The 57,671-nt window shown below is 43.2% G+C and carries 57 protein-coding genes (2 of these 57 cut by a window edge); 56 read left to right on the top strand and 1 reads right to left on the bottom strand.

Translation table 11 applies throughout. The features are described from left to right. From J2S10_RS20175 to J2S10_RS20000, 36 genes are all read left to right on the top strand, one after another. A protein-coding gene (locus J2S10_RS20175; protein ID WP_307411462.1) for a class II fructose-bisphosphate aldolase crosses the window boundary here: on the top strand, positions 1-599 show its 3' portion. Its footprint begins 259 nt before the window's first position; the window shows 599 of its 858 coding nt (coding positions 260-858); the start codon falls outside the window, past its left edge; the stop codon is at positions 597-599. A 151-nt stretch (positions 600-750) separates the two neighbouring features. Continuing rightward, a complete protein-coding gene (gene fsa / locus J2S10_RS20170) occupies positions 751-1,401 on the top strand; it encodes a fructose-6-phosphate aldolase (protein ID WP_307411459.1) in 651 nt (216 codons plus the stop codon). A 211-nt stretch (positions 1,402-1,612) separates the two neighbouring features. Then, a complete protein-coding gene (locus tag J2S10_RS20165; protein WP_307411456.1) occupies positions 1,613-2,899 on the top strand; it encodes a UDP-N-acetylglucosamine 1-carboxyvinyltransferase in 1,287 nt (428 codons plus the stop codon). Positions 2,900-3,022: 123 nt separating this feature from the next. Next, complete coding sequence (glpX, locus tag J2S10_RS20160) at positions 3,023-3,985, top strand: class II fructose-bisphosphatase (protein WP_307411453.1); 963 nt, start codon at positions 3,023-3,025, stop codon at positions 3,983-3,985. A gap of 390 nt (positions 3,986-4,375) precedes the next feature. After that, entirely contained in the window at positions 4,376-5,641 is a 1,266-nt protein-coding gene (gene rho, locus J2S10_RS20155; RefSeq protein ID WP_307411449.1) for a transcription termination factor Rho, read from the top strand. A 311-nt stretch (positions 5,642-5,952) separates the two neighbouring features. Continuing rightward, complete coding sequence (gene rpmE / locus J2S10_RS20150; RefSeq protein WP_307411447.1) at positions 5,953-6,165, top strand: 50S ribosomal protein L31; 213 nt, start codon at positions 5,953-5,955, stop codon at positions 6,163-6,165. A gap of 162 nt (positions 6,166-6,327) precedes the next feature. Continuing rightward, the gene (locus tag J2S10_RS20145; protein ID WP_307411445.1) at positions 6,328-6,939 is read left to right on the top strand and encodes a thymidine kinase; all 612 of its coding nucleotides are present in this window, start codon (positions 6,328-6,330) and stop codon (positions 6,937-6,939) included. A 140-nt stretch (positions 6,940-7,079) separates the two neighbouring features. After that, positions 7,080-7,550 (top strand): hypothetical protein, encoded by a 471-nt coding sequence (locus J2S10_RS20140; RefSeq protein WP_307411442.1) that lies wholly within the window; start codon positions 7,080-7,082, stop codon positions 7,548-7,550. Between the two features lie 134 nt (positions 7,551-7,684). After that, positions 7,685-8,758, top strand: coding sequence for a peptide chain release factor 1 (gene prfA / locus J2S10_RS20135; RefSeq protein WP_307411440.1), 1,074 nt, complete (start codon positions 7,685-7,687; stop codon positions 8,756-8,758). Next, positions 8,751-9,602 (top strand): peptide chain release factor N(5)-glutamine methyltransferase, encoded by an 852-nt coding sequence (prmC, locus tag J2S10_RS20130; protein ID WP_307411438.1) that lies wholly within the window; start codon positions 8,751-8,753, stop codon positions 9,600-9,602. Before prfA ends, prmC begins: the two co-directional genes overlap by 8 nt. Before the next feature lie 207 nt (positions 9,603-9,809). Beyond that, entirely contained in the window at positions 9,810-10,712 is a 903-nt protein-coding gene (gene spoIIR, locus J2S10_RS20125) for a stage II sporulation protein R (RefSeq protein WP_307411436.1), read from the top strand. A 243-nt stretch (positions 10,713-10,955) separates the two neighbouring features. Then, entirely contained in the window at positions 10,956-11,402 is a 447-nt protein-coding gene (locus tag J2S10_RS20120) for a GNAT family N-acetyltransferase (protein WP_307411433.1), read from the top strand. Between the two features lie 185 nt (positions 11,403-11,587). Continuing rightward, positions 11,588-12,631, top strand: a complete 1,044-nt coding sequence (locus tag J2S10_RS20115) for an L-threonylcarbamoyladenylate synthase (protein ID WP_307411430.1) — start codon at positions 11,588-11,590, stop codon at positions 12,629-12,631. Between the two features lie 99 nt (positions 12,632-12,730). Then, complete coding sequence (locus J2S10_RS20110; protein ID WP_307411428.1) at positions 12,731-13,288, top strand: manganese efflux pump MntP; 558 nt, start codon at positions 12,731-12,733, stop codon at positions 13,286-13,288. Between the two features lie 287 nt (positions 13,289-13,575). Further along, positions 13,576-14,961: a C39 family peptidase gene (locus J2S10_RS20105; RefSeq protein WP_307411426.1), complete on the top strand. Its 1,386-nt coding sequence runs from the start codon at positions 13,576-13,578 to the stop codon at positions 14,959-14,961. 25 nt (positions 14,962-14,986) lie between these two features. After that, positions 14,987-15,490, top strand: a complete 504-nt coding sequence (locus J2S10_RS20100) for a low molecular weight protein arginine phosphatase (RefSeq protein WP_307411423.1) — start codon at positions 14,987-14,989, stop codon at positions 15,488-15,490. A 313-nt stretch (positions 15,491-15,803) separates the two neighbouring features. After that, positions 15,804-16,250, top strand: coding sequence for a ribose 5-phosphate isomerase B (gene rpiB / locus J2S10_RS20095; protein ID WP_307411419.1), 447 nt, complete (start codon positions 15,804-15,806; stop codon positions 16,248-16,250). 14 nt (positions 16,251-16,264) lie between these two features. Next, positions 16,265-16,831: a TIGR01440 family protein gene (locus J2S10_RS20090; protein ID WP_307411416.1), complete on the top strand. Its 567-nt coding sequence runs from the start codon at positions 16,265-16,267 to the stop codon at positions 16,829-16,831. A 264-nt stretch (positions 16,832-17,095) separates the two neighbouring features. Then, positions 17,096-18,337, top strand: a complete 1,242-nt coding sequence (gene glyA, locus J2S10_RS20085) for a serine hydroxymethyltransferase (protein WP_307411413.1) — start codon at positions 17,096-17,098, stop codon at positions 18,335-18,337. A gap of 165 nt (positions 18,338-18,502) precedes the next feature. Then, positions 18,503-19,132 (top strand): uracil phosphoribosyltransferase, encoded by a 630-nt coding sequence (gene upp, locus J2S10_RS20080; protein WP_307411410.1) that lies wholly within the window; start codon positions 18,503-18,505, stop codon positions 19,130-19,132. Between the two features lie 209 nt (positions 19,133-19,341). Beyond that, positions 19,342-21,576 (top strand): S8 family serine peptidase, encoded by a 2,235-nt coding sequence (locus tag J2S10_RS20075; protein WP_307411407.1) that lies wholly within the window; start codon positions 19,342-19,344, stop codon positions 21,574-21,576. Positions 21,577-21,944: 368 nt separating this feature from the next. Further along, complete coding sequence (locus J2S10_RS20070) at positions 21,945-22,166, top strand: AtpZ/AtpI family protein (RefSeq protein ID WP_307411404.1); 222 nt, start codon at positions 21,945-21,947, stop codon at positions 22,164-22,166. A gap of 6 nt (positions 22,167-22,172) precedes the next feature. Beyond that, a complete protein-coding gene (locus J2S10_RS20065; protein ID WP_307411401.1) occupies positions 22,173-22,547 on the top strand; it encodes an ATP synthase subunit I in 375 nt (124 codons plus the stop codon). A 22-nt stretch (positions 22,548-22,569) separates the two neighbouring features. Next, complete coding sequence (gene atpB / locus J2S10_RS20060; protein WP_307411398.1) at positions 22,570-23,283, top strand: F0F1 ATP synthase subunit A; 714 nt, start codon at positions 22,570-22,572, stop codon at positions 23,281-23,283. 63 nt (positions 23,284-23,346) lie between these two features. Then, on the top strand, positions 23,347-23,559 hold the full coding sequence (gene atpE / locus J2S10_RS20055; protein WP_026572680.1) for a F0F1 ATP synthase subunit C: 213 nt from the start codon (positions 23,347-23,349) through the stop codon (positions 23,557-23,559). A gap of 103 nt (positions 23,560-23,662) precedes the next feature. Then, the gene (locus tag J2S10_RS20050; RefSeq protein WP_307411393.1) at positions 23,663-24,187 is read left to right on the top strand and encodes a F0F1 ATP synthase subunit B; all 525 of its coding nucleotides are present in this window, start codon (positions 23,663-23,665) and stop codon (positions 24,185-24,187) included. Further along, a complete protein-coding gene (locus J2S10_RS20045; RefSeq protein ID WP_307411390.1) occupies positions 24,184-24,720 on the top strand; it encodes a F0F1 ATP synthase subunit delta in 537 nt (178 codons plus the stop codon). The genes J2S10_RS20050 and J2S10_RS20045 overlap by 4 nt, the downstream gene beginning before the upstream one ends. A gap of 24 nt (positions 24,721-24,744) precedes the next feature. Beyond that, on the top strand, positions 24,745-26,253 hold the full coding sequence (atpA, locus tag J2S10_RS20040; protein ID WP_307411386.1) for a F0F1 ATP synthase subunit alpha: 1,509 nt from the start codon (positions 24,745-24,747) through the stop codon (positions 26,251-26,253). An 85-nt stretch (positions 26,254-26,338) separates the two neighbouring features. Then, positions 26,339-27,196, top strand: coding sequence for an ATP synthase F1 subunit gamma (atpG, locus tag J2S10_RS20035; RefSeq protein ID WP_307411383.1), 858 nt, complete (start codon positions 26,339-26,341; stop codon positions 27,194-27,196). A 172-nt stretch (positions 27,197-27,368) separates the two neighbouring features. Next, positions 27,369-28,769, top strand: a complete 1,401-nt coding sequence (gene atpD, locus J2S10_RS20030) for a F0F1 ATP synthase subunit beta (RefSeq protein ID WP_307411380.1) — start codon at positions 27,369-27,371, stop codon at positions 28,767-28,769. A gap of 21 nt (positions 28,770-28,790) precedes the next feature. Next, positions 28,791-29,198, top strand: a complete 408-nt coding sequence (locus J2S10_RS20025) for a F0F1 ATP synthase subunit epsilon (protein ID WP_307411378.1) — start codon at positions 28,791-28,793, stop codon at positions 29,196-29,198. A gap of 445 nt (positions 29,199-29,643) precedes the next feature. Next, a complete protein-coding gene (locus tag J2S10_RS20020) occupies positions 29,644-30,921 on the top strand; it encodes an ABC transporter substrate-binding protein (RefSeq protein WP_307411374.1) in 1,278 nt (425 codons plus the stop codon). 96 nt (positions 30,922-31,017) lie between these two features. Further along, positions 31,018-31,893, top strand: coding sequence for a carbohydrate ABC transporter permease (locus tag J2S10_RS20015; protein ID WP_307411371.1), 876 nt, complete (start codon positions 31,018-31,020; stop codon positions 31,891-31,893). A gap of 2 nt (positions 31,894-31,895) precedes the next feature. Then, on the top strand, positions 31,896-32,816 hold the full coding sequence (locus J2S10_RS20010) for a carbohydrate ABC transporter permease (protein WP_307411368.1): 921 nt from the start codon (positions 31,896-31,898) through the stop codon (positions 32,814-32,816). Positions 32,817-33,009: 193 nt separating this feature from the next. Further along, on the top strand, positions 33,010-34,023 hold the full coding sequence (locus tag J2S10_RS20005; RefSeq protein WP_307411365.1) for an SIS domain-containing protein: 1,014 nt from the start codon (positions 33,010-33,012) through the stop codon (positions 34,021-34,023). Positions 34,024-34,093: 70 nt separating this feature from the next. Continuing rightward, positions 34,094-34,930, top strand: a complete 837-nt coding sequence (locus J2S10_RS20000) for a PfkB family carbohydrate kinase (protein ID WP_307411362.1) — start codon at positions 34,094-34,096, stop codon at positions 34,928-34,930. Positions 34,931-35,434: 504 nt separating this feature from the next. Here the strand turns inward: J2S10_RS20000 and J2S10_RS19995 are convergent. Next, positions 35,435-36,421 carry an SIS domain-containing protein gene (locus tag J2S10_RS19995; protein ID WP_307411360.1) on the bottom strand — a complete coding sequence of 329 codons (987 nt, stop codon included), beginning with the start codon at positions 36,419-36,421 and terminating at the stop codon, positions 35,435-35,437. Between the two features lie 220 nt (positions 36,422-36,641). Here J2S10_RS19995 and J2S10_RS19990 point away from each other — a divergent pair, with 220 nt between their 5' ends. The 20 genes from J2S10_RS19990 to J2S10_RS19895 all read left to right on the top strand — a co-directional run. Beyond that, positions 36,642-36,965, top strand: a complete 324-nt coding sequence (locus tag J2S10_RS19990; protein WP_307411356.1) for an apurinic/apyrimidinic endonuclease family protein — start codon at positions 36,642-36,644, stop codon at positions 36,963-36,965. 8 nt (positions 36,966-36,973) lie between these two features. Next, complete coding sequence (locus tag J2S10_RS19985) at positions 36,974-37,477, top strand: sugar phosphate isomerase/epimerase family protein (RefSeq protein ID WP_307411352.1); 504 nt, start codon at positions 36,974-36,976, stop codon at positions 37,475-37,477. A gap of 80 nt (positions 37,478-37,557) precedes the next feature. After that, positions 37,558-38,274, top strand: coding sequence for a GntR family transcriptional regulator (locus tag J2S10_RS19980; protein ID WP_307411349.1), 717 nt, complete (start codon positions 37,558-37,560; stop codon positions 38,272-38,274). Between the two features lie 890 nt (positions 38,275-39,164). Further along, on the top strand, positions 39,165-39,536 hold the full coding sequence (locus J2S10_RS19975) for an NADH-quinone oxidoreductase subunit A (protein ID WP_307411346.1): 372 nt from the start codon (positions 39,165-39,167) through the stop codon (positions 39,534-39,536). Further along, a complete protein-coding gene (locus J2S10_RS19970; RefSeq protein WP_307411344.1) occupies positions 39,527-40,039 on the top strand; it encodes a NuoB/complex I 20 kDa subunit family protein in 513 nt (170 codons plus the stop codon). The genes J2S10_RS19975 and J2S10_RS19970 overlap by 10 nt, the downstream gene beginning before the upstream one ends. A gap of 3 nt (positions 40,040-40,042) precedes the next feature. Beyond that, positions 40,043-41,368, top strand: a complete 1,326-nt coding sequence (locus J2S10_RS19965) for an NADH-quinone oxidoreductase subunit C (RefSeq protein WP_307411341.1) — start codon at positions 40,043-40,045, stop codon at positions 41,366-41,368. A gap of 3 nt (positions 41,369-41,371) precedes the next feature. Beyond that, positions 41,372-42,472, top strand: coding sequence for an NADH-quinone oxidoreductase subunit D (locus tag J2S10_RS19960; protein ID WP_307411339.1), 1,101 nt, complete (start codon positions 41,372-41,374; stop codon positions 42,470-42,472). Continuing rightward, entirely contained in the window at positions 42,472-43,479 is a 1,008-nt protein-coding gene (nuoH, locus tag J2S10_RS19955) for an NADH-quinone oxidoreductase subunit NuoH (protein WP_307411336.1), read from the top strand. The genes J2S10_RS19960 and nuoH overlap by 1 nt, the downstream gene beginning before the upstream one ends. A 148-nt stretch (positions 43,480-43,627) precedes the next feature. Further along, positions 43,628-44,047, top strand: coding sequence for an NADH-quinone oxidoreductase subunit NuoI (nuoI, locus tag J2S10_RS19950; RefSeq protein WP_307411333.1), 420 nt, complete (start codon positions 43,628-43,630; stop codon positions 44,045-44,047). Then, complete coding sequence (locus J2S10_RS19945; RefSeq protein ID WP_307411330.1) at positions 44,044-44,562, top strand: NADH-quinone oxidoreductase subunit J; 519 nt, start codon at positions 44,044-44,046, stop codon at positions 44,560-44,562. The genes nuoI and J2S10_RS19945 overlap by 4 nt, the downstream gene beginning before the upstream one ends. Continuing rightward, positions 44,559-44,873, top strand: coding sequence for an NADH-quinone oxidoreductase subunit NuoK (gene nuoK, locus J2S10_RS19940; protein WP_307411328.1), 315 nt, complete (start codon positions 44,559-44,561; stop codon positions 44,871-44,873). Before J2S10_RS19945 ends, nuoK begins: the two co-directional genes overlap by 4 nt. A 143-nt stretch (positions 44,874-45,016) precedes the next feature. Beyond that, on the top strand, positions 45,017-46,885 hold the full coding sequence (gene nuoL, locus J2S10_RS19935) for an NADH-quinone oxidoreductase subunit L (RefSeq protein WP_307411325.1): 1,869 nt from the start codon (positions 45,017-45,019) through the stop codon (positions 46,883-46,885). Continuing rightward, complete coding sequence (locus tag J2S10_RS19930) at positions 46,882-48,402, top strand: NADH-quinone oxidoreductase subunit M (RefSeq protein WP_307411322.1); 1,521 nt, start codon at positions 46,882-46,884, stop codon at positions 48,400-48,402. The genes nuoL and J2S10_RS19930 overlap by 4 nt, the downstream gene beginning before the upstream one ends. A 6-nt stretch (positions 48,403-48,408) precedes the next feature. Next, complete coding sequence (nuoN, locus tag J2S10_RS19925) at positions 48,409-49,920, top strand: NADH-quinone oxidoreductase subunit NuoN (protein ID WP_307411319.1); 1,512 nt, start codon at positions 48,409-48,411, stop codon at positions 49,918-49,920. Positions 49,921-50,100: 180 nt separating this feature from the next. Beyond that, a complete protein-coding gene (locus tag J2S10_RS19920; protein WP_307411316.1) occupies positions 50,101-50,358 on the top strand; it encodes a DUF1146 family protein in 258 nt (85 codons plus the stop codon). Between the two features lie 165 nt (positions 50,359-50,523). Beyond that, positions 50,524-51,276, top strand: coding sequence for a YwmB family TATA-box binding protein (locus J2S10_RS19915; RefSeq protein ID WP_307411313.1), 753 nt, complete (start codon positions 50,524-50,526; stop codon positions 51,274-51,276). A 32-nt stretch (positions 51,277-51,308) separates the two neighbouring features. Then, positions 51,309-52,619 (top strand): UDP-N-acetylglucosamine 1-carboxyvinyltransferase, encoded by a 1,311-nt coding sequence (gene murA, locus J2S10_RS19910; protein WP_307411310.1) that lies wholly within the window; start codon positions 51,309-51,311, stop codon positions 52,617-52,619. A gap of 217 nt (positions 52,620-52,836) precedes the next feature. After that, the gene (spoIID, locus tag J2S10_RS19905; RefSeq protein ID WP_307411308.1) at positions 52,837-53,853 is read left to right on the top strand and encodes a stage II sporulation protein D; all 1,017 of its coding nucleotides are present in this window, start codon (positions 52,837-52,839) and stop codon (positions 53,851-53,853) included. Between the two features lie 767 nt (positions 53,854-54,620). Next, a complete protein-coding gene (locus tag J2S10_RS19900; protein WP_370876254.1) occupies positions 54,621-55,478 on the top strand; it encodes a peptidoglycan DD-metalloendopeptidase family protein in 858 nt (285 codons plus the stop codon). Positions 55,479-55,707: 229 nt separating this feature from the next. Further along, a protein-coding gene (locus J2S10_RS19895) for a penicillin-binding transpeptidase domain-containing protein (RefSeq protein ID WP_370876247.1) crosses the window boundary here: on the top strand, positions 55,708-57,671 show its 5' portion. 22 nt of this gene lie beyond the right edge of the window; the window shows 1,964 of its 1,986 coding nt (coding positions 1-1,964); the start codon lies at positions 55,708-55,710; the stop codon falls past the right edge of the window.

Below are 57,671 nucleotides of genomic sequence, written 5' to 3'. Positions count from 1 at the left end.
GTTCAAGCTTTGAAAAATGTAAAGAAGCGATTGATGCAGGTTTCACATCTGTTATGATCGATGCTTCACATCACCCGTTTGAAGAAAATATCGAAATCACTTCCAAAGTGGTGGATTATGCACATTCACACGGCGTTTCCGTTGAAGCTGAATTAGGTACAGTCGGCGGACAGGAAGACGATGTTGTAGCTGAAGGCGTAATCTATGCAGATCCTAAGGAATGTGAAGAGCTTGTTAAACGTACAGGCATTGACTGCCTTGCGCCTGCATTAGGCTCTGTACACGGTCCTTACAAAGGTGAACCAAACCTTGGCTTTAAAGAAATGGAAGAAATCGGAAATATCACTGGCATGCCGCTTGTTCTTCATGGCGGAACAGGTATCCCGACAAAAGATATCAAAAAATCTATTTCTTTAGGTACTGCAAAAATCAACGTAAACACAGAAAACCAAATTGCATCCGCTAAAGTAGTTCGTGAAGTATTAGCTGCAAAACCGAATGAATACGATCCACGTAAATATTTAGGACCTGCACGTGATGCAATCAAAGAAACGGTTAGCGGTAAAATGCGCGAATTCGGTTCTGCGGGAAAAGCTTAATAAGACAAAACAAATCGGACTAGGCTTGAAAAGGTACTTCAAAGTTTGGTACGATTTTAGTAAATTGAAACCGCCCTTAACGAAAAGGGCGGTTTCAGTATGTTAAATAGATTAGTCGAAAAATAGCGAAAAATAATTGGAGGGAAACAGAATGAAATTTTTTATTGATACAGCCAATATTGAAGAAATCCGTGAAGTCTATGAGTTAGGATTACTATCAGGTGTTACGACAAACCCATCACTTGTCGCAAAAGAAAAAGATGTTTCTTTCCATGATCGCATCAAAGAAATCGCAGCGCTTGTGCCGGGTTCTGTCAGTGCGGAGGTTATTTCACTTGATGCGGAAGGGATGATTCGCGAAGGGAAAGAGCTTGCAGCAATCGCGCCGAATATTACCGTTAAGGTACCAATGACTCCCGATGGCTTAAAAGCAGTAGCAGCTTTTTCAAAAGAAGGAATCAAAACAAACGTAACGCTTATTTTCAGTGCTAATCAGGCATTGCTTGCAGCCAGAGCAGGGGCAACCTATGTGTCGCCATTCCTTGGCCGCCTAGATGATATCGGACAAAATGGTTTAGATCTGATTTCCACAATCTCTGAGATCTTTGCTGTTCACGGCCTTGAAACAGAAATCATTGCTGCATCGATTCGCAATCCGATTCACGTGACAGAAGCAGCATTAAGAGGAGCTCATATTGCGACAATTCCATACAAAGTTCTATTAGGTCTTTTCCATCATCCATTAACCGATAAAGGAATTGAAGGCTTCCTAAAAGACTGGAATTCCCGTACAAACGCGTAAAAATAACCAAAATTTTTCCATTTTCGTAATTTTTTTTAATATGGATACATGAAAATAAAATTTTCGTGTAAACTATATAAATAGACAAGCTGTCGGAATTTGACTTTTTGTGTTGGAAAAAAATACCTCAAGCTTCGTTTTAGTGATAAATGGCGCTTTTTATAAATGAAGAAACCATTCATTTCTTGTAACGGCTAGAAGGGAGTCGAAAATGGAAAAACTTAAGATCGCGGGCGGTTATCCGTTAAAGGGGACCGTAAGAATAAGTGGAGCAAAAAATAGTGCGGTTGCCTTAATCCCGGCGACCATTTTGGCAGAATCACCGGTAACTATTGAAGGATTACCGGATATCTCTGACGTTGAAATTCTTAAGGACCTGCTCGAAGAAATCGGAGGTAAGGTCCGGCTTTCCGATGATGACATGACGGTTGATCCATCGACAATGATCTCTATGCCGCTGCCAAACGGAAAGGTAAAAAAACTGCGTGCTTCCTATTATTTAATGGGGGCGATGCTGGGCCGCTTTAAAAAGGCTGTCATCGGTCTGCCGGGTGGCTGCCACCTTGGACCAAGACCGATTGATCAGCATATTAAAGGCTTCGAAGCATTAGGGGCCAGTGTTACAAATGAACAAGGTGCCATTTATTTGCGTGCCGATGAGCTTCGCGGGGCACGAATTTATTTAGACGTTGTAAGCGTCGGGGCAACCATCAATATTATGCTGGCTGCGGTCAGAGCAAAAGGCCGTACCGTCATTGAGAATGCCGCGAAAGAGCCGGAGATCATCGATGTAGCTACCCTGTTAAACAATATGGGGGCAAAAATTAAAGGTGCCGGAACCGATGTCATCCGGATTGACGGAGTGGACAGCCTCCATGGCTGCCGCCACACGATTATTCCTGATCGAATTGAAGCGGGGACCTACATGATTATCGGTGCCGCAATCGGTGAAGGTGTCTTAATTGACAACGTGATTCCGCAGCACTTAGAGTCGTTAATTGCCAAGCTGCGCGAAATGGGCGTGCAGGTGGAATCAGGGGATGACCAGGTGTTTGTCAATGGAGCCGCTAATTTGAAAGCGGTTGATATCAAAACCCTTGTCTATCCCGGTTTCCCAACGGATCTGCAGCAGCCTTTCACGACCCTTTTAACAAAATCGGCAGGTTCAAGTGTCGTTACGGATACTATTTATGGTGCCCGTTTTAAACATATTGATGAATTACGAAGAATGAATTCCAATATTAAGGTGGAGGGACGCTCTGCCATTATTAACGGTCCGATTCAGCTTCAAGGTGCTAAAGTGAAAGCGAGTGACCTTAGGGCAGGGGCTGCATTGGTGATTGCAGGCCTGATTGCCGAAGGAATTACTGAAGTAACGGGTCTTGAGCATATCGATCGAGGCTATAGTAATCTTGTCGAAAAATTAAATGGCCTTGGGGCGACGATTTGGCGCGAAGCTTTAACAAATGAAGAAGTAGAACAGTTGAAAAACACTTAGGCGCCGGGCGCATTCTCGGAACGCCTTTCCTTCGTGCGGAGTATTTAATCCGAAGATTACTTTTAGGTAACTAGAAAATAAAATACGCATTCTTTTTATAGGGAATAGTGGGGGATGGAACCGATGGAAAGAAGTTTATCAATGGAACTAGTTCGTGTTACGGAGGCAGCTGCACTTGCTTCAGCTCGCTGGATGGGACGCGGGAAAAAAGATGAAGCGGACGGTGCTGCTACATCGGCAATGCGTGATGTGTTTGATACGATTCCAATGAAGGGAACAGTGGTCATTGGTGAAGGCGAAATGGATGAAGCACCAATGCTTTATATTGGGGAAAAGCTTGGAACCGGGTATGGACCGCGCGTCGATGTCGCTGTCGATCCGTTGGAAGGGACTAATATTTTAGCATCAGGCGGTTGGAATGCACTTGCGGTTCTGGCAGTTGCGGATCATGGAAACTTACTTCATGCTCCTGATATGTATATGGAAAAAATTGCTGTCGGTCCTGAAGCCGTCGGGCAAATCGATATTAACGCATCTGTATTGGACAACCTTAAAGCTGTTGCCAGAGCGAAAAACAAAGACATCGAGGATGTGGTTGCAACGGTCTTAAACCGTCCACGTCATGAACATATTATTGCTCAGCTTCGCGAAGCGGGAGCAAGAATTAAATTGATTAACGACGGTGATGTCGCCGGTGCAATCAATACAGCATTTGATAACACAGGTGTTGACATTCTTTTTGGCTCAGGCGGAGCCCCGGAAGGTGTCATTTCCGCAGTTGCCCTAAAATGTTTAGGTGGCGAACTGATCGGCAAACTATTGCCGCAAAGTGACGCTGAATTAGAGCGTTGTATCAATATGGGCCTTGATGTTAATCGGGTACTTCGCATGGAAGACCTTGTTAAAGGTGACGATGCCATTTTTGCTGCAACGGGTGTAACCGATGGAGAATTATTACGCGGCGTTCAATTTAAAGGATCTTACGGCTCAACACACTCCGTTGTTATGAGAGCGAAATCGGGAACTGTTCGTTTTATTGACGGACGTCACAGCTTGAAAAAGAAACCGAACTTAGTCATTAAATAAAATTTTTAAAAATCAGTGCAAACCCTTTCAGGAGAGGCCCGGATTTTCGAAGTCCGGACTCTCTTAAAATGAAAAACTCCTTTATATAGATAAACTCCAAGAGGAATACAGAGCATACTCCTTCCAGAAAAAATTTCCAACGATTATTTTGCTAAAGAAAGCTCCCCGACGGTAGATTCTGATTGCCAAAAAAATTTAGTTGATTAATTTTTTACTCAGAGGGTAAAATAAGAATTGTTTTTACTATGGATCATTTTCTGCAATTCTATTTAAATTCTTCTTTTGATGCCTCTTTGAAAAAGATGTATACTTTTCTATTCTCTCATTTTCTTATTTAAATTTGCCGCTTAAAGGGCGGGTGTGTGAAAAATTTTAAAGTGTGGTGTACAAATGGACGTAACAATTTCAAATTTAGAAAATATGAAGCTGAAGGAACTTTATGAGCTAGCACGCGAATTTAAAGTGACCTATTACAGCAAATTAACGAAAAAAGAATTAATTTTTGCCATTTTAAAGGCTCGTGCGGAGCAACAGGGTTTCTTTTTTATGGAAGGTGTATTGGAAATTATCCAATCAGAAGGATTTGGCTTCTTACGGCCGATCAACTATTCGCCCAGCTCAGAGGATATCTACATCTCAGCATCTCAAATCCGCCGCTTTGACCTTCGTAATGGAGATAAGGTTTCCGGTAAGGTACGCCCTCCAAAAGAAAATGAACGATATTACGGTCTTTTGCACGTAGAAGCGGTAAACGGAGAAGATCCCGAATCTGCAAAGGAACGCGTTCACTTCCCGGCGTTGACGCCACTCTACCCGGACAGACAAATGAAGCTTGAAACAACTCCAAAATTTCTTTCTACAAGGATTATGGATTTAGTTGCTCCGGTCGGTTTTGGCCAAAGGGGATTAATTGTGGCTCCGCCAAAGGCCGGTAAAACGATGCTGTTAAAAGAAATCGCCAACAGCATTACCACGAACCACCCTGATGCGGAACTGATTGTTCTGTTAATCGATGAACGGCCCGAAGAAGTAACCGACATTGAGCGCTCTGTTGCCGGTGATGTGGTTAGCTCTACATTTGATGAAGTTCCCGAAAATCATATTAAAGTGGCCGAGCTTGTGCTGGACCGGGCGATGCGGTTAGTGGAGCATAAACGCGATGTGATTATCCTGATGGACAGCATCACACGTCTTGCCCGTGCCTATAACTTAGTTATTCCACCAAGCGGCAGAACTTTATCCGGGGGGATTGACCCGGCTGCTTTCCACCGACCAAAACGATTCTTTGGTGCGGCACGTAATATCGAGGAAGGCGGCAGCTTGACAATTTTAGCGACAGCCTTGGTTGATACAGGATCCCGTATGGACGATGTCATTTACGAGGAATTTAAAGGAACAGGTAATATGGAGCTCCATCTTGACCGTTCCCTTGCTGAACGCCGTATTTTCCCTGCACTTGATATTCGCCGTTCAGGAACACGTAAAGAAGAGCTTATTCTTCCGAAGGATCATTTGGATAAATTATGGGCCATTCGGAAGTCTATGTCAGATTCACCGGATTTTGCTGAACGCTTCTTAAAGAAATTAAGACAAACTAAATCCAATGAAGAATTTTTCGCGCAATTGGGTGAAGAATTAAAATCGAGAAGGTCTTAAGAAAAGCGGAAGCGCCCGTTTAGAGACGTATGGACTGGACCGCTCTGAATGAGATGAAGGAAACACGGAGAGCGATAGCGATTCGATGTTGACTTATCGTAAGAAGGAGAGGGAAGTCCACTAGTCGCTGGGTGCTGGAGCTAGACAGTTATCGAAGTTAAGGAACCCTCCAACAAATCCCAACTTGCAAAAACATCCTAGCCTTGTTATAATGGCTTCAGTATGTTTTTAGTATTTTAGTGTTTGTTTAAAAGACAAGCATTTATGATAACTCTGTTTCGAAAGATTCAGGGCGGAAGGAGATGAAAAGAATGAAAGCAGGAATTCATCCAAATTATAAAATGGTACAGGTGACTTGTGCTTGCGGAAACACTTTTGAAACTGGTTCAGTTAAGAAAGAAATTCGCGTTGAAACTTGTTCAGAATGTCATCCATTCTATACTGGTCGTCAAAAATTCGCTGAAGCAGGCGGACGTGTTGACCGTTTCAACAAAAAATACGGCCTTAAATCTCAGCAACAATAATCGTGTAAAGCACAGGCAAGAAGCAATTGACTTGCCTGTTTTTTATTGAATAAAACTTACAGTTTTTATGAAAAAATAGGAAGAAACGCGGAAGCGCTTGTCTAAGCGCCCGTTTAAATATAGATCGTTTACGGGTTCGTTATAGGAAGGAGACGCCGTTTTATGTATTTAATGAAGCAAAGCGGATGGGTTGAGGTTATCTGCGGCAGTATGTTTTCCGGAAAATCGGAGGAATTGATTCGCCGCATTAGGCGGGCTCAATTTGCCAAACAAAAAATAGCTGTATTTAAGCCAAAAATTGATAATCGCTACAGTGAGCAATCTGTAGTATCCCATAATGGTTCTTCTTTTATTGCGAAGCCAATTTCCCATTCTATGGAGATTATGCACCACATTGAGGCAGATATCGATATTATCGCAATTGATGAAGTTCAGTTTTTTGATGAAGGGATCGTTAGAATCGTGCAGGAGCTTGCAGACAGGGGACACCGTGTCGTTTGTGCGGGTCTTGATATGGATTTCCGCGGCGAGCCGTTCGGACAAATGCCGGCCTTAATGGCAATTGCTGAGCAAGTCACAAAACTGCAGGCTGTTTGTACCGTTTGCGGCTCACCTTCAAGCCGCACGCAGCGTCTTATTGACGGAAGACCGGCATCTTACCACGATCCTATCATTTTAGTCGGAGCATCGGAAGCATATGAGCCGCGCTGCCGTCATCACCACGAAGTGCCAAAAACGGCATATCGGCCGGAAGTGCAGCAAGCGGTGAAGTAGGTGGTGTCTGGCACCGCTGACTAGTGTTGAACAAGAACCGTTTGGGATTCGATCCCAGGCGGTTTTTTGTTTCTATGGAAAGATTTCTCTCGAACAGTTCAGCATACGAGCGGGCATGATAGTAGTAGGAGGTGGAAACAGTGAAAAAGTTCATTTTTCCCTCAGTATTTATCATGATGATGCTCGCTAGCGGATGCCAGACCAGAGATGCGAACGATGCTTCCTATGATTTGCGTAAAGATAAAACCGCTCCCAACTATATGTCATACACGACAACGGACCGCGATCAGAATCGCTTTGTTGGAAATGATGTAATCAACCAAAATCCTAACTTTCTTAATCTAAATGGAACGAGGAATGGTATTACATCAGGCGGCAGTGGGAATTTCGCGACAGATATTGATCAAGCCAAACGGGTAATCAATAATACCAACGAATTCCGGACAGAATCTGTTTTGATCAAAGGCGACAGGATGTGGGTAAGTGTTTTTAAAAAGGGCAATCTTACAAAACGCGATGTTAAAGATGCCGAAGCACGCCTCCATAAGAAACTTGTTCAAGCCCTGCCGCGTTATAATATTGACGTGAAAGTAAAAGAAGCGAGAAGATAACATGCTCTGATTTAGGGCATGTTTTTTGCGTTGGTGCTGCCTGAAAAAATTTTTCTACAATATTTGGTTTTGACGGTGCTTATCACCTATACTATAATTAGAATGTTATGGACTAAAACTAGAGGTGAATAACTGTGTTTGATCGTCTTCAATCCGTGGAAGATCGTTATGAAAAGTTAAATGAACTTTTAAGCGACCCGCAAATTATTAATGATTCAAAAAAACTTCGTGACTATTCAAAAGAACAATCTGACATACAAGAAACCGTACAAACGTACCGTCAATATAAAGAGGCACGCGAACAGCTTCAAGATGCGAAGGCTATGTTTGATGATAAGCTCGATGCTGATATGCGTGAAATGGTAAAAGAAGAAGTTAGCGAACTGGAAGCGCAAATTGAGGAATTAGAAGACCGGATGAAAATTCTTCTTATTCCAAAGGATCCAAACGATGACAAAAACGTTATCTTTGAAATCCGCGGTGCCGCAGGCGGTGACGAGGCTGCGCTGTTTGCAGGGACGCTTTACCGGATGTACAGCCGCTATGCGGAGGCCCAGGGCTGGAAAACGGATGTAATTGATGCGAACCCGACAGGTCTCGGCGGCTATAAAGAAATTATTTTTATGATTAATGGAACAGGTGCCTACTCAAAACTTAAGTTTGAAAATGGAGCCCACCGCGTTCAACGTGTTCCGGAAACAGAATCAGGCGGCCGTATCCACACGTCAACGGCAACAGTGGCATGTTTACCGGAAGCGGAAGAAGTGGAAATCGAAATTCACGATAAAGATATCCGTTTCGATGCCTTCGCATCAAGCGGTGCGGGCGGACAGTCCGTTAACACAACGATGTCAGCCGTTCGGTTAACGCATATTCCAACAGGTATCGTTGTATCATGTCAGGATGAAAAATCCCAGCATAAAAACAAAGATAAAGCGATGAAAGTATTACGAGCGCGTGTGTATGATAAGTTCCAGCAGGAAGCGCAGGCTGAATACGACCAGGTCCGTAAATCGGCTGTCGGAACCGGCGACCGTTCTGAACGGATTCGCACCTACAACTTCCCGCAAAATCGCGTGACCGACCATCGGATCGGCTTAACGATTCAAAAGCTGGATCAAATTTTAGAAGGCAAGCTTGATGAAGTGATTGATGCTTTGATTCTTGAAGATCAATCCAAAAAGCTTGAAAGTGCCTCAAATGAGTAAAAAAGTGTACGAAGCTCTCCAATGGGCTTCTTCTTTTTTAAAAAAATCAAATCGGGACGAAAATGCCGGGGAGCTGCTGCTCCGTCATTTTACGGGAATGTCTCGGTCGCAGCTGTTCGCGAACGTAAGGGAAGATTTAGCGCCTTCCGTTTGGAGCGAATTTGAAAAATCAATCCAGGAACATGTCAGGGGCGTGCCGATTCAATATATGATCGGTTCGGAGGAATTTTACGGGCGAACGTTTCTAGTCAATGAAGAGGTGCTGATTCCGAGACCGGAAACAGAAGAACTGGTTTATGAAATGCTGAAAAGAATTAAAAACGGCCAAAAGGTGGTCGATATAGGGACCGGCAGCGGGGCGATTGCCATTAGCCTAAAGCTTGAGAATCCGTCCTTACAAGTGTCTGCGTCCGATATTTCGGGTGAATCCTTGGCGGTCGCCAAGGAAAATGCCACTCGTCTTGGAGCGGAGGTTGAATTTTTCCAAGGGGATTTGCTGCAGCCGTTTATCGGTGAAAAGGTTGATGTCGTCATCTCGAACCCGCCGTATATTCCTGTAGGTGATATGGCAATGATGTCTGTAGTGGTTACTGAACATGAGCCGCACCGGGCGCTTTTTGCCGGCGAGGATGGTCTCGATTTTTACCGGAGATTTATGAAGGAGCTTCCTGACGTTCTGGCGCCGCGCGCGCTGGTTGGGTTTGAAATTGGGGCCGGTCAGGGCGAAGCGGTAGCGGAGCTTTTTAAAAAAACGTTTGGAAATGTTAAGGTGGACATCGTTAATGATATTAACGGGAAAGATAGAATGGTGTTTGCAGAAATGAACGAAGGTTCCGGGGGTTAATATTCCGGAGCTTTTTTGGCTAATAGGAAAGTCTAAACTTTTGCAAGTTTAGACTTTCCTATTACGCATAAGTGCAACTACGCCTCTGTCTTCGCCCTAAGGGGCTCGCCAATCGGCGAGTTTTCTTTACTAGATTTTTTTAAAATTAATAGTTTAAGATTCTTGGTTTCTGTCCACAATGAAGATATCGAAGGGACGGTGCCAAGAATGAAGAGTAAAACATTGGTATGGGCTTACCTATTAATTTTATCATTAGGAACTATTTTAAGTTTATATATACCGAAAGACCAAGCGATCGCAAAGGAAGAGGTTGTCATTCCGGGTGATGCGATTCGGCTGCGGATTCTTGCCAACAGTGATACGGGATCGGATCAAGCGCTTAAACGCCAGGTTCGGGATGCGGTAAATGCGAAGATTTCCTTATGGGTGAAGGATTTAACTTCACTGAATAAAGCAAAAACGGTGATTAAATCCAAGCTGCCGGAGATTCAAGCGATTGCGGAAACAACAGTGCGTGACAGGGGTTCAAATCAGAAGGTTAATGTTAAATTCGGCAAGGTTCAGTTTCCTACTAAATTGTACGGCGAGTTTTTATATCCGGCAGGAGATTATCAAGCGATATTAATCACTTTAGGCAAAGGGGAAGGGGCTAACTGGTGGTGCGTGTTGTATCCGCCGCTTTGCTTCCTGGATTTTTCAAATGGTGTAGCAGTCAGTGACGGTTTTGAGGATAGTCATAAAGCAAAAGCGGAAACAGTGAGTGAGGCGGAAGCTAATTCTGTAAATGAAGATACAGCATCGGTGGCGGAAGCTAATTCTATAAATGAAGGTGCAGCATCGGTGGCTGATGCTTCATCTGATGACACGCAAGCTACGGAAAAAAGCAGTACGGTTCAAGCTCAGGAAAAAGTAGACGATACGGAATTGCAGGTTGCTTCAGCAAAAAATGCTGCCCAAGATAACAGCGACCAACAGGAAAAACCGGCAAACAAAGTCTTGCAAAAACAGCATATTGCTAAAAAAGCGGCACCGGTTTATACAGCTGAAGATGAGCAGCCGGTCAAAGTTAAGTTTTTTATCGTAGAATTGTTTCAAAAGCTATTTGAATAATCGCCAGCCCCTTAAACCGGGGCTGGCTTTTTGCAGTTGGCAGGTAAAACGGGTGATAGTGGCAGATAAATAAGAAAAGCGGCAGGTAAAATATGAAAAGTGGCACCTAAATCCTAAAAATTAAAAAAGGTCTAGCTTGGCCAAAAGAATATACCAAAATTTTAGGAGAAACTATCATCCCCTGGTCTATTTTATCTATTTTTTCATATTAATAGATTATCAAAATAAACGAGGTGGACTAGGATGCAGTCATTAATTCGTAAAGCAGGCAAACAGGATTTGGGGAAATTGACGGCGTTTCTTAAACAGGCAAACCTGGGAACAGAAGGTTTGACGGACGAAACGGTGGACTACTTTTTGCTGATGGAGGATGAGGCGGGGGAATTGAAGGGGTCGCTTGGGATGGAAGCATTTGATGGCTTCGGGCTGTTGCGCTCACTCGTGGTTTCGGCGGGACAAGCTGAAAAAGAGATCTTCATTCTGTTTACCCAAATGCTTCAATTAGCAAAAGAAAAGGGGATGAACAGCTTATTTTTGGCAACAAATAAAAGGGAGGCTGTATCATTTTTTGAATTGCTGGGGTTTCAGAGTGTGGAGCGGGAGGAATTACCCACACCATTTTATCACTCCGACCATATTCGACACGTATTAAATGTGGATAACTCATTATTTTTGAAATTTTCACTATAATTGTGGATATATCCACAAAGTTATCCACGTTTTCCAGAATGTTATACACAATTTGTGGATAAAAGCTTGTTTTTATACCCACCTTCTTTTATACTTTCAAAAGTATTAGAGAAAAAATACAGGTCAAGATGCCTAAATTCGGCAAATTTCGAGTTTTAGCTTGTTTATGATAAAGGTGGATAAAAATGAACACAAAAGTTTGGAAAGTGGATAAGTATGTGGATAACTTGGGAAATAATCCACAGATTGTGGATGCAGCGGATTTTTTAAGAGAAAATGAAGTGGTCGCACTGCCGACAGAAACGGTATACGGTCTGGGAGGGAATGCGGAAAGCGACGAGGCGGTAGCGAAAATTTTTGCCGCGAAAGGGAGACCCGGGGATAATCCGTTAATTATTCACATTGCCGAAAAAGAACAACTTAAGCGCTTTGTAGCGGAAATCCCCAACAAAGCTTCCATCTTAATGGAAGCATTTTGGCCCGGGCCGCTGACGATTATTTTTAAAAAGAAAGAGGGGGTTCTTTCTGAAAAGGCAACGGCAGGGCTGGCAACCGTGGCGGTGAGAATGCCGGACCATCCCGTCGCCCTGGCCCTGTTGAAAAAATGCCGGCTGCCGATTGCGGCACCGAGTGCAAACAGCTCAGGTAAGCCGAGCCCGACCAATGCCGCGCATGTGCTCGACGATTTGCAAGGAAAGATTGCCGGTGTGCTCGACGGCGGAGCAACGGGTGTGGGTGTGGAATCGACGGTCGTAGATTGCACGGAACCGATTCCCGTCATCTTACGACCGGGCGGGGTGACGAAGGAGCAGCTTGAGGAAGTAGTTGGCGAAGTGCTTGTTGACCCGGCCTTGATGGACGGAGAGTCAAAGCCGAAAGCACCGGGGATGAAATATCGTCACTATGCACCGAATGCACCGCTTTTTCTCGTTGCGGGAAGCAGGGATTTTCTGCAAAAGCTTGTGGCGGAAAAGAAAAAGGAAGGGCTGCGGGTCGGCGTCCTGACGACGGAAGAAAATGCGGATCAGTATGATGCGGATGTCGTGATGGCTTGCGGAAAAAGAGCGGAGCTTGAAACGGTTGCCGCGTCGCTTTATGATACACTCCGGGCATTTAATCAAAAAAATGCCGATATTATTTTTAGCGAAATGTTCCCGAATTCAGGTGTCGGGCATGCGATCATGAACCGCTTGGAAAAGGCGGCAGGGAATAAGGTTATTAGTGAATAAGCATCAGTCTCTCCTATTGGAGACCTGATGCTTTTTTTTATGTCGCCTTCTAAATTTTCTTGGACGTGCATATGGTGAATTAGAGCAAGTCCAAGGGGGATGTCAGCAATGATAGGAGAAATAGTAACGCTGGTATTAATGGCGATTGCACTAGGGATGGATGCCTTTTCCGTTGGTCTTGGCATGGGGATGTACAAACTGCGCTTAAGGCAGATTTTTAAAATCGGCCTTACTATCGGCCTATTTCATGTGTGGATGCCGCTTGTCGGCATGCTCGCAGGTAAATATTTATCGGCGAAGTTTGGGACTTTTGCCACCTTAATTGGCGGATTGCTGCTGATTCTCTTAGGAATCCAAATGATTTGGTCAAGCTTTAAAAAGGGCGATGAAAAGGTCATCACGCCGATTGGCTTCGGCTTACTTTTGTTTGCGCTGAGCGTGAGCCTCGATAGTTTTTCATTGGGCCTGACGTTAGGAATATACGGGGCAAAAACATTAATGGTCATCATTTGCTTCGGCGTTGTTGCGACTATGCAAACATGGGCCGGTTTGCTCTTAGGGAGGAAGGTTCAGGGCTGGCTGGGCGTTTATGGCGAGGCGCTTGGCGGCGGTATTTTACTGGCGTTCGGCTTTAAATTATTGCATCTTTTTTGGTGAGGCTTTTTTCTAAAAACTTTGCTGCTATTTCATGCTTGTTTAATAAGTTATACAAGTTTTTCAGGAAAAGAATAGGTCAGTAATGAAGAAAAGAGCACGATACCATAGATAAATACGTGATTTTAGCCTATGTACGAAAAACAACAATTTATGATAAAGTAAATTTGGTAAAAACCCCATTTTTAATACTTTTTTCCATAAAATTATCCCTAAATATGGTAAGATAAAAACTAATAAATTTATAAACTATAAATCTATCATATTTATTTAAAAAGAAGGGACAGAAGATGGGGAAATTTCCAGTAAAAGTTTTTATTGGTCTCTTTGTTATTTCAAATTCATTATTTCCCATTCTTGCATCAGCCGAGATGACGACCGGCACCAATCAGGTTCAAGGACAATCGGCGGAACAAACAATTCAGGCTACAGCGCAGCAATCCCCGGGAACTGCGGTACAACCTAACCTAACGCCGGATTTGCAGCTTACGGAAAAAGTAACGGATAAGACGACGGTGATTAAAGGGAAAACAGCGCCAAGCGTTAAAATAACGGTTGAAACCAATGCCGGAATCCTTAATTCCGTTCAAGCAAATGCCGATGGTACGTTTGAAGTGCCGATTTCAAAACAACAGGCAAATACAATTTTAAAAATAACAACTACCGTTGGCACGAATACATATTCAATCGACGTCAAGGTGGAAGCATCACCGCCGATTGGCTGGGTTCTTGTGAAAGGATATTGGAATTATCTTAATAGCAACGGTCAAAAGATGACAGGCTGGGTTACCGATCAGGGCAAACGATATTTCCTCGACGAAACGGGTGTCATGAAAACCGGCTGGATTAAATCTTCTAATAGGTGGTATTATTTGAATACAAATGGCGCAATGAAAACGGGATGGTTATATTATGGCGGAAAATGGTACTTTCTCGACCGGAGCGGGGCAATGAAAACCGGATGGTTATTTGATGGCGGAAAGTGGTACTACCTAAATGGTGACGGTACGATGAAAATCGGCTGGGTCCAAAGCGGAAGGGACCGTTACTATCTTGGCAGCAGCGGGGCAATCGCTTCTGTCATTCTGGATGCGCCGCTTATTGCTCAAAATCCTGAGCTGTCGAGAGGCTGTGAAGTTACCTCTCTGGCGATGATGCTTCAGGATGCCGGAATCAAGGCCGATAAAATGGAACTGGCCAAACAGCTGAAAAAAGATCCGACACCATACTCCAAACAGAATGGTCAAATTTATTTTGGAAATCCAAATACGGGATTTGTCGGTGATATGTACACATTTAAACATCCGGGCCTTGCGGTTTATCACGGCCCGATTGCTGAACTGGCTAAAAAATATTTACCCAATCGAGTGGTTGATTTTTCGGGCAGTAACTTTGAAGAAATCTATAAATATCTGAATAACGGGACCTCTGTTTGGGTTATAAATAATACGTGGTTTGATACTGTGCCATCTCAATACTGGCAGAAATGGAACACGCCTGTAGGTCCGATTTCAATTACCTATAAGGAACACAGTGTGTTAGTTACCGGTTATGATAGGAATTATATCTATTTTAATGATCCTCTTGCCGTTATTAAAAATAGAAAAATGCCTGTGAGTGCTTTCAAGCGTGGCTGGGAGCAAATGGGCAAACAAGCGATATCCTATGTTCGTTAACAAAAAAGATTAAAAGACCTTTAATGTGTCTTTTTTGGAATCCGGGGATAACCGTTTTATAATAGGAGGAAAGGGGGCGGGCACAGTGCGACGCATTTTGTTTGTTTGTACGGGAAATACGTGTAGGAGTCCGATGGCCGAGGCGATTTTGAGGAGCAAGAAGGTCGAGGGAATGGAGGTTAGGTCTGCCGGTGTGTTTGCCGCGAATGGGAGTGAGGCATCTGCCCATGCGAAGTCGGTGCTTGATGCTAACCGGATTCCGCATCAGCATTCATCGAGCTTGTTAACCAATGAGACGGTGGATTGGGCGGAATTGATTTTAACGATGACCGCTTCGCATAAAGAGGCGATCAAGAGGGCTTACCCCGGTGCGGCGGTCAAGCTTTTTACGCTTAAGGAATTTACGGGTGAGGCCGTGGACCGTGATGTGGTTGACCCGTTCGGCGGGAACCTTGCCATGTATCAGGAAACATTTTACGAGCTGGATGGTTTGATTGATAAGGCGCTTAAAAAATTAGGCTCTCTTTGAAAAGAGAGCTTTAGATTGTCGGGAAAGGGTATTTTTCTCGGCAATTTTTTATTTTGTCAGAATCATACCAAATTTATTGATTGTCCCTGCAAATGGGCCTGTTGAAAAGCCTATATATCAATAATATTATAACAAATTAACGCGGTGAATTATTGAAGTAAATGAATAAAATAAGAGGCTTCCGAGGGTTTTTCGACAGCCTGAGGCTCTCTTTGAAAAGGGAGCATTTTATTTTTGTTCGCGCTTTATATTTTTGGAGCAGTGTGTCAAAATTAAAAGCATGAGTCTTGATTTGTTTTAGGAGGGTTTTGACATGAAAGTAGCATTGGCATCGGATCATGGCGGGGTCAATATTAGAAAAGAAATCGCCAATTTACTGGATGAATTAGGTATTGAATATGTGGATTTCGGCTGTGATTGCAGCACTTCGGTGGATTATCCCGATTATGCTCTGCCGGTTGCGGAAAAAGTGGCGAGCGGCGAGTTTGACCGCGGGATTTTAATTTGCGGCACGGGCATCGGCATGAGTATTTCGGCAAACAAGGTCAAAGGAATTCGCTGTGCACTAGTGCATGATACGTTTAGTGCAAAAGCAACGCGTGCCCATAATGACAGCAATATGCTGGCGATGGGTGAACGGGTAATCGGACCGGGTTTAGCCCGGGATATTGCACAGCTTTGGCTGACAGGTGAGTATGAAGGCGGCCGTCATGCGACTCGTATAGGGAAAATTACGGAATACGAAAATAAGCACCTCTGAAAGGGAAGAAGCTTATGATTCACGAATGGGAAAATGAACTGAATGCGATTCTGGCAGAGTATAAAGAACAGGTTTCGTTCAAGCCCGGGCAGCTGTTGGTCGTCGGCTGCAGCACAAGCGAGGTCATCGGCGAGCGAATTGGCACAGCGGGTACGCTTGATGTGGCGGAAATGATTTTCCGCGGGCTGAAAAAGCTTCAAAGCGAAACAGGTATCGAGCTGGCGTTCCAATGCTGCGAGCATTTAAATCGGGCACTTGTGGTGGAGAGTGCTGTCGCTGAGCGCAGGGGCTTGGATGAGGTTTCGGTCGTTCCGGTTCGGACAGCGGGCGGGGCGATGGCCACCTATGCCTTCGGTGAAATGGAAGCTGCCGTTGTTGTTGAGTTTGTGAAGGCGGATGCGGGGATCGATATTGGCAACACGCTAATGGGCATGCATCTAAAACATGTGGCTGTTCCGGTTCGCGTTAAGCAAAAAAGCATCGGACATGCTCATGTCACCTTGGCCAATACCAGGCCGAAATTAATCGGCGGCGTGAGAGCTGTCTACGAACGAAATGAGGCAAATTCAAGCTGCAGCTAGGCGTGATTGTTACATTAATGCAGCAAAGCGGCGGGATAATTCCCGCCTCTTTAAAATAAAAAACACGAAAGTTTAAGCCAGTGATAGCGGATTCATTCGTGAAAAATTGGTCCATTTGCTTAATATCGTGGTAATTGCTGTTGTTAATCGCGGTAAATCCGAAAAATCTTTCTCTTTCAATTTAAGTAAGATTCGTGCTAAAATGAAAATGAATTTTTCGAAATAATGTGTCTTTCGATATATACAAGCCAGAGGAGGATAAACATGAAGCATTTGTCACAGCAGGATGAGCAGGTATTTCAAGCAATTCAACAGGAATTAGGCCGTCAACGCGGAAAAATTGAACTAATTGCCTCAGAAAACTTTGTCAGTGAAGCAGTAATGGAAGCTCAAGGATCCGTTTTAACAAATAAGTATGCGGAAGGGTATCCGGGACGCCGTTATTATGGCGGCTGCGAATACGTAGACGTTGTGGAAGACTTGGCTCGCGACCGTGCGAAAAAGATTTTCGGTGCGGAATATATCAACGTTCAGCCGCACTCCGGAGCACAAGCCAATATGGCTGTTTACTTCACCATTCTTGAACATGGTGACACAGTGCTTGGTATGAATTTATCTCACGGCGGCCACTTAACACACGGCAGCCCTGTAAACTTTAGCGGTATTCAATATAAATTTGTTGAATACGGTGTGGATGAAACCACTCAACGTATTAACTATGATGATGTTCGTGCAAAAGCTCTTGAGCATAAGCCAAAGCTAATTGTTGCCGGTGCAAGTGCGTACCCGCGCGAAATTGATTTTAAAAAATTCCGCGAAATCGCTGATGAAGTAGGCGCTTACCTCATGGTCGATATGGCACACATTGCCGGTCTCGTTGCTGCAGGCTTGCACCAAAATCCGGTGCCGTATGCAGATTTTGTGACGACAACTACACATAAAACATTGCGCGGCCCTCGCGGCGGGATGATCCTATGCCGTGAAGAGTTTGGAAAGAAAATTGACAAATCAATTTTCCCTGGGATTCAAGGCGGTCCGCTGATGCACGTTATTGCAGCGAAAGCCGTTGCTTTTGGCGAAGCACTTCAGGACAGCTTTAAAGAATATGCAGGAAACATTGTTAGCAATGCAAAACGTCTTGCCGAAGCACTTCAAAACGAAGGAATTAATCTTGTATCCGGCGGAACTGACAACCACCTATTGTTAGTGGATGTACAAAACCTCGGCTTAACGGGTAAAGTAGCTGAAAAGGTTCTTGATGAGATTGGGATTACGGTTAATAAAAACACGATCCCGTTTGATCCGCAAAGCCCATTCGTAACAAGCGGTATCCGTATCGGAACAGCTGCTGTAACAAGCCGCGGCTTCGGTTTGGAGGACATGGACGAAATCGCCTCCATCATCGCTTTTACATTAAAAAATCATGAAGATGAAGCAAAGCTTAAGGAAGCAAGCGAACGCGTCGAAGCGTTAACAAACAAATTTACGCTTTATCCTGAATATTAATCTCTCTGAAATCGGCCTCTTGATAAAAGAAGGCCGATTTTTTTGCGTGCTATTTTCAAAAAATTTTTACTAGTTATCGAGATTGGAGTCGTAGTTGCTCATTGCCTCTTTTTTCTGTAAAATTAGACGAAGTGTTTCAATTTAATAAAAGAAGGGGCGATAATTGTGGCAAAGGTATACGTTTTCGACCACCCGCTTATTCAGCATAAACTTACTTACATACGTGATAAAAACACAGGAACAAAGGATTTCCGCGAACTGGTAGACGAAGTAGCAACATTAATGGCTTTTGAAATCACACGGGATATGCCGCTTGAGGATATAGAAATCGAAACACCTGTATGTACAACAAAATCCAAAGTTCTCTCCGGAAAAAAAGTAGGATTAGTGCCTATTTTGCGCGCCGGTATTGGCATGGTCGACGGGATGTTAAAATTAATTCCTGCCGCCAAAGTAGGCCACATCGGTTTATACCGTGACCCGGAAACCCTAAAGCCGGTCGAATACTATGTGAAGCTCCCTAGCGACATTGAAGAGCGCGATTTCATCGTCGTTGATCCAATGCTGGCGACAGGCGGTTCGGCAAACGAAGCAATCCGCTCGTTGAAAAAGCGCGGCGCCAAAAGCATCAAATTTATGTGCTTAATCGCTGCACCTGAAGGGGTAGAAGCAGTCAAAACCGAACACCCTGATGTCGACATCTACATCGCAGCACTAGATGAGAAACTAAATGACCACGGCTACATCGTACCTGGCTTAGGCGATGCCGGCGACAGGTTGTTTGGAACAAAATAAAAAATTTGCCGAGTGGACCAGGTCCGCTTGGCTTTTTTTGATTTGAGGCGTGAATTCCGCAAACTTTTGCTTTGATTCCATGAATTCAGCAAAAATCACAATTTCCCAGGCTATTGAAAGCAACAATTTTATCCAAACATTTAATCGCCCAAAAACTGCATACTTTCCCCGGTAGATGAAAACGATATCCAAAAAGGGGAATTTACCACATGAAAAACCTAATCCTGCTTCTATTCGTACTAGTCCTTTCCGTCCAATCACCAACCTATGCCCACACACTAACACCCCCGCCCATTCCAAAAGACGTACAGGAAACAATTGCAATTGTTGTACTCGACAACCCGAAATCAGAACAGGAAATCAGACAGTTTTTAGCACCCTATAAAGACATCCAACTGCGCCACATTTTCCAAGAAGCGATTTACGGCTTTTCGGTTAAAGGAACGCAGGACTCGATCGCCAGACTCGCGCTGCACCACAAACAAATTTTGACGATTTCTCCAGTTGCCGAATATAGGGCGGAAACGGAAGAAGGGGTAAAAATTATTGGCGGGGAAGAGGTCCGGAAGCTTTTTGACAAAAAGAATGAGCGGCTGACAGGAAAAGGAGTGACGGTCGGCGTCATCGATACGGGGGTGGACTATACTCATCCCGATTTAAGACGGAACTATGCGGGCGGCCATGACCTGGTCGATGGTGATAATGACCCGATGGAAACGCGCGCCATCGGAAAAGCAACCCTGCATGGCACCCATGTGGCGGGGATTATTGCGGGCAACGGGAAAATACAAGGCGTCGCCCCGGAAGCGAAGATTATTGCCTACCGTGCCCTCGGTCCCGGCGGCGGCGGAACAACAGAGCAGGTGCTGGCGGCGATTGAGCAGGCGATAAAAGATAAAGTGGACATCGTCAATCTCTCACTTGGAAATGATATTAACGGACCTGACCTGCCGATTAGCCTTGCGTTGAACCGCGCGGTCGACAAAGGCATCACGGCTGTAGCGGCATCGGGCAATTCCGGGCCGAATGTCTGGACGGTTGGCTCACCGGGTACAGCCTCTAAGGCCATCTCTGTCGGGGCCTCGACACCGACAATGGAGATACCCTATTTATTAATAGAAGGAATGCGGGATAGATTTAAGCTTCAACCGATGGAGGGCTCGGAAAAATGGGCGCTGGACCGCTCCGTTGAAATCGTCGATGGCGGCATCGGAATGAAAGAGGAGTTGAAAAATGTTCAGGGCAAAATGGTGCTCATCAAGCGGGGGCGATTAACGTTTACCGCTAAGGCTCAAAATGCGATTGCTGCGGGGGCAAAAGCGGTCATCATTTATAATAATATGAGCGGGAGCTTTATTGGGAATTTGGAAACTCCGAGTAGCATACCCGTGGGTTCGCTCTCAAAGCATGACGGAGATATTTTATCAAAAGAAATGAAAAACAAACGTCTCTCGGCTAGGTTAAATATAATAGAAGAAAAAGATCGGCTGGCCGAGTTTAGTTCCCGGGGGCCAGTGACGGGGACGTGGGAGATCAAGCCGGACATTGTCGCGCCGGGAGTAGCGATTAACTCGACGGTCCCCGGCGGATATCTTTCGCTGCAAGGAACAAGCATGGCCGCACCGCATGTTGCAGGAGCCTGCGCATTAATTAAACAGGCCCATCCAGATTGGACGCCGGCCGAAATCAAGGCGGCGCTGATGAATACGGCAAAGCCGCTGGTGAAAAACACCGGGGTACCGGGGCAGGTTCCAATCTACTACCGGACCTATGAACAAGGGGCGGGAAGACTCCAGGTGGACGATGCCGTCAAAGCGGAATCGCTCGTAACTCCGAGTTCGATTAAGTTCGGCAAATTTGCTTTTGGTGATCAGCGGGCGGTGCACAAAGTTAATTTGCATGTTGGTAATGTGTCTAACCAACAGCTCAGGTATTCGTTTGCTGTTCCTGAGCATGTCGACGGACTTGAGTGGAGATTCCCGCTGATGTTTACGTTAGCGCCAAAACAAGCTCGTGATATTACCATTGAGCTCAAAGTTGAGCCGATGGTTTTTAAAGGGAAAATACAGGACGGTTATCTGAGTTTGCATGCGGGCGCCAATGAAATCCGCATCCCGTACATTTATGTGCTCGAGGAGCCGGATTACCCGCGGGTAATGGGCTTTGACTTCGGTGAAGGGGATAAGCCGGACCAATATCACTATGAGGTATATTTGCCGGGCGGTGCCGAGGAATTTGGAATTGCTTTATTTAACCCCGGGGATTACCGCTTTGTCGGATTTTTAGATACGGGACGGAATCTGAAGAAGGGGCTGATTAAGAAGGATATCCCTGTAGAGCAGCTTCCTGCCGAAGGAACCTATCTGGCGAAAGTGTTCGCCAAAAAGGCCAATCAGGAGGACTTTATTGAAACGATGATAACGATTGTGAAAAAGACGGAGTAAAAAGGGCGGAACGGCCGCCCTTTTTCTATTACTTAGCTGATTGAGGGGTGCTCGGAGGGACAGATATTTTCCAGTGAAAGCCTTTTCATATATTGGTATTATGATGGAGCGGCAAAGGGGGAAAATGCAGTGCAAACGAGGCTTGAAAAGCCATGAAAAATACTATACCGATATAATGAAAAACTGGGAATTGTTTGTGGAATATTTCACGTAAATGCATTGACATTGACAAGTCCCTATTGTATGCTAACAAAGGGTATAAAATGATAGGGTTTTCACATAGGTTTGTTGTATTAACACAGTGTTAATCTACTATATCATTTACCACTTGCCCGGCTCTCATTCTCTTATAGTGAGGATGCGATAATATGCATCAAAAAAACCGCAACCCATTTAAAGCAATGGCTTTGATGTCCGCAATTGTCTCCCAGTTAGTCGGTTCCATTCTTATAGGTGTTTTTTTAGGCAGATGGCTGGATCGACATTGGGGTACCGAGCCAATTTTCTTAATAATCGGATTGCTAATCGGATTAGCGGCAGGGACCTATTCCATGCTTCTATCAATCCGCCATTTCTATTCAGGAGATTAGATAACTATGCCGGAATTTAGAGTGATGTACAACAGGCAGCGGAAATGGATCTTTTACTTGTTGTCGTTTTATGTTCTTGGCTGGGGATTCACTTCTTACAAGACAATCTTTTTAGGATTGATTCTCGGAACTTGCTTTAGCTTCCTGAATCTATGGATGCTGGTAAGAAAGACAGAAAGCTTTGACAAAGCGATTGCCAAAGGGAAAAAGGTTCGGTCACTCGGATCGCTCCAAAGGATGGCAACCGCAGCGATTGCTGTAATTATCGCATTAAGATACCCGCAATATTTCCAAATTATTTACGTTGTTTTGGGACTAATGACATCCTATATTGTCATTATGATAGATTATTTTTATCATGCATTGCATGTTCATAAATGAATGGGAAGCGAGGTGAGTTTACATGCATCATGGAGCTCCTGAGGTAGAATTTTTGGGTCTTTGGTTTAATCTGGCCAACATCCTGATGATTACAGTTGCAAGTGCTATTGTTTTTATCATTGCCATTCTTTCCACCCGCAAGCTTGCTATGAAACCCACAGGGATGCAAAACTTTTTTGAATGGGTGATGGACTTTGTTAAAGGGATCATCAATAGTACAATGGATTGGAAAGATGGAGGAAGATTTCATATTCTTGGTATTACAATCATCATGTACATTTTTGTATCCAATATGTTAGGCCTTCCATTTGCAGTCGTAATTGACGAAAAGCTCTGGTGGAAATCACCGACGGCCGATCCGATTATTACGTTAACATTAGCTGTAATGGTTGTAGGGCTTTCCCATTTCTATGGCGTAAAGCTAAAAGGATTCAAAGGATATGGAAAAGGCTTTTTCAGTCCGATGGGATTCTTATTCCCGTTAAAAATTATTGAAGAGTTTGCCAATACACTGACTCTTGGCCTGCGGCTTTACGGGAACATTTACGCCGGTGAATTGCTTCTTTCGCTATTGGCGGGAGGATTGGCAACGTCAGGAATAGTGGGCACGATAGCAGCAGTGCCGCTAACACTTGTTTGGCAAGGTTTCTCCGTTTTCGTCGGTACTATCCAAGCTTATATCTTTACCATGTTAACAATGGTTTATATGTCGCATAAAGTCGGCCATGACCATTAATATATTTATGCAACAAAAAATAAACAATGATTTATTCATACAATTTCAAGGAGGAACAAAATAATGAATCTTATAGCAGCAGCAATTGCAATCGGTTTAGCAGCAGTAGGCGCAGGTATCGGTAACGGTCTTATCGTAGGACGTACAGTTGAAGGAATTGCCCGCCAACCGGAAGCTCGCGGATTACTTCAAACAACAATGTTTATCGGGGTTGCGTTAGTTGAAGCATTACCGATCATCGGCGTAGTTATCGCGTTCATGGTTTTAGGACGATAAAATTAGCGAAAAAACGAAGTGGCGAAGAGGCGTGTTTAAAACCTTCGCCATTCATTTATGTCTTACCGACGCTTAAGCGACTTCTGAAAGGAGTGAAATCCGAGTGTTTACAAGCAGTTTAGTTTTGGGTGCAGTAGAGAAAGCCCATTTTAATACTGGGGATGTAATTTTCCAGCTTTTAATGTTTATCATATTGTTAGCTTTGCTTAAAAAGTTTGCATGGGGTCCGTTAATGGGCATCATGAAACAACGTGAAGAGCATATTGTCAGTGAAATTAATGCGGCGGAAGAAAGCCGTTTAGAAGCTAAAAAACTTTTAGAAGAGCAAAGAAGTCTTTTAAAAGAAGCTCGTACAGACGCTCAAGGCTTAATTGAAAGTGCCAAGAAACAAGGCGATGTGCAGCGTGAAGAAATCATTGCAACAGCCCGTACAGAAGCTGAACGCATTAAAGAAGCAGCGAAATTGGAAATTGAGCAGCAGAAAGAAAAAGCGGTTGCCGCAATTCGCGAACAAGTTGCGTCGTTATCAGTCCTAATTGCCTCAAAGGTTATTGAAAAAGAATTGAGTGCAGCTGATCAAGACAAGCTTATTAACGAATATATCCAAGAGGCAGGAGAAGAGCGATGAGCAACTCCATGGTAGCAAAACGCTACGCGTTGGCTCTTTTTCAAATTGCGAAAGAACAACAGCTTCTTGGTACAGTGGAAGAAGAACTTCGTGTAGTGAAGGAAGTTTTACAATACAATACCGATTTAAAAGCTGTTCTAAAGTCTACAAAGCTTACGAATGAAAAGAAGAAAGAGATTTTAAAAGAAGCTTTTGCATCTGTAAATGTATATGTTCTTAATACATTGATGATTTTGATTGACCGCCACCGTGAAGAAGAATTAGTTGAAGTGGCAAACCAATTTATTGAACTTGCTAATGAAGAAATGGGAATTGCTGAAGCAAAAGTGTACAGCATCCGCCCGCTTTCAGATGCGGAACGTGAAGGAATATCCTCCGTGTTTGCAGCAAAAATCGGCAAGAAATCACTAAAAATTGAAAATATCGTTGATTCCGATTTGCTCGGCGGCATTAAGCTCCGAATCGGAAACCGTATATATGACGGGTCCTTGCGCGGCAAGCTCGATCGTTTAGAACGTAAATTATTAAGCTAAGATTCGAAGATAGGGGTGAAACTCATGAGCATCAAAGCTGAAGAAATTAGTGCCCTGATTAAGAAGCAGATTGAAAACTATCAGGCAGAAATTCAAGTGACTGATGTAGGTACTGTTATCTCAGTCGGTGACGGTATCGCACGTGTTCATGGCCTCGACAATGTCATGGCCGGAGAACTGGTTGAATTTTCAAATGGCGTTATGGGTATGGCACAAAACCTTGAAGAAAATAACGTCGGTATTATCATTTTAGGACCTTTCACAGAAATCCGTGAAGGTGACGAAGTACGCCGTACAGGCCGCATCATGGAGGTTCCGGTTGGTGAGGAACTTATCGGACGTGTTGTGAACTCGTTAGGACAGCCAATCGATGGTATGGGTCCAATCAATACAACTAAAACACGCCCTATTGAAGCGGTTGCTTCAGGCGTTATGGCTCGTAAATCCGTTCATGAGCCGTTACAAACAGGTATTAAAGCGATTGACGCGCTTGTACCGATCGGCCGCGGACAACGTGAGTTAATCATCGGTGACCGTCAAACAGGTAAAACATCTGTTGCAATCGATACAATCTTGAACCAAAAAGGTCAAAACATGATTTGTATCTATGTTGCCATCGGACAAAAAGAATCAACTGTACGCGGTGCGGTTGAAACGCTTCGTAAAAATGGCGCATTAGAATACTCAATCGTCGTTTCAGCATCTGCTTCACAACCGGCTCCAATGCTATTCCTAGCTCCATATGCCGGCGTTGCAATGGCTGAAGAATTTATGTATGCAGGCAAACACGTATTAATCGTATATGATGACTTGTCTAAGCAAGCGGCTGCATACCGTGAGCTTTCCTTGTTACTTCGCCGTCCTCCGGGCCGTGAAGCCTATCCTGGGGATGTATTCTACTTGCATAGCCGTTTACTGGAACGTGCAGCGAAATTGAGCGATGCCCTAGGCGCCGGTTCGATCACTGCATTGCCATTTATCGAAACACAAGCAGGGGACGTATCTGCTTATATTCCGACAAACGTTATCTCCATCACAGATGGACAAATTTTCTTACAATCAGACCTATTTTTCTCCGGTGTTCGTCCGGCGATCAACGCAGGTCTTTCCGTTTCACGTGTAGGTGGTTCCGCGCAAATCAAAGCAATGAAAAAAGTTGCCGGTACACTGCGTCTTGACCTTGCATCCTACCGTGAATTAGAAGCATTCGCTCAGTTCGGTTCAGACCTTGATAAAGCGACACAAGCAAAGCTTAATCGCGGTGCACGTACCGTTGAGGTTTTAAAACAAGATTTAAACAAGCCGCTTTCTGTTGAAAAACAAGTAGCGATTCTATATGCATTAACACGCGGATTCCTTGATGACATTCCATTGCAGGATGTTCGTCGTTTTGAATCTGAATTCCATAATTGGTTAGACCACAACCGCAAAGAGTTGTTAGACCATATTACCAAAACGAAGGATCTTCCTTCTGATGACGATATGGCTTCTGCAATCAACGCCTTCAAAAAGACGTTCGCAGTTTCCGAATAAGTAGGGTCTGACAATGGAACGGCAAAAGCACCGCCAGTCGGTGCTTTTAAGCCAAACATTCTTTGAATGAGGGTGGTGAGAACCTATGGCATCATTACGCGATATAAAAAATAGTATTAATGCAACGAAAAAGATGAGTCAAATTACAAAAGCAATGGAAATGACTTCTGCCGCTAAATGGAACCGTGGAGTGATGAATGCGAAAGCATTTGTTCCTTACATGGAAAAAATCCAGGAAGTGACCGCTGCGATTGCAATCGGCAGCAAGGGTATCAACCATCCAATGCTTCAAGCTCGTCCTGTAAAGAAAACCGGTTATATCGTCATGGCATCTGACCGCGGACTTGCCGGCGCCTTTAACAGTAACGTGCTTCGCCGCGTATACCAAGCCATCCAAGAACGTCATAAGTCAAATGATGAGTTTGCCATTATTGCGATCGGAAGAGTAGTGCGGGACTTTTTTGTCAAACGAGGCATAAATGTTGCACTCGAGATTATTGGTGTCTCAGACCAACCATCTTTCGCTGACATTAAAGATATGACCAGCAGTACCGTAGGCATGTTTGCTGATGGTACATTCGATGAACTATACGTTTATTACAATCATTATATAAGTGCAATTTCACAAGAAGTAACCGAAAAGAAGCTGTTGCCTCTAACGGATATTACACCTTCCGGAAAGCTAACTTCTTATGAATTTGAACCGTCTGCAGAAGAAATATTAGAAGTTCTCCTGCCTCAATATGCTGAGAGCTTAATTTTTGGCGCTCTATTAGACAGCAAAGCGAGCGAGCACGCAGCCCGAATGACGGCAATGAGAAACGCAACCGATAATGCAAAAGAAATGATCAAAAACTATTCACTAATCTACAACCGTGCCCGTCAAGCAGCGATCACACAAGAAATTGCGGAAATCGTCGGCGGCGCCGCAGCGTTAGAATAGGATATTTTTTAAAAAATGAACCCTGTGTAGGGTTTCTGATAGGTTTAGCATTTGGTAATGAGTGGCTCATCTCAAAATATGTATATGGACGGATATGAGTAAAGTGCGATTCAAAAGGTTCCTTTTAAAAAAAGGGGTTTGAATCCAAAGGAGTAAGTGAGGAGGGAAAAAGATGAACATTGGACGCGTTGTTCAGATTATGGGTCCGGTTGTTGACGTTAAATTCGAAAACGGCAAACTTCCTGAGATCTATAACGCATTGAGAATTAGTACTGAATCCATCAACTTAACCCTTGAAGTAGCGCTTCATTTAGGTGATGATACAGTTCGTACGATTGCGATGTCTTCCACTGACGGGTTAACTCGCGGTTTGGAAGTTGTGGATACAGGTAAAGCGATTTCGGTTCCGGTTGGGGATGTAACCCTTGGACGTGTATTTAACGTTTTGGGTGAAGTCATCGATTTGAATGCTGAGATTCCTGCGGAGGCTCGTCGTGATTCGATTCACCGCGAAGCGCCAACGTTTGAAAATCTTTCTACTGAGGTAGAAATTCTTGAAACGGGTATTAAGGTAGTAGACCTTCTTGCTCCATATATTAAGGGTGGTAAAATCGGTCTATTCGGTGGTGCCGGTGTTGGTAAAACGGTATTAATCCAGGAATTGATCAATAACATCGCTCAAGAGCACGGCGGTATTTCGGTATTCGCCGGTGTCGGTGAGCGTACTCGTGAAGGTAATGACCTTTATCATGAAATGACGGATTCAGGCGTTATCAAGAAAACGGCAATGGTATTCGGACAAATGAACGAGCCGCCAGGAGCACGTATGCGCGTTGCTTTAACCGGTTTGACTATGGCTGAATATTTCCGTGATGAGCAAGGACAGGACGTTCTTTTCTTCATGGATAACATCTTCCGTTTCACGCAAGCCGGTTCTGAGGTTTCCGCGCTATTAGGCCGTATGCCTTCAGCGGTAGGTTACCAGCCGACTCTTGCAACAGAAATGGGTAAATTACAAGAGCGTATCACATCTACTAACGTAGGTTCTGTTACTTCTATCCAAGCGATTTATGTACCAGCCGATGACTATACGGACCCGGCTCCGGCTACTACTTTCGCTCACTTAGATGCAACAACAAACCTTGAACGTAAGCTTTCTGAGATGGGTATCTACCCTGCGGTGGATCCGCTTGCTTCAACTTCGCGTGCGTTGTCACCTGAAATTGTCGGCGAAGAGCACTACTCAGTAGCCCGTAAAGTTCAACAAACCCTGCAACGTTACCGTGAATTACAGGATATCATCGCAATCCTTGGTATGGATGAACTTTCTGATGATGATAAGTTAGTCGTACTTCGTGCGCGCCGTATCCAATTCTATTTATCACAAAACTTCCACGTTGCTGAACAGTTTACCGGTCAGCCGGGCTCTTATGTGCCTGTTAAAGAAACTGTTAAAGGTTTCAAGGAAATCCTTGATGGTAAGTATGACCATCTTCCGGAAGATGCATTCCGTCTTGTTGGACGAATCGAAGAAGTCGTTGAGAATGCAAAACGCATGGGTGTAGAGGTCTAAAACCTGCCAGGAGGGTAAAAAATGAAGACGATTAAAGTCAGTGTTGTTACTCCCGATGGCCCGGTGTATGAATCAGATGTGGAAATGGTTAGTACGAAGGCACAAAGCGGTGATCTGGGAATTTTGCCGGGTCACATTCCGTTGGTTGCTCCGCTCGTAATTGGCGGCGTTCGTTTGAAAAAGGATGGAAAAACTGAGCATATCGCGGTTAGCGGCGGCTTTTTAGAGGTCCGTCCCGATCAGGTAACAGTTTTAGCCCAAACAGCTGAACTTGCATCCAATATTAACGTTGAACGTGCTCAAAGAGCGAGGGAACGCGCCGAACAGCGCCTTCAAGGCCAGCAACAGGAACACATCGATTTCAAACGTGCTGAGCTTGCCCTGCAACGTGCAATCAATCGCCTCGCCGTATCGGAAGGAAAAAGATAATATATATGTTAAACCCCTCTTGGCCTTTGGGCCGGGAGGGGTTTTTTGTATTTTTTTAAAAGTACCTTGATTTTCAAAATGTGTGAAAAGTTATAATAATAATAATGTTATCACTATTAAATATATTGAAATTGTGGTATTTATATCTTATAAAGAACTATTTTGATATACTGAACTTCTATTTGATCTGCAAAAAAGTAAAGATAAATGCTAGAAAAAAAACACTCTTAAAATTTATATTAAATTGTTTGAAAGTTCACCCTATTTTGATATTGACGGCAAACGTTATAACATGTAATAATATATTATAATACAACAAGTAATTACAAATAGCAGAATAGATGATAGGGGGAAGGCTGCATAGGGGTTTCCGAGACTCATATTTTAGAATGAAAGCGGTTTAAAAGGGATTCTGTTATTTAAAAATTAAGTTGGAGGTATGTGTATGAAACGTTGGCTTAATGTTGCAGTTGGAATCTTTTTGGTAATATCATTATTATTAGCCGGATGTTCTTCACAGAGCACAAATTCAAAATCAGAAAACGGAAAGATAAATCTTACATTTTTTTACCGTTGGCCAAATGAGCCATATAAGTCTTATTTTAAAAGTGTAATTGCAGATTTTGAAAAGCAACACCCTAACATTAATATCCAAGAGGTTACAGCGTTAAACGATGATTATAAACAAAAAGCTAATGTTCTTCTTGGCAGTGCTACTCCACCGGATGTTTTCTTTAGCTGGGTCGGAGAATATGGTCAAAAGTTTATTAGAGATGGTGTAGCGTTAGATCTTACTAAATACTTCCAGGCTGACCCTAATTGGTCCGGCCAATTAATCAAATCACAGGTGAATCAATTTAGTAACGACGGCAAAGTCTACGGAGTTCCACTTTTTACGGACAGTAAGTTGTTTTTCTACAACAAAGATATCTTTGATAAGTTAAATTTAAAAGTACCAACAACATGGGATGAGTTTCTTAACGTACTTGCAACAATTAAAAAGAGTGGAACGACTCCTATTATTTTAGGGAATAAAGCGCCTTGGGCAGCTGCTCACTATGTAACTGCATTGAATCAGAGAATGGTACCGAAGGAAGTTTTAGCTAAAGATTTAAGCTATCAGGGAGCACAGTTTTCCGACTCTGGATATGTTGAGGCATTAAAGAAGTTGAATGAATTAAGACCTTACTTTAATGATAATCCAAATGCGATTGCGCATGATGAAGCGAGAAACCTATTCCTTGGTGGAAAAGCAGCAATAACTTTCCTTGAAACAATGGAAATTACTTTTATGAAAGACGCAACGTTTAAATGGGATACATTTAAAGTACCGACCATTGATGGAGCTAAAGGTGATCAGGAAGGTTTAATCGGTGCACCTGAAGGATTTATGGTTGACAAGAAATCCGCCCACCCTAAAGAAGCAGTGGAGTTCTTGAAGTTTATGACTTCTAAAATAAATGGTGAGAAATTAATCAAGGATACCGGTTTAGCAAGTACGGTTGATGGAGCGGTGAATGCAAATACTGCAACGGATCATGAAGTAAAAGCAATGCAGTTAATTAAAGATTCAAAAGATATGTTAATCTGGACAGATAGTGCGCTGGACACACGAGTGTTTAAACCTTATGGCGATGGAATTCAAACAATGCTTGGCGGTGGCATGACACCGGAACAAGTTATGAAGAATGTTCAGGATGCAGCGAAACAAGTGAAACAATAGTGAAAAAATGAAATCTATTAAAGTGTCGGTTTATCGGAATCCTTGGTTCCTATTAAACCGACATATTTTTAATAGATGTTGATGGGAGTGGTATAGATGCAGAGATCACGAGTAGTCCCAATTTTATACATTGCACCGGCCTTTATGATGCTTGCCTTATTTGTTTACTATCCATTAGCTCGAAATGTAATAAATGGATTTTTTGAATGGAATCCATTTACTTTAAATAGAAAATTTGTTTTAGTAGATAATTACGTACGCCTCTTTAAAGATCCCGTCTTTTACACAGTGCTAAAGAACAATCTGCTTTACGCAGGTATCTCCGTAATCCTTCAAGTTGGTCTTGGATTAGTGATTGCAGCGATATTAGAAGATAAGATTTTCAGAAAATTTTCTACATTATTCCGGACAGCCTTTTTTATTCCGGTTCTTATTTCCATGACCGTAATCGGGATCCTCTTTAGTTTCATCTATAATCCGGAAGTCGGGTTACTGAATAGTTTTCTGAAACTATTCGGCCTGGGCAATTTGGCAAAAGGATGGCTTGGGGATCCAAAAACAGCTATTTTTGCTGTTATTGCCGTTTCCCAATGGCAAAGTATTGGTTATACCGTCATGATGTATGTATTGGCTGTCCAAAAAATCCCAGGGGAATTATATGAAGCAGCGACCATCGATGGGGCGGGGAAAATCCGGACATTTTTCAATATTACAGTTCCTCAGGTAAAAGAAATGACCTTTGTGTTATTAATCTATACAGTAACAGGATCATTCTTAGTGTTTAGTGAAGTATATGTATTAACGAGTGGTGGCCCAGGTAACTCTTCACAAGTCTTTAGTACATATCTTTACCAGAAAGCGTTTATTGATAATGAACCTGGTTATGCTTCTGCGATAGCAAACGTGATTTTGGGTATTACGCTTATCTTTTATTTTGTACAGAATAAGTTCGTAAAAACAGGGGAGGAGTAAAAATGAAGCCGATTGAATCACAGGGAGATTCAGGACTGGTGGGGTCGGACGCAAAGATCGTAAAGTTTACGACCATTAACACAAAATCTAAAAAAGGAAAACCACGCTTCTCAATTGTCGTTGGGATAATCTTTCTGTTTCTACTCCTTTACCTTACTGCGATTGCCTATCCTTTATTTTGGATGATTATCAATTCCTTTAAGAATACGGCAGCTATTTTTAATGACACTTGGGGACTACCAAAACAATGGCTCTTTTCAAATTATATAACTGCATGGCAGCAAGGGGTTTCAAGCTACTTCGTTAATAGCTTGATTATTACAATTGGTACGTGTATTCTGACAGTTTTGATCAGTTCTTTATGTGCTTACGGTTTGACGCGTTTCCAAATTAAAGGAGGAAAATTCCTGCTCCTATTTGTCTCAGCAGGTCTTATGTTCTCGCCGCAAAGCAGTTTAATTCCTCTCTATGAATTAATTCAAAAGATGGGACTTTTAGATACGTATTGGGCGCTGATTTTAACGTTTACGGCCTATCGGATTCCTTTAACCGTTCTGTTAATTCGTTCCTTTTTTCTATCGATTCCGAAAGAATTAGAAGAATCGGCCTTTCTGGACGGGGCTACGAGTTTAGATGTATTTACGAGAATATTCCTGCCAATGAGCAAACCGATTTTGTTTACGGGTGTGATTTTAACCGCTTATTATTCTTGGAATGAGTTTTTATTTTCGATCATCTTCATTCAAAAGGAAGAGCTAAAGCCGATTACTTCCGGATTATTAGTCTTCAAAGATGCCCTAAACACTAACTGGGGAGTCTTAATGGCTGGATTGGTCATTTCCGCACTTCCACTTATCGTCATCTTTATGATGATGCAGAAATATTTTGTTCGCGGCATGGCCGAGGGAAGTGTAAAAGGGTAACAGTTGTTTTCTAGTATCTGATAACAAATGGTTCAATACTGGGGGGCTTCCCCCTGTATCCCATTGAAGATAAATTGCCTATTTCCCTTTATTGACAAGAATGGAAAATGAATCTATAATTTATATAACGTATTATAACGTATTGTTAAGTTACAGCTGAGAGCAGGTTAAATTAAAATAGGGAGTGAAAGCGTTGTTGAATTTTAGTAGAGAAAAGTATCTCAAGGTAACCGGTGGAGCACTAGAGCTTAGGGAGGAAATTGAAAGGGTTGTCGATAAGGTTTATGAAAAAGGGTTTAAAAACATTTTCTTAATTGGATCAGGTGGTGCAGTTGCTACTTTTTACCCATTTGAATTTATGATTAACTCGACTTCCACCATTCCTGCTTATGCCGAAATCGCAGCAGAATTTGTGTTACAGAATCATAAACAATTTAGTGCGGAGTCGCTTGTGATTCTATCTTCTTTATCAGGTACAACACAGGAGACGGTAGCAGCAGCGAAATACTGTAAAGGCATAGGAGCAACAACGATTGGATTAACAGGTGAGTACAATAAGCCGCTTGCTGATACGGTAGACTTTCCAATCGTGAATTTTGCGGAAAATGACTTTGCCAGTGATTCCAATCAATTAATTCTCTATTTACTAACGTTTAAGCTGATGAATAAAAATGGAGATTTCCCTAACTTTGAAGCATTTGCTGGACAATTAGAAGTTCTTCCTGAAAAGTTACTCGATGCGAAAGAACAATTTGAAGCAAAAGCGGAAGAGTTTGCTGTCGCCTTTAAGGATGAGCCGTATCATATGGTAGTTGGATCAGGAAATACTTGGGGCCGTGCCTACTCGTATGCGATGTGTGTATTGGAAGAAATGCAATGGATCAAAACAAAATCCATTCATGCCGCAGAATTCTTCCATGGCACATTAGAGTTAGTAGAAGAAGGCACAAGCGTTATTTTACTTAAGGGAGAAGACGAAACACGTCCTTTGATGGAACGTGTCGAGCAATTTGCTGAGAAGTATACAAAGAAATTGACAGTATTAGATACAAAGGATTACGAGTTAGAAGGAATTAGTGAAGAGTTCAGAAAATATTTATCATCGATCGTTACGTCTACTCTTCTCCAAAGACTTAGTGTACATTTAGAAGACAAACGTAATCATTCTTTAGAGATTAGAAGATATTATCGAACCGTGGCATATTAAAATAGTTTAGGGAAAGATACAATGAAAAATTGTATCTTTCTCTTATTCAACTAATGGGAGGGCTCTGGAAATGAGGTTAATAGCAGTTGGAGATAATGTAGTAGATTATTATGATGATCGCAAAGAGATGTTCCCAGGCGGGAATGCCGTAAATGTGGCGGTCTTTTGGAAACGTTATGGTGTGGATGACGTTTCCTATATTGGAATTGTCGGGAATGATGAAGAAGGCGATCATATTGTCAATTCGCTAAAGATGGAAAATATTGATGTCTCGCGGGTGCGGAACGTAATCGGACCATCAGGTGAGGCTGTAGTCGCTTTGGATGAGCATGGGGATCGTAAGTTTGTAGGCTCGAACAAGGGCGGAGTCCAAAAACAGCTGAAATTGAATTTTACCGAAGAGGAACTAGCGTTTATTCAAACCTTTTCACTGCTGCATACGAGCGTATATAGCCATTTGGAAAAAGAATTGCCATTATTGCAAAAATACATTGATATTTCCTTTGATTTTTCAACAAAATATGACGATGACTATTTAGAACTTGTCTGCCCTTATGTGAAATATGCAATTTTCTCCGGCGGCGATTTAACAAAAGAGGAATGTGTTTCGTTAGTGACGAAAGTCCACAAAGCAGGTACACCAAATGTCGTCGTTACCAGAGGCTCTGAAGGATCGTTATTCTCCGATTCCCATCAGGTTTATGAACAAGCCATTGTCGAGACCGATGTAGTCGATACACTTGGAGCAGGTGATACGTTTGTAGCGATCTTTTTAAAAGAATATATCGTGCATTCCAATGCCCTGGAAGCAATGGAAAAGGGTTCCGCGGCTGCAGCTGAAACGTGTCAGCGCTTTGGCGCATTCGGCCATGGTAAGAAGCGGGAGAAAAAGATTGCGATTTGCTAGGGGTCCTGTGAGTATAAGTAACCTGTTCTATATGGAGCAGGTTATTTTTTTGGAGAATAACATAGCTTTTAGAAAGGCTGTTTTCGTATAGATTGTTTTTTAACTACGTTCAAACACCTAAAAAGTCGTAAATCTACACCTTATCAGCGAATTATTAGCTTTTATCAGCGAATTCCAGAGTTTTATCAGCGAATCAAAGAAAGCAACAATCTTTTAAAAAAGAGTCTTTAAAATAGAAGACTGTTTTCGCAAAGATTGTTGTTTTCCGAACAAATTCTAATAGTAAAGTTTGTACCGAATCCCTCTGGTTCGGATTCGAATGCCCTTTAGTTCACCCAACCTGTCCGAAGCCACCTCTGGTTCGGACTCGAATGCCTTTGAATTTATCAAACCTGTCCGAAGTCGTCTCTAATTGGACACAAATTAGTGCAGAAGCAACAAAGTTTAAGAAAAGAGCCAAAAAGGAAAAAGCTCCTGAGCCAAAACTCGGGAGCCTAATTCAGATTAATATTCAACCTTCCACATATATCTTCTTTTTGATAGTGGATGATTGCGGGCATCTGCCAATTGTTCAGCATATTTACGAAGAACATGATTTAATACAAGCGGTGCAATATAGCCTTTTAGCTCTTCGTCAATACCAGTTAAATCAAGATCCTTAGCATCTAATACGACCAGTTTTTCTCCATATTTTTTCGAGAAATCTAATGCTCTTTCGTCTAGAGGACGTGTTTCATCTAAGCCGAGAAGGATAATAAATGGTACGTCTTTATCAATAATCTCGAATGGACCATGGAAGTATTCACCGGAGTGAACAGCATTGGAATGAATCCATTGCATTTCCATTAGTATACAAATAGCGTAGGAATAAGCGATTCCGTAGTTTGCTCCGCTTGCCATTGTATAAATAACTTTTTCATCTTTGTAATCTTGACCGAATTGTTGTGCCAAGCTTTCATATTGTTTTGCTGATTTTTCAAACACAGCCTGGAGATTTGTTAAGCTGTTGATCATTTTATCAAACTTATCATTTCCTTCTAATACGTTTAAAACGCCCATTGTTAATTGATACAATAAACCTAAGTTTGTATTAAACGCAATGGATTCCGCGCCCCATTGGTATTTAACAACAAGTTCACTTTCTTGCGCAAGAGGTGAAGTTTCTTGGTTAGTAAAACCAACAGTTAGTGCCCCTTTTTGACGGGCAAATTCGGCTGCTTTAACAGTTTCGGGAGTTGTGCCGGACATAGAGCATAAGATAACGAGTGAATTTTCGCCAAGTTTTCTAGGGCTGCGATGAATGAATTCATTGGAACTGTATACATCTGAAGAAATATTTTTTGCTTCACGGTCCATTATGTACTTATTTGGATACATAATGGCTGAAGAGCCGCCGCATGCAACAAAATATACGTGGTTTATCGTACGGCCTTTCAAAGCATCTAACACATTTTGAACCTGCTGATCTACAACTACTTGTGAATTAACCATCATTTTTCCTCCTTAGAATCTTTTGGTATGGAATATAATAATACATTATATAACATTATATTAAATCGCATCAATGTAATTGTCAATGTTTTTTGAACATTAAATTTATTTAATTGACTTATAACATAATATAATGTTATATTATTTTTGAATATTTTGCTAATTTAGTGTTTAATTAGTGTCTATATATATAAGAATAATATGGAAGGAGTTGGGACCTATGTCAAAAATAACGAGGGACCAAGTAACAGGGATGAATTTCCACTATAAACACTATCCTTTGGAATACTTTTTAGATGCAATGGTTCGATATGAGTTTAAAAATATTGAATTATGGGGAGCTTCTCCACATTTTTATGTTGATGATATGAGTATTCAAGATATGAAACAGGTAAAAAAAGAGATTGATAGAAGAAATTTATCGGTTGTCTGCTTTACACCAGAGCAGTGTGTGTATCCGATCAATCTTGCTGCCAAAGAGGAAGGTCTTCGCGAAAAAAGTATTCAATACTTTATCAATCAGCAGAAGCTGCCAAAGTTTTAGGTGCGCCCATGCTTTTAGTTACTCCAGGCTGGGGTTATGAAAATGAAGACAGGCAAGAAGCATGGAAAAGAACAAGAGATTCATTGGAGCGATTATCAAAGGTTGCGGCTGATTTAGAATTGACTCTTGCATTTGAACCTTTAACAAGAGTAGAATCCAATTTGGTTTACGATTCCAAATCACTCAAAGCCATGTTAGATGAAGTCAACAGCCCTTATCTTAAGGGGATGATTGATACGATTCCAATGGCATTAGCAAACGAAGATTTCCATGATTATTTTAGCTTATTAAAAGAGGATTTAGTTCATATTCATTTCATCGATGGGAAACCTGAAGGTCATCATGTCTGGGGCGATGGTGTCCTGCATTTGCAGAAATACATCGATCAATTGAGTCAATTTGGCTATAAAGGCTCTCTGACTTTAGAATATACTTCTTACCAATATGTGCAAAATCCGGATACAGCAATTGAAAGGACGCTGGAGATTCTTGCTGGTTTTATTGGTAATTGATAGCGTGGATTAATTTATATATACTTGATAGTATCTGAATAATGTTCAATATTTTTTTTAAAATGAGGCAGGTGAAATAGATGTTAAAACAGGATAACCAAATTCCTTTATATATACAATTGAAGGAGTCTATCCGCAGCTCGATTATTAATGGTCAATTAAAATACGGAGATCAAATTCCAACTGAATTAGAATTAAGCGAAGAGTATAAAATTAGCAGGATTACAGTAAGAAAAGCCATTCTCGAGTTGGTTGAAGAAGGGTATCTGGTTAAAAAGCAGGGGAAGGGTACGTTTGTCAACAAAAGGAAAATTGAGCGGAAGATTGTTCATTTTTTAAGCTTTAGTGATGCCTGTAAAGCGAATGGTCTAACTGCAAGCAGTAAAGTCACTAAAAAGGAAATTATTCAACCAACACCAAATGATCAAAAATTACTACAACTAGATGATGGAGATGCATGTGTTTTTATCCAGAGGGTAAGATATGCCGGCGATTCTCCGATTATGTTAGAGAACAACTACTTTTCATATAAAGATTTTCATTCTTTATTAAATGAAAACTTAGAGGGTTCTGTCTATAAAATATTGAGAGAAAAGCTGAATGTAAAACCATTTGGTGCCAGAGGAACAACATTGGAGATTGTTAGGGCTACTGAAGAAGAAGTAAATTTACTCCATACTTCGAGCGGAGAACCTCTTTTTTACATGGAAACGACAGTCTTTGATGAAAACAGCCGGCCTGTGCATATAGGAAAACAATATATTTTAGGCGATAGTTATAAATTTTACTTGCAATAATATTAGTTATGGAAAGAGCGCTGGTTGATAGCGCTCTTTTTTTGAAAGTTTATTCCCTCTATACTTTGTGTAGAGGGTTTTTGGGATGGAAATGAATTTAAATAGAAAGAGTATGTAAAATACCTGGCCAGACTTACGTCTGGCTTTTTGTCTGTTCGAATCTTACTTAATTGTTCACGGTTATTAAGAATTTGGTGCTTTTTCGTATATCGAAGCAAATGCAGAATGAATTGGAACTACCAGAATATGATTATAGTGGATGGGCTTTGTGATTGATGTTGTTGATTTTAGTTAAGTTTGAGTGAATCATTGAATATATGGAGGTTTGTCGAATTTTATAGGTTTCAGATGTGTTGGAAAACCTAAATTTATCAATAAAGATTGAACAAATAATGACAAATCTCACTGACATTGCTTGAGTTTTGTTGTTAAATAGGGGTTGTTGTCGATATTTTGGGGCTCTTGCGAACCTTCTTTATGCACGTCATCTTCCGCTACGCTCCAGATCACGTGCACTTAGCCCCCCGTGTTCTATTAGTGTCTGCCAATTCGCTCTTGCGTCATCTCTGATGTAAATTCAGGAAGTGAGATCACGCAAACGCTCAGGGGGGACACCCGTGTCTCGAACCCAGTGCGGGTGTAAATTGAAAATTCAATCGCCGGTGCTATCGTCGCACCTGCGCTTCAGCTATCGCTGAAGCTTGCAAAAATTTCGATTCAAGCTTTTTTGTGAGCAAGCTCCCAAAAGCTTGAATCGAAATTTTTGCGGCAATTGAATTTACAATTTAACTTTATTTGGGCTTGTCGACACGGGTTTGTAACAATGCTATAATGTTATCGGTTACAATATTCACTAGTATGAAAATTCTACAACATTGGAGGGGATGGACATGGAACTTAATGTATATCAGAATAATTATCTGATAGTTTTTGTGTTCCTATGTCTTGGGGTGTTGCTGCCTGCGGTGGCGTTATATTTAGGTAAGCTTTTGCGTCCTCATAAACCGAGTGATGCGAAGTATACCACATATGAGAGCGGTATTGAGCCATTTCACGATTCCCGTGTACAGTTCAATGTCCGCTATTATATTTTCGCCCTAATGTTTGTTATTTTTGATGTAGAAACCGTGTTTTTATATCCGTGGGCTGTGGCCTATAATAAACTAGGAATTTTTGCGTTGATTGAAATGTTAATTTTTGTGATTATGCTATTAATTGGCCTAGTGTACGCTTGGAAAAAGAAGGTGCTAAGATGGATCTAAAATTAGACAACATTTCACCTCAGGAAATGGAAGAGTTACAAAGAAATGTGTTTATGACGACGCTGGAGCAAGTTAAGGCATGGGCGCGAAGCAATTCGATTTACCCGCTGACATTTGGTCTGGCTTGTTGTGCGATTGAGATGATGGGTGTAGGTTCCTCCCATTATGACTTGGACCGCTTTGGATCGTTTTTCAGGACGTCGCCAAGACAGTCGGATTGTATGATTGTTTCAGGAACTGTTACGAAAAAAATGGCGCCGATTTTACGCCGTTTATATGATCAAATGCCTGAGCCAAAATGGGTAATCGCAATGGGCTCATGTGCAACTGCCGGCGGGCCGTATGTGAAATCATATTCAGTTGTAAAGGGAGTCGACCAAATCGTTCCTGTCGATGTATACATACCGGGATGCCCTCCAAACCCTGCCGCTTTAATTTATGGAATTAATAAATTAAGGGAAAAGATTCGTTACGAGGCGAAGACTGGGAAGAAGGTGATCTAACCGATGAGCGGGGAAAAAGATCTCGATCAATTAAAGAGAGAAGCCGCTGAGAAAGCGAAAGCTGCAGCATTGGCTAAACGTCAGGCTAAAGCAAGTGGTGAGGCTCCGAAAGAAGAAAAGCCTGCCGAAACACCTACAACTGCAACTTCAGGTGATGACACCGATCTTGCGAAGAAAAAAGCCGCAGCGGCAGCGAAAGCGAAGGCAGCTGCATTGGCGAAGAAGCAAAGGGAAGGCATAACGGAAGAGGTAGCGCCGGCTGAATCCGCGCCACCAACCGAATCCGCGCCACCAACCGAATCCGCCGCACCGACGTCCGGTGACGCTGATGACCTTGCGAAGAAAAAAGCGGCAGCAGTTGCGAAAGCGAAGGCAGCGGCGGCAGCAAAAAGGAAGGCAATGGAGCTGGCCGGGGGTAATTCCGAAGCATCAGTACAGGATACAGCCGCCGCACCAGAAGCACCAACTGCAGAAGCAAACGACAACGATGACCTCGCGAAGAAAAAAGCCGCAGCCGTAGCGAAAGCAAAAGCGGCCGCTGCAGCAAAAAAGAAAGCGATGGAAATGGCAGGAGGCACTGCTGCACCAACAGAAGCTACTGGCGATGATGCCAAAGCGAAAGCCGCGGCAGCAGCAAAAGCAAAGGCAGCCGCAGCGGCCAAGGCCAAAGCAGCAGCCCTCGCGAAGCAAGGAGCAGGGACTGACGCGGGAACCGCCGCACCAGCAGGTGACGATGAAAAAGCAAAAGCCATCGCCGCAGCGAAAGCCAAAGCCAAAGCAGCGGCAGCAGCCAAAGCGAAAGCGGCTGTATCGGGTGGCGATACGTCAGCACCAACAGCTGAAACGAAGTCAGCCAATCAGCCATTCTTAGATAAATACGTCAAAGTCATTGAAGAAAACCTTGGCCCTGACGTTTTAGAAGATTCTTATATTAATAAACTATCGAAGGATGTTCCGACCCTCGTGGTCAAGCGCGAATCGTACTTTAAACTGGCCCAATTTTTAAAATACAATGAGCTGTTAGGGTTCGATTACTTATCCGAGCTGCATGGAACTGATTTTGAGACACATATGGAAGTGTATGTGCACTTTTACTCATACAAGAACCGTCAATCGGTTGCTTTTAAAGTAAAAATTGACCGTGATGAACCAACAATCGAGTCCTTGCAGCCAATCTGGGCCGGCGCCGACTGGCCTGAATGTGAAGCATATGATTTACTGGGCATTAAGTTTACCGGACACCCGAATTTATACCGGATCATGCTCGGAGAAGATTGGGTTGGCCATCCACTTAGAAAAGACTATGAGCCGTATGATGTGGAGGTGTAACCAATGATACGAACGGAAGAAATGTTACTAAACGTCGGTCCTCAGCATCCAAGTACGCACGGAGTATTCCGGCTTGTGATAAAAATCGATGGGGAAATCATAACTGAGGCAAAGCCTGTCATCGGTTATTTACACCGCGGAACGGAAAAACTAGCTGAAAACCTGCAATACACGCAGATTATTCCGTACACGGACCGGATGGACTATTTGTCAGCCATGACCAACAATTACGTCATCTGTCATGCCGTTGAAACGATGATGGGCATCCAGGTGCCGGAACGCGCTGATTTCCTTCGCGTCATTGCTATGGAATTAGGCCGGATTGCCAGTCACCTTGTTTGGTGGGGAACGTTCCTGCTTGATATCGGGGCCGTCAGTCCATTCCTTTATGCCTTCCGTGAACGTGAAATGATTATCAATATGCTCAATGAACTATCGGGTGCGCGCTTAACCTTCAACTATATGCGTGTGGGCGGCGTCAAATGGGATGCACCTGAAGGCTGGATTGAAAAAGTAAAAGACTTCATTCCCTATATGAGAGAACAGCTTGCCGGCTATCACTATCTGGCAACCGGAAACGAAATTTTTATGAGTCGGGTAAAAGGCATCGGGAAATATACGAAAGAAGATGCTCTAAATTATTCCTTAAGCGGAGCGAACCTTCGTTGTACCGGCGTCAAATGGGATCTCCGCAAAGATGAGCCCTACTCAATCTACAACCGGTTTAACTTCGATGTTCCCGTTCAGGAGGGCGGCGATGCCTGGGCACGCTACCATGTCCGGATGGCGGAAATCGAAGAATCATTGAAAATCCTTGAACAGGCAGTGGAACAATTCCCTGCTGAAGGCGAAATTCTCGCCAAAGTGCCGAAAATCATCAAGGCACCAAAAGGGGAAGCATTTGTTAGAATTGAATCACCGCGTGGAGAAATCGGCTGCTATATCGCGAGCGACGGCAAAAAAGAACCGTATCGCTTAAAGTTTAGAAGACCATCTTTCTATAATCTGCAAATCCTTCCGAAACTGTTAGAGGGCGAAAATATCGCAAACCTGATTGCTATATTAGGGGCAATTGATATTGTCCTTGGGGAGGTGGACGGCTAATGGTCAATGATTTACTCCATTCGAGTCCCGGGTTGTTCAATTTTCTAATCTTCTTTGTACTAGGCGTCATCCTGCTTTTAGTCGTATTAGGCTTCGTAACGTACGGAATTCTCGCAGAGCGGAAGGTCATGGGTTACATGCAGCTGCGTCATGGTCCAAACCAAGTCGGCGGTAAATGGGGACTATTGCAAACCGTTGCCGACGTACTGAAGCTTTTACTAAAAGAAGATATTATTCCGACGCTGGCGGATCGGCCTTTATTTATCATCGCGCCTGTCATCGCCTTTGCACCGGCCTTTATGGTGCTGGCGACAATTCCGTTTACCGACAAATTCCAATTCGCGGATATCGGTGTCGGCTTGCTTTACTATATCGCTGTATCGGGCTTGACGACACTTGGCGTAGTCACCGGCGGCTGGGCATCCAATAACAAGTACGCCCTCCTAGGAGGCATGCGTGCCGCAGCCCAAATGATTTCCTATGAAATTCCGCTCGTTATGTCGGTCCTTGGCGTTATTCTTTTATCCGGCAGCTTAAATTTAAATGATATCGTTCATCAACAAACGCACGGCTGGTTCATATTACTGCAGCCAATCGGCTTTATCGTCTTTTTCATCTCATCCGTAGCCGAATTAAACCGGACACCATTCGACCTTCCCGAAGCAGAATCAGAACTTGTTGCCGGGTATCACGTCGAGTACTCCGGCTTCCGATGGGCATTCTTTATGCTCGCCGAATATGTCTACTTATTCGCGATGTCCTCGCTGATCGTAACATTATTCTTAGGCGGATGGATGGCGCCATTTGCATTCCTTAGCTTTATTCCGGGCGCCGTTTGGTTCGCACTTAAATTCTGTTTGGTCGTATTCGTCTACATCTGGTTCCGCGTCGCCTTCCCGCGTCTGCGTGCCGACCAACTAATGGAAATGGGCTGGAAAGTACTGTTGCCGGTAGCATTGGCAAACATATTCCTAACCGCCTTAATCAAAACGTTATTTTTCTCATAAAAGGAACCTGGTTCGCAAAACACGCGACCTTTGACAGTCCGTACAAAAGCTTGGGAAACGGACCTGAGTTCCGCCTTACGCGACCCTTGAAAAACCTGACAAAACGTCGCACAATATTAATTTTTAAAACGTAAAAGGGGTGAAAAACGTGCTTGGATTAGCAAAAGGCTTGAAATATACCCTAAAAAACTTAACACGCGAGAAAGTCACCTATGACTATCCGAATAAGCCGCTTCCGCTGCCGGACCGGTTCCGCGGTATCCAAAAGTTTTATCCGGAAAAATGTATTGTTTGCAATCAGTGTGCGCAGATTTGCCCGACAGATTGTATTCAATTAACTGGTAAAAAACATCCGGACCCTGCGAAAAAAGGAAAAATCATCGACACTTATGACATCAACTTTGAGATTTGCATCCTTTGTGACCTGTGTACGGAGGTGTGCCCGACCGAGGCCATCATCATGACCAATAATTTTGAGTTGGCAGAATATAGCCGGGACATGTTATTTAAAAACCTTGAATGGTTAGATGAAAACGATGAAAACATACGGCAGGTGAATAAAGCATGACATTTTCAGGAGAATTCCTCGCTTTTATGGGCCTCGCACTCGTTGCGGTCATTGGCGGCGTGCTTCTTTTGAACCTAACAAAAGTGATGCACATGGTCGTTGCGCTTGTCTTTACTTTCGTCAGCATTGCCGGTATCTACGTCCTGCTTTCCGCTGAATTTGTCGCGGCCGTACAAATTTTAATCTATTCGGGTGCGATCACGATTATCATGCTCTTTGGTATCATGTTGACGAAGCACAATGATGAAAGTGAACCGCAAGCAGGAAAACTAAGAAAGGTTTTATTGTTTTTAGGGGTTGTCGGTTTTGCGTTTGCCGTCTACATCGGCATTTACAACTTCGATATTCCGCAGGTTCCGACCGCATTGCATGAAAACAACACGATGCAAATCGGTAAAGCACTCTACTCAAAATGGATTATCCCGTTTGAGCTTGTTTCTGTTTTACTATTAGTTGCTCTTGTCGGTTCCATTATTTTGGCGAAAAAAGACGTGAAGGGAGCGGATAAACAATGAGTTCAGTTCCCGCTTCAGCCTTCCTGGCATTAGCACTCATTTTATTTTGCATCGGACTTTACGGTGCTCTGACAAAACGAAACACCGTTATCGTCTTGATTTCCATTGAGCTTATGCTCAATGCCGTTAATATTAACCTGGTTACGTTCAGCAAATACGGGATGGCACCATCCATCACCGGTCAAATTTTTGCGCTGTTTGCGATTACCGTTGCCGCAGCCGAAGCCGCGGTTGGCCTGGCGATTCTAATCTCGCTCTACCAAAACCGCAAAACCGTTAATATCGACGAAATGGACTCAATGAAAAACTAATTGGTGTCAGGCACCATTGAAAGACACTTTTGGCGAAATGTCCACTGTATGCGGACACTTATGTGTCCATCCCATATGGACAAAATGTATGTTTTGTCCACGAACGGTGACAGGCACTTCGCATTAAAAAGGGGATAGTGATAATGATGGAAAATGCATGGATCATACCGCTTTTCCCGCTATTATCGTTTTTGATCCTTCTCTTGTTCGGTAAGCGGCTGAAGGAGGCGAGTGCCTATGTGGGGATCCTGCTCACGCTGGCGTCGCTTGTCTACTCGTTGTTGGTGCTGTTCGATCGCTTTACATCACCAACGTACTCGACGAAGGTCGACTGGCTTACAATTGGAGATATTCATCTAACAGCGGGATTTGAAGTGAATCAATTAAATGCATTAATGCTGTGTATTGTATCGCTCGTTAGCTTCCTGGTACATACATACTCAAAAGGGTATATGCACGGGGATGAGCGGTTTCCGGTATTCTATGCCTATTTAGGATTATTTACGTTTGCAATGCTTGGATTGGTCATTTCGCCAAACCTGCTGCAAACCTATATATTCTGGGAGCTTGTCGGGGTCGGTTCCTTCCTCTTAATCGGTTTTTATTTCTACAAGGAAGAAGCGAAGGCAGCCGCGAAAAAAGCGTTCATCATGACCCGTATCGGAGATGTTGGACTGTTAATCGGCATGATCCTCTTATTTTGGCAAACAAAAAGCTTTGAATACAGTGATATTTTTAAAGCCGTGCAAAACGGCGATATTTCAACCTCAATGATTACTTTGACAGCAATCTTAATCTTTATCGGGGCTGTCGGTAAATCAGGTCAGTTCCCGCTGCACACATGGCTTCCTGATGCGATGGAAGGTCCGACACCTGTTTCGGCGTTAATCCACGCCGCAACGATGGTTGCTGCAGGGGTTTACCTTGTTGCTGCACTATTCCCGTTGTTCGCAGCGAGCAAAACCGCTTTACTGGTGATTGCCGTTATCGGTGCCTTCACCGCGATTTTTGCGGCAAGCATCGGCCTTGTGCAAACCGATATTAAACGGGTATTAGCGTATTCAACCGTCAGTCAGCTTGGCTACATGATGCTTGCCTTAGGGTCTGGCGGCTACGTTGCGGGTGTGTTCCACTTAATGACACATGCATTCTTTAAAGCCTTGTTGTTCCTTGCAGCAGGCAGTGTCATTCATGCGGTTCATACGCAGGATATCGAAGAAATGGGCGGTCTCTGGAAAAAGCTGCGCTTAACAGGTCCGTTATTCTTAATTGGAACACTCGCGATCAGCGGTGTCCCGCTTTTATCAGGCTTCTTTAGTAAAGAAGCAATCTTGTCAGCTGCCTGGGAAGGCGGACATCCAATCCTGTTCCTGCTTGCGCTGATTGCTGCCTTCTTTACGGCATTTTATATGTTCCGCCTGTTCTTCATGGTGTTTACCGGTGAAGCGCGTAGCAATATGAAAAATATCCATGAATCACCGTCCTTGATGACATTGCCAATGATCGTCCTCGGAGTGTTAGCCATTATCGGAGGTTACGTCAACACCACTTGGTTCGGCAACTTCCTTGGTGACTGGCTTGTCGACGGAAATGAAGCACTTGCACCGCATCATGTGGAAGGCCCTGTGTGGATTACTATTGTGGCGATTATTGTTTCTTTAGCAGGAATTTTCCTTGCCTGGCTTATCTACGGAAAACGTTCGATTTCCCGCGATTGGCTGAGCGGCAAAGGCGGTACCTTGCACACGATTCTTTACAATAAATATTACATCGACGAATTCTATCAACTGTCGATTGTGGCCATAACAAAAGGAATCAGCTACTTCTTACGTTTCATTGATGTTTACCTTGTCGAAGGACTCGTCAAAGCTGTGACAGGCGCAATTCAGGGACTTGGAAGATCGGGCTCAAAAATGCAGACCGGACAGGTTCAAACGTATGGTGCAGTTGCTTTCATCGGCTTAGCCGTTTTAGCAGTCATCTTTGCGTTAACAGGGGGGTACTTAAAATGAATCTAGCTTCTGTTTTATCCATCCTAGTATTCTCCCCTTTACTAGGTATCGTGATTTTAGCCTTCATGCCTAAACGTTCTGAGAAATCGATTAAATTGGTCGGCTTTTTAGCCACGCTGCCGGCACTGCTTCTCGCGCTTGCCGCGTATCTTCATTATCTTGCAGGTAAAAGCTTGAAGGATTTTTCCGTTTCGGTTCCATGGATTCAATTCGGCGGCTTTAAAGGTACGGCTCAGGATATTTTTGCAGTCAAATATGAATTGGCTCTTAACGGCTTCTCGTTATTGCTCATCGTGTTAACGACCGTAATTGCGACACTTGCCGCGATTGCCTCCATTCATATTAAAAAAGAATGGAAGGGCTATTTTATGCTGTTCCTTCTTTTAGAACTAGGAATGCTTGGCGTCTTTACCGCCCAAAACTTAATTCTGTTCTTTATCTTCTTCGAGGTAACCTTAATTCCGACGTTCTTCCTAATCGGAAAATGGGGCTATTTTGAAAAAGAAAAAGCAGCATTTAGTTTCTTAATATACAACGGCCTGGGCTCAGCAATTTTGTTAATTGTGATCATGATCCTGTTTGCCCGGACAGGTACAACGAATATTGATGCCTTGCATCACTTGCTTAATGATAAAAATGTTGATTTGATTGCGCCGATTTCAGGCGGAACAAAGCTGGGGCTGTTAATCGCTCTACTAATTGCATTCGGTGTGAAATTACCGATTTTCCCATTGCACAGCTGGATGCTGAAGGTTCACGTACAGGCACCGCCGTCCATTGTTATGATTCACTCCGGTATTCTGTTAAAGATCGGTGCCTACGGTTTAATCCGCTTTGGAATGGGAATTTTTCCAACGCAGTTCAAAACTCTTGCCGTTCTGCTGGCTGTCCTTGGCGTCATCAACCTATTGTACGGAGCGTTTCTGGCGTTCATTCAAACAGACTTTAAAATGGTTTTGGCGTATTCCTCGATTTCACACATGGGAATTGTGTTAATCGGTCTTGCAGCCATGAATCAGGCAGGCGTTCAAGGGGCAATTTTCCAAGTGATTTCACACGGATTAATTTCAGCCTTATTGTTCTTCCTTGTTGGTGTCTTCTATGAACGCACCGATACATCGCTGATAGAAAATCTTGGCGGAATGGCAAAAGGAATGCCGGTCGCTGCAGGCTTCTTACTGGCAGGCAGTCTGGCTTCACTCGGATTGCCGGGGATGTCGGGATTTGTCAGTGAATTTATGGCGTTCCTTGGTTTATTTAAAGAAATGCCGGTGATTGCTGCGGTTGGTACAATTGGTATCATTATGACAGCTGTTTATTTACTTCGTGCCACACTCGGCATTACGTACGGAAAAGCACACCGTGAATTTACCGGCGTCCTCGATTTAAAAGGCGTGGAAATCGTGCCTGTAGTCGTGTTGATGCTGTTGATCGTGTTAATCGGTGTGTTCCCAAGTGTTTTAAGCTCACCGCTTCATGCCGCACTTGAAACCATTATGCTTGGGATAGGAGGGTGATGAAGGATGAGTTTTAAGACATTGACATCATTTCACTGGAGTATCATGACACCGGAATTCATCATCCTTGGTGTTGCTGCGGTATTGACGCTGCTCGATTTGTTTATGCCGAAAAAGCAAGACCGCAGAATTCTCGGCTGGATTAGCATTGTCGCTATACTAGCGGCAATGGTATCTGTTACCGGATTACTTGATCAAGGGGTTACATCGATATTGGATGATACGTTCCGGCTTGATGGATTTGCGAAGGCCTTTAAATTACTGCTTCTTGCCGGAGCGGGACTGGTTATGTTTTTGGCGGTCAGCTACAAGGCAAAAGACGGCATGGAGGAATATCAAGGCGAATTTTATTATTTGTTTTTAACCGCCTTGCTTGGTGCCATGGTCATGACATCAAGCGGCGATTTAATTACGCTATTTGTCGGCTTGGAATTGTTATCAATTTCTTCTTATATATTAGCGGGCATCCGCAAGCATCAGTTAAAGTCTAATGAGTCGGCGATGAAATACGTCATCAACGGCGGTATTTCCACTGCGATTACGCTGTTCGGGATGAGCTATGTGTACGGCTTAACGGGCTCGACGAACCTCTTAGCGATTGCGAACAAGCTACAATCGTTAGCGGATCCGCAGCAGGTCTATATGCTCGGCTTAGCCTTTTTAATGATTTTGGTCGGTTTATCCTTTAAGCTTGCGGCAGCTCCCTTCCATATGTGGGCGCCGGATGTGTATCAAGGCGCACCGACACCCGTTACCGCATTTCTAAGTGTTGTTTCAAAAACGGCCGGTTTTGTGATCGTCATCCGTATTCTGCTATCTGTTTTTGGACTTGCGGTTTCAGCAGGACCGGGCTCCGAACCGATTTTGTATAAAATGCAGGATTACATTGCCTTCATTGCCGGGGCGACGATGATCATCGGTAACGTGGTTGCTTTACGGCAATCCAATATTAAAAGAATGTTTGCGTACTCAAGTATCGCTCACGCGGGTTATATCCTAGTGGCATTCTCATCAATGAATTTCATCATGTTTGATGCAATCTGGTTCTACTTGCTAGCCTACTTGTTCATGAACCTCGGGGCGTTTGCGGTTATCCAGTTAATTTCGGAAAAAACAGGCTCCGAGAACATTTCCGATTTTGCCGGTCTTTATCGCCGCTCACCGGTACTCGCGGTAACCATGGGAATCCTGTTGATTTCACTGGCGGGCTTCCCGGGTACAGCAGGGTTCATCGGTAAGTTGAACATTTTCATCGGTACGTTTGTGGATACCCCGCATTATGTGCTGGCATCGATCATGATTGCGACAACAGTCGTTTCTTATTTCTACTATTTCGGTGTTATGACGCAAATGTTTTTCCGTCCGGCAAGCGACGAAAGCAAATTCAAAATTCCATTCGGAATTATCGTTGTCTTAGTCGTTTCTGTAGCGGCATCCATTGTGTTCGGGGTCGCACCGAATTTGGCAATCGATTTCTTGCACAACCACTTTAACGGGTTTAATGACTTTTTAAAGTAATAAAGTGTGAAGGTAGAGGAGGCATGTATGCCTCTTCTTTTTTTTTTGAAAACCCTTATTTTTGGAGAATAATGTTCACAAAATAGACACAAAACAAAAACCTGTTTGTCGAAGGAAACTTTTAGGACTTTGATCCGTCAATATGATAGAATAGTCATTGGTTTAAATAGGGGGTGTAGGATGGTTAATGATTTTGGACAAATAGCACTAGTCAGCATTATTTCACACTTAGTGTTTATTGCCCTTGCCTGGTTTGCCTTGCAGGCGATTCGGCTGGATAAGCTGCTGAAGCCAAACCATGTCTTCCAAGCTCGTTTGCTTTATATATTATTGGCCATTTGCATCGGATCAACTGTTAGTAATTTTTTCCTTGATTATCTTCAATGGTCGAAACAACTGCCATTGATGTTACAGTCAATACAATTGGAAAAAATTTAGGTCTTCGTACATGTTCCCATTAAAGGGTATTTTAGAGTACAATTCTCTTTGTGCGGAAAAATACATACTAGAATGTGCAGTCTGTAACTTGTCAAAAAGTGACGAGAATTCCCAAGTATGCTCTTTCTCTCCTTGGAAATACTGGTAGTAAGGGGGAGAGTAGAGATGAAGAGAAACAGTATGTTTTTTTTATGCTTGATTGCAATTGCAAGTTTTTTGATGGTTGGCTGGGGGAACCGAAGTACCGAAGCAAATAATGATCGCGATTTATTAAAAATGATTTCGGTATTTCAAAACGAAAATATTTTGCTCGATGAATGGTCTTTTTATGCAAGGGAACATTTGGTTGACCTGAAAAGTGAGAAGGAAGCAAAGGATTATGCGAAGGAGCTTCAGCGAAAGTTTCCAGATTGGGATTGGTCCACGAAAAACACCAGCCAAGAATGGGAAGTAACAGCAGTATCTCCAACTTCTAAAAACCACCAAGAAATGCTTCAAATAATGGCAACCCACACAAAACAGCCTGTCAATGCGTATATAGTTTATAGAGTCAGCGGTGAAGTGTGGAATAAGGCCAATGAGTCCTTTTTCACTACGGATCAATATAAAAATAGGCTTACTGACATTTTTCGGGGAAAACCTACAATTTTTTCTTGTATGAAAGGCGAAGTCAGTGATAAGATTGAAAAGTCTTTACCTACAACAGTAAACCACTTACTGTCTGTGTTTAAAGCGAAACAAATCGAAGCGTTAAAAGAGAATACATTCATGTCAGTTACGGCACACACGCCAATGTTGTCTGATTCGATTGAAAACAAGAGAAATAACATGAATTTACAAATTGGCGTACGCTCCGAAGGATTGGGCACTAAGACTACCATCGTAGTTGGCACACCAATCATTACGATTGAATATTAATATAGAGAAAATGGACGCGGAGGGGAATACTCTTGGAAAAGATCATCGTCCGCGGCGGAAAAAGGCTTTATGGAACGGTCAAAGTTGAAGGTGCAAAGAATGCCGTTCTGCCTGTTATCGCTGCCACATTATTAGCAAGTGATGGAAAAAGTGTAATTCGTGATGTGCCTACTCTCTCCGATGTATACACGATTAATGAAGTATTACGCAACTTAAACGCTGAAGTAGTGTTTGAAAATAATACAGTTGTTGTCGATGCATCCAGAGAGTTAAAAGATGAGGCGCCATTTGAATATGTACGAAAAATGCGCGCGTCTGTCCTTGTCATGGGATCATTACTCGCACGCAATGGCCGTGCGCGTGTCGCCCTGCCCGGCGGCTGTGCAATCGGTTCCCGCCCGATCGACCAGCATCTGAAAGGCTTTGAAGCCATGGGTGCCAAGGTAAAAGTAGGGAATGGCTTTATTGAAGCGGAAGTAGACGGCCGCTTAAAAGGAGCAAAAATTTACTTGGATTTCCCAAGTGTTGGTGCAACAGAAAACATTATGATGGCGGCTACCCTAGCGAGTGGTACGACCATCATTGAAAACGTAGCAAAAGAACCGGAAATCGTTGATCTTGCAAACTTCTTAAACAAAATGGGCGCAAATGTAAGAGGCGCAGGTACCGGTACTCTTCGAATCGAAGGTGTCGATATTTTGTTCGGCGCAGACCATAGCATCATTCCCGACCGCATCGAAGCAGGTACCTTCATGGTTGCTGCCGCGCTTACGGGCGGTAATGTGCTTGTCAAAGGTGCTGTACCCGAACACCTATCTTCCTTGATTGCAAAAATGGAGGAAATGGGTGTAATGATAATGGAAGAGGCAGATGGCGTTCGTGTCATCGGTCCGGAAAAATTAAAAGCCGTCGATATTAAAACGATGCCGCATCCAGGCTTCCCAACTGATATGCAGTCACAAATGATGGCGTTGTTACTTCGTGCAGACGGTACAAGTATGATCACCGAAACGGTTTTTGAAAACCGTTTTATGCATGTGGAAGAATTTCGCCGCATGAATGCTGATATTAAAATTGAAGGACGTTCCGTTATTTTAAACGGCCTTTCAAATTTACAAGGCGCAGAAGTTTCCGCAACTGATCTCCGCGCAGCTGCAGCACTTATTTTAACAGGTTTAGTATCTGAAGGTGTTACACGCGTTACGGAATTGAAGCACTTAGACCGCGGCTACGTGGACTTCCACGGAAAATTAGCCGGATTAGGGGCCGATATCGAACGCGTAACGGAAATGGATGAAACATTTGTAGAAGTGAAAAAGTATATTTCAGATATGAATGCTTAGGGTAAAAAAATTAATAATTCAGCTAACCGAAGAAAGCGTGCCTTCTTCGGTTTTTGTTTTGTTTGGAACTATGTTAAAAGTTGAAAATGGTTTTGTAAGGTGAATTTTTCCGGAGCCTGAGACTATGTTCATTTTTAAAAAAATTGAAGTCATAAATGCTTGTCCGCCTCCATATGAATGAAAAGAGACATAACCATTTCAAACTGGAGGCACTTTCATGAAAAAAATCAAACCATTCGTCGTACTAGCGTCGTCCTTGCTTTCCGTAACGTTAATTGTTCCTTCTGTACTGGTGTTACCTTTTGCTGAAGGGAAGACAAGCGGAAAATTAGGGGTAAATCTGACTCAGGCCCCCGCAAAACAAACTGCTACTTCATCGGCGGAGAGGTCGGTTGATGTGGCAGTGTACCGCGCCAATAAAGGAAAGATCGAAACGGTGACATTTGAAGATTACCTCGTCGGGGTTGTGGCTGCTGAAATGCCCGCAGAATTTAATGAGGAAGCGTTGAAGGCACAAGCGCTGACCGCGAGAACCTATATTGTCCATAAAATGGTAACCAATGATACGCTGGGCGTTCCAAAGGGTGCACAGGTGAATGATACGGTAACCAATCAGGTTTACGAAAATAATGATGATATGAAGAGAAATTGGGGCATGGATTATGACTGGAAGCGGAAAAAAATCCTTGATGCCGTCCGGGCCACGAGCGGACAAATTTTGACATATAAGGGTGAACCCATCACGGCTACCTTTTTCTCTACCAGCAACGGTTACACGGAAAATTCCGAGGATTACTGGGGAGGCTCCTACCCTTATCTGAAGAGTGTTTCGAGCCCCTGGGATAAAAGTTCACCTAAGTTTAATTATCAACAGGTGGTCTCGGTTAAGAACTTTGAAGCCAAGCTTGGGGTGAAGCTTGGGAGCAGCTCTCAGATAGGGGAAATCGTTGAACGAACTGCAGGAAAACGGGTTGGCAAGGTGGATTTTAATGGAAAGGTTTTGAGCGGGAAAGATATCCGCGATAAACTCGATTTGCGTTCCTCTGACTTCACGTGGAGCCGTAAAGGAAGTAGTATTATCATCTCGACAAAGGGCTACGGCCACGGTGTCGGCATGAGCCAATACGGCGCAAATGGCATGGCGGCGGAAGGCAAAAACTATCAGGACATCGTGAAGTACTACTATCAAGGTGTAGAGATCACGAAGGCGGATAGTATGTTGGCGAAGAAATGATAGTGGGTAGGGTGGCACATATGAAGGTGAAAGTGGCACATAAAGATAGAAAAGAGGCACATAAATTCCGGGAACTGGCACATAAATCATTCAAAGTGGAACATAAGTGAGAAAATCCAATAAAAAAAGTAACTTAAAGAAGATCAATAAGGAAAGATCCATAATTAAGATAAGAGAGCCAGGCTAATGCCTGGCTTTTTAGGGTGCTCGGAAGTGGTTGGCACATAAAAAGGAGAAAGAGGTACATAAACATCGAAAATTGGCACATAGCTTCTAAGAACCAGCACAAAAATCTTACAAATCATGTCGACTTTTGAAGGATTATTTAGTCTGAAGAGAGAAATAGATACGAAAATATAGAAAGGAATGGTTCATTTGATTGAAAAACCTTTTACTCTTCCAATTAGAATTATAAAATTAGAGGCACTTTAAAGGTAGAGTTCATGGTGTTGTCCAAAGTGTAAAAGGAAGTCTAAAACTGACCATATTCAGGCAATCAACGATTATTTCCTCCTCATAAAACCATCGATTTCAAATTCCGAACTACGTCATTTTCTTCGAATTGATTCTCGTAAGGCTGCCCATAAATTGCTAACTTCAATGAATTTACCTTATACAGGAGATAAAAAGGGCAGAATCTATCATAAAAAAATTTTTCCCACCCACATGCATAAAATCATTCCCACTGTCGAAAGATAAGATTTTAAAAAATTTTTCCCACCTGTGTATATAATTCTACTTATCTGTTCAGAATGATTGCTGAGGTGATGAAAATGAGAGAGGAAGAAAACAAACGATCTTCTCAAAGTTCCAGCGTTAAACGCTTTTTCAAAAAGCGTTGGGTATTTCCAGCCATTTATATTGCAAGTGCAGCAATCATTCTGACCGGGGTTCTATGGTATCAATCCAGCAGCAGTTCTTCAGACAAATATAGCTACAACACAAGTGACCTTGCAGGTAAGAATAACCAGCCGGCTGTCGAAGTTAACAAAGCATTGGAAAACTTCAAAATGCCGGTGGCAAATGCCGACCAAGCTGTCGTAAAAATGGGATTCTATGATTTCAAAGCAAGTCCAAAAGACCAGGAAGCGGCATTAGTATTTTACAATAATACCTATCAGCCGAATACCGGTATCGACATCACGTCAAAAGACGGCAAAGCCTTTGATGTTACAGCATCATTAAGCGGCACCGTGACACGTGTCGACCAAGATTCTGTGTTAGGGAATGTGATTGAAATCGAGCATGACAAAGGTGTTGTGACACAATATCAATCAGTAAAAGACATGAAGATCAAGGTTGGCGATCAAGTAAATCAAGGACAAGTTATTGCCACGGCTGGACAAAGCTTGTACAACAAAGATGCTGGAACGCATGTACATTTTGAAATTCGCAAAGATGGCGTTGCTGTAAATCCGACTAACTATTTCAACAAACCGTTAGCCGCTTTACAGGAAGAGAAGTCCACAAATACAACAGATGATCAAACCAAAACGGTTCCTGATGCAAAAAAAAATCTCCAACAGGACCAAGGCAGCTCACCGACTGAAAAAAGTGGAACATCAACTGACGGATCTACTCCATCCGACAATTCGTCCGATTCTATCGATAATACAAACTCATAATAATGTAACAAAAGGGGGAAGGGGATAACTTCCTCTTTTTTGCGTTTTCTTTTAAAAATGAACCCAGTGGGCAGGGCCAACGAATTTTTCATTTATAAAGATGGATGCGGAGCCCACCGAATTTTCCATTATTAAAAGGGTTCGGAGTCCCTTAAATAATAGGAGGGTTCTCCCAAAAAGTCTATTTTTTTGCAAATATGTTAAAATAAATTGTAAAGGGGTGATTAGCTTGAAAAAGATAATAGGAATCCTACTCATTTTCGCCGCGATTCTCGCGGGCTGCAGTAAGGAGCCTACGCCGCAGGAGCGGTTCACGGAATACATTGCCTTATGGAATCAGCAGAAATTTGATAAGATGTATGTTTACCTTTCAACCGATGCCAAACAGAAAATCTCGCAAAAGGCTTTTACGAACCGTTATCAAAAAATCTACAAAGACCTTCAGATTACCGACCTCAAGATTGACTTCAAAAAGCCCAAAGATAATAAGCAGGCCAAGGAAGATACAGCCGCGTACACGTTTTCCGCCAAAATGAACAGCATCGCAGGCGAGATTCAATTTTCTCACCAAGCCCATTTGAAAAAAGAAGAAAAAGACAAACAAACTAACTGGTATGTCGACTGGGACTCTGCGTTTATTTTTCCGAAATTAATGGATGGCGACACTGTCGGCATCACAACGACAGCGCCGGAAAGAGGAGAAATCTTCGACCGCAATGGAAATGGACTGGCAGTGAATGGCCAGGTGTACGAGGTTGGCGTAATCCCCGGAAAATTGGGAGCACAGAAAGACCAAATGATTCAGCAATTATCAACACTTTTAAAATTATCTCCTGATCAAATCAACACAGCGCTGGGTGCCAGTTGGGTAAAACCTGACCTGTTTGTGCCGCTTAAAAAAGTGTCGATGCAGGATTCTGAGCTAATCGCCCAATTAATCAAGCTGGAACCCGTTCAAACGAAAAAGGTCGGGGCCCGAATTTACCCTTACACCGAGGCAGCGGCTCATTTAATCGGCTATGTCGGCCCGATCACTGCCGACGAATTGGCGAAGCTTAAAGGCAAAGGGTACATGAGCAATGATATCATCGGTAAAAGAGGGCTCGAGCAAGTATATGACCGGGAGCTCAGGGGCACGAGCGGCGTGAAGGTCACGATTAAAAAGAAAGCGGGCGGCGAAGAGGTACTCGCTGAAAAGCCCGTGGTGAACGGCAAACAGCTGAAGCTCACGATCGACGTCAATTTACAGGTGAAACTTTTTAACGAACTCAGCGGGGAAGCAGGCTCATCGGCAGCGATGAACCCGATCACAGGCGATATGCTGGCGCTGGTCAGCAGCCCGTCCTTTGATCCGAACCAAGCGGCCCTTGGCTACTCGTCGGAGGAATGGAAGGCGCTCCAGGATAACCCGCAGCAGCCATTAACAACACGCTTCAAACAGGCCTATGCACCGGGCTCGGTGATGAAGCCAATTACAGCTTCTATTGGCCTTGAGAGCAAGGCGATCACGCCTGAGCAATCGGTAGCCATCACAAGCCCGAAATGGCAAAAGGATGCCTCGTGGGGTGGCTATTTCGTGACACGTGTCCATGAATCCAACCCGGTGAATCTGGAAAAAGCACTCGTGTTCTCTGATAACATTTATTTTGCCCAAGCCGCATTGAAAATCGGAAAGGATACCTTTGTGGCAGGGCTGAAAAATTTCGGTTTCGACTCGGAGTTCGTCTATCCATTCCCTTTGGAGACGTCGAAGATAGGTACGTTAGGGAGCGAAATTGCGCTGGCAGACTCAGGCTACGGCCAGGGCCAAATTCAAATGAGCATTGTCCATTTGATGGCAGCCTATACTCCATTTGTAAATGGCGGCAATATGATTAAGCCGGTTCTCCTGATGGATGACCAGAAAAGTCAGGTGCTGAAACCGTCGTTAGTTTCGAGTGGAAACGCGGCTTTAATTTCAGGGATTTTGCGTAAGGTGGTTGGTGACCCGAGCGGAACCGCCCATGCTGCCGACATCCCGGGCTACCCTTTGTCGGGTAAAACGGGCACCGCCGAAATCAAGCAAAAGCAAGGCCAAACCGGAACCGAAAACGGCTGGTTCATCGCCTACAACACGAACCTGATGATCGCAATGATGGTTGAGAATGTTCAAGGCCGGGGCGGTTCACAAGTGCCGGTGACGAAGGTTAGGGA

The sequence above is a fragment of the Neobacillus ginsengisoli genome (assembly GCF_030813055.1).
The sequence above is the reverse complement of the archived record's forward strand: the minus strand, read 5'-3'. Positions and strand labels throughout refer to the sequence as shown.

Excerpts from the sequence above, each read along its gene's own strand:
- fsa (WP_307411459.1), top strand. The coding sequence starts at position 751 with ATGAAATTTTTTATTGATACAGCCAATATTGAAGAAATCCGTGAAGTC.
- J2S10_RS20165 (WP_307411456.1), top strand. The coding sequence starts at position 1,613 with ATGGAAAAACTTAAGATCGCGGGCGGTTATCCGTTAAAGGGGACCGTA.
- glpX (WP_307411453.1), top strand. The coding sequence starts at position 3,023 with ATGGAAAGAAGTTTATCAATGGAACTAGTTCGTGTTACGGAGGCAGCT.
- rho (WP_307411449.1), top strand. The coding sequence starts at position 4,376 with ATGGACGTAACAATTTCAAATTTAGAAAATATGAAGCTGAAGGAACTT.
- rpmE (WP_307411447.1), top strand. The coding sequence starts at position 5,953 with ATGAAAGCAGGAATTCATCCAAATTATAAAATGGTACAGGTGACTTGT.
- J2S10_RS20145 (WP_307411445.1), top strand. The coding sequence starts at position 6,328 with ATGTATTTAATGAAGCAAAGCGGATGGGTTGAGGTTATCTGCGGCAGT.
- prmC (WP_307411438.1), top strand. The coding sequence starts at position 8,751 with ATGAGTAAAAAAGTGTACGAAGCTCTCCAATGGGCTTCTTCTTTTTTA.
- spoIIR (WP_307411436.1), top strand. The coding sequence starts at position 9,810 with ATGAAGAGTAAAACATTGGTATGGGCTTACCTATTAATTTTATCATTA.
- J2S10_RS20120 (WP_307411433.1), top strand. The coding sequence starts at position 10,956 with ATGCAGTCATTAATTCGTAAAGCAGGCAAACAGGATTTGGGGAAATTG.
- J2S10_RS20115 (WP_307411430.1), top strand. The coding sequence starts at position 11,588 with ATGAACACAAAAGTTTGGAAAGTGGATAAGTATGTGGATAACTTGGGA.
- J2S10_RS20110 (WP_307411428.1), top strand. The coding sequence starts at position 12,731 with ATGTCAGCAATGATAGGAGAAATAGTAACGCTGGTATTAATGGCGATT.
- J2S10_RS20105 (WP_307411426.1), top strand. The coding sequence starts at position 13,576 with ATGGGGAAATTTCCAGTAAAAGTTTTTATTGGTCTCTTTGTTATTTCA.
- rpiB (WP_307411419.1), top strand. The coding sequence starts at position 15,804 with ATGAAAGTAGCATTGGCATCGGATCATGGCGGGGTCAATATTAGAAAA.
- J2S10_RS20090 (WP_307411416.1), top strand. The coding sequence starts at position 16,265 with ATGATTCACGAATGGGAAAATGAACTGAATGCGATTCTGGCAGAGTAT.
- glyA (WP_307411413.1), top strand. The coding sequence starts at position 17,096 with ATGAAGCATTTGTCACAGCAGGATGAGCAGGTATTTCAAGCAATTCAA.
- J2S10_RS20075 (WP_307411407.1), top strand. The coding sequence starts at position 19,342 with ATGAAAAACCTAATCCTGCTTCTATTCGTACTAGTCCTTTCCGTCCAA.
- J2S10_RS20070 (WP_307411404.1), top strand. The coding sequence starts at position 21,945 with ATGCATCAAAAAAACCGCAACCCATTTAAAGCAATGGCTTTGATGTCC.
- J2S10_RS20065 (WP_307411401.1), top strand. The coding sequence starts at position 22,173 with ATGCCGGAATTTAGAGTGATGTACAACAGGCAGCGGAAATGGATCTTT.
- atpB (WP_307411398.1), top strand. The coding sequence starts at position 22,570 with ATGCATCATGGAGCTCCTGAGGTAGAATTTTTGGGTCTTTGGTTTAAT.
- atpE (WP_026572680.1), top strand. The coding sequence starts at position 23,347 with ATGAATCTTATAGCAGCAGCAATTGCAATCGGTTTAGCAGCAGTAGGC.
- J2S10_RS20045 (WP_307411390.1), top strand. The coding sequence starts at position 24,184 with ATGAGCAACTCCATGGTAGCAAAACGCTACGCGTTGGCTCTTTTTCAA.
- atpA (WP_307411386.1), top strand. The coding sequence starts at position 24,745 with ATGAGCATCAAAGCTGAAGAAATTAGTGCCCTGATTAAGAAGCAGATT.
- atpG (WP_307411383.1), top strand. The coding sequence starts at position 26,339 with ATGGCATCATTACGCGATATAAAAAATAGTATTAATGCAACGAAAAAG.
- atpD (WP_307411380.1), top strand. The coding sequence starts at position 27,369 with ATGAACATTGGACGCGTTGTTCAGATTATGGGTCCGGTTGTTGACGTT.
- J2S10_RS20025 (WP_307411378.1), top strand. The coding sequence starts at position 28,791 with ATGAAGACGATTAAAGTCAGTGTTGTTACTCCCGATGGCCCGGTGTAT.
- J2S10_RS20020 (WP_307411374.1), top strand. The coding sequence starts at position 29,644 with ATGAAACGTTGGCTTAATGTTGCAGTTGGAATCTTTTTGGTAATATCA.
- J2S10_RS20015 (WP_307411371.1), top strand. The coding sequence starts at position 31,018 with ATGCAGAGATCACGAGTAGTCCCAATTTTATACATTGCACCGGCCTTT.
- J2S10_RS20010 (WP_307411368.1), top strand. The coding sequence starts at position 31,896 with ATGAAGCCGATTGAATCACAGGGAGATTCAGGACTGGTGGGGTCGGAC.
- J2S10_RS20000 (WP_307411362.1), top strand. The coding sequence starts at position 34,094 with ATGAGGTTAATAGCAGTTGGAGATAATGTAGTAGATTATTATGATGAT.
- J2S10_RS19995 (WP_307411360.1), bottom strand. The coding sequence starts at position 36,421 with ATGGTTAATTCACAAGTAGTTGTAGATCAGCAGGTTCAAAATGTGTTA.
- J2S10_RS19990 (WP_307411356.1), top strand. The coding sequence starts at position 36,642 with ATGTCAAAAATAACGAGGGACCAAGTAACAGGGATGAATTTCCACTAT.
- J2S10_RS19985 (WP_307411352.1), top strand. The coding sequence starts at position 36,974 with ATGCTTTTAGTTACTCCAGGCTGGGGTTATGAAAATGAAGACAGGCAA.
- J2S10_RS19980 (WP_307411349.1), top strand. The coding sequence starts at position 37,558 with ATGTTAAAACAGGATAACCAAATTCCTTTATATATACAATTGAAGGAG.
- J2S10_RS19975 (WP_307411346.1), top strand. The coding sequence starts at position 39,165 with ATGGAACTTAATGTATATCAGAATAATTATCTGATAGTTTTTGTGTTC.
- J2S10_RS19970 (WP_307411344.1), top strand. The coding sequence starts at position 39,527 with ATGGATCTAAAATTAGACAACATTTCACCTCAGGAAATGGAAGAGTTA.
- J2S10_RS19965 (WP_307411341.1), top strand. The coding sequence starts at position 40,043 with ATGAGCGGGGAAAAAGATCTCGATCAATTAAAGAGAGAAGCCGCTGAG.
- J2S10_RS19960 (WP_307411339.1), top strand. The coding sequence starts at position 41,372 with ATGATACGAACGGAAGAAATGTTACTAAACGTCGGTCCTCAGCATCCA.
- nuoH (WP_307411336.1), top strand. The coding sequence starts at position 42,472 with ATGGTCAATGATTTACTCCATTCGAGTCCCGGGTTGTTCAATTTTCTA.
- J2S10_RS19945 (WP_307411330.1), top strand. The coding sequence starts at position 44,044 with ATGACATTTTCAGGAGAATTCCTCGCTTTTATGGGCCTCGCACTCGTT.
- nuoK (WP_307411328.1), top strand. The coding sequence starts at position 44,559 with ATGAGTTCAGTTCCCGCTTCAGCCTTCCTGGCATTAGCACTCATTTTA.
- nuoL (WP_307411325.1), top strand. The coding sequence starts at position 45,017 with ATGATGGAAAATGCATGGATCATACCGCTTTTCCCGCTATTATCGTTT.
- J2S10_RS19930 (WP_307411322.1), top strand. The coding sequence starts at position 46,882 with ATGAATCTAGCTTCTGTTTTATCCATCCTAGTATTCTCCCCTTTACTA.
- nuoN (WP_307411319.1), top strand. The coding sequence starts at position 48,409 with ATGAGTTTTAAGACATTGACATCATTTCACTGGAGTATCATGACACCG.
- J2S10_RS19920 (WP_307411316.1), top strand. The coding sequence starts at position 50,101 with ATGGTTAATGATTTTGGACAAATAGCACTAGTCAGCATTATTTCACAC.
- J2S10_RS19915 (WP_307411313.1), top strand. The coding sequence starts at position 50,524 with ATGAAGAGAAACAGTATGTTTTTTTTATGCTTGATTGCAATTGCAAGT.
- spoIID (WP_307411308.1), top strand. The coding sequence starts at position 52,837 with ATGAAAAAAATCAAACCATTCGTCGTACTAGCGTCGTCCTTGCTTTCC.
- J2S10_RS19900 (WP_370876254.1), top strand. The coding sequence starts at position 54,621 with ATGAAAATGAGAGAGGAAGAAAACAAACGATCTTCTCAAAGTTCCAGC.